This window comes from Streptomyces sp. CB03238 (genome assembly GCF_002099185.1).
Lineage (GTDB): Bacteria > Actinomycetota > Actinomycetes > Streptomycetales > Streptomycetaceae > Streptomyces.
In genome coordinates, this window is the sequence record NZ_NBCN01000002.1 from 113,234 (window position 1) to 169,797 (window position 56,564).

General features: G+C 71.1%; 52 protein-coding genes and 2 pseudogenes (2 of these 54 running past the window's edge). 29 read left to right on the forward strand and 25 right to left on the reverse strand.

The genetic code is table 11. The features are described 5' to 3' along the window. The 3 genes from BKD26_RS03295 to BKD26_RS03305 all read left to right on the forward strand — a co-directional run. Positions 1-37, forward strand: the end of a protein-coding gene (locus BKD26_RS03295) for a pilus assembly protein TadG-related protein (RefSeq protein ID WP_084895548.1). The gene continues 536 nt to the left of window position 1, outside the view; the window shows 37 of its 573 coding nt (coding positions 537-573); its start codon lies off the left edge, out of view; it ends in the stop codon at positions 35-37. A gap of 83 nt (positions 38-120) precedes the next feature. Beyond that, positions 121-678 (forward strand): hypothetical protein, encoded by a 558-nt coding sequence (locus BKD26_RS03300; RefSeq protein WP_347104118.1) that lies wholly within the window; start codon positions 121-123, stop codon positions 676-678. Then, complete coding sequence (locus BKD26_RS03305; protein WP_084895550.1) at positions 678-1,325, forward strand: OmpA family protein; 648 nt, start codon at positions 678-680, stop codon at positions 1,323-1,325. Before BKD26_RS03300 ends, BKD26_RS03305 begins: the two co-directional genes overlap by 1 nt. A gap of 32 nt (positions 1,326-1,357) precedes the next feature. Here BKD26_RS03305 and BKD26_RS03310 read toward each other — a convergent pair whose 3' ends face one another. Beyond that, the gene (locus tag BKD26_RS03310) at positions 1,358-1,549 is read right to left on the reverse strand and encodes a hypothetical protein (RefSeq protein WP_084895552.1); all 192 of its coding nucleotides are present in this window, start codon (positions 1,547-1,549) and stop codon (positions 1,358-1,360) included. 9 nt (positions 1,550-1,558) lie between these two features. Then, on the reverse strand, positions 1,559-2,410 hold the full coding sequence (locus tag BKD26_RS03315) for a helix-turn-helix transcriptional regulator (protein ID WP_084895554.1): 852 nt from the start codon (positions 2,408-2,410) through the stop codon (positions 1,559-1,561). 296 nt (positions 2,411-2,706) lie between these two features. On the opposite strand from BKD26_RS03315, the gene BKD26_RS03320 reads away from it, so the two are divergent. Continuing rightward, positions 2,707-3,186, forward strand: coding sequence for an ATP-binding protein (locus tag BKD26_RS03320; RefSeq protein ID WP_084895556.1), 480 nt, complete (start codon positions 2,707-2,709; stop codon positions 3,184-3,186). 897 nt (positions 3,187-4,083) lie between these two features. Then, the gene (locus tag BKD26_RS03330) at positions 4,084-5,112 is read left to right on the forward strand and encodes a DUF3089 domain-containing protein (RefSeq protein ID WP_179166394.1); all 1,029 of its coding nucleotides are present in this window, start codon (positions 4,084-4,086) and stop codon (positions 5,110-5,112) included. Positions 5,113-5,678: 566 nt separating this feature from the next. Here the strand turns inward: BKD26_RS03330 and BKD26_RS03335 are convergent. Further along, a complete protein-coding gene (locus tag BKD26_RS03335) occupies positions 5,679-6,617 on the reverse strand; it encodes a DUF559 domain-containing protein (protein WP_084895562.1) in 939 nt (312 codons plus the stop codon). 160 nt (positions 6,618-6,777) lie between these two features. On the opposite strand from BKD26_RS03335, the gene BKD26_RS03340 reads away from it, so the two are divergent. From BKD26_RS03340 to BKD26_RS03355, 4 genes are all read left to right on the forward strand, one after another. Continuing rightward, positions 6,778-9,030: a Tox-REase-5 domain-containing protein gene (locus tag BKD26_RS03340; RefSeq protein WP_084895564.1), complete on the forward strand. Its 2,253-nt coding sequence runs from the start codon at positions 6,778-6,780 to the stop codon at positions 9,028-9,030. 67 nt (positions 9,031-9,097) lie between these two features. Next, positions 9,098-9,787: an Imm52 family immunity protein gene (locus tag BKD26_RS03345; protein WP_084895566.1), complete on the forward strand. Its 690-nt coding sequence runs from the start codon at positions 9,098-9,100 to the stop codon at positions 9,785-9,787. 23 nt (positions 9,788-9,810) lie between these two features. After that, positions 9,811-10,302, forward strand: coding sequence for a hypothetical protein (locus tag BKD26_RS03350; protein ID WP_143662601.1), 492 nt, complete (start codon positions 9,811-9,813; stop codon positions 10,300-10,302). 105 nt (positions 10,303-10,407) lie between these two features. Then, complete coding sequence (locus tag BKD26_RS03355; protein WP_084895570.1) at positions 10,408-11,523, forward strand: hypothetical protein; 1,116 nt, start codon at positions 10,408-10,410, stop codon at positions 11,521-11,523. Here the strand turns inward: BKD26_RS03355 and BKD26_RS03360 are convergent. Continuing rightward, on the reverse strand, positions 11,495-11,869 hold the full coding sequence (locus BKD26_RS03360) for a DUF192 domain-containing protein (protein ID WP_084895572.1): 375 nt from the start codon (positions 11,867-11,869) through the stop codon (positions 11,495-11,497). The genes BKD26_RS03355 and BKD26_RS03360 overlap by 29 nt on opposite strands. An 89-nt stretch (positions 11,870-11,958) precedes the next feature. Here BKD26_RS03360 and BKD26_RS03365 point away from each other — a divergent pair, with 89 nt between their 5' ends. Genes BKD26_RS03365 through BKD26_RS03375 form a run of 3 tightly spaced genes read left to right on the forward strand, consistent with a single transcriptional unit; the run spans position 11,959 to position 14,777 of the window. After that, complete coding sequence (locus BKD26_RS03365; protein ID WP_179166395.1) at positions 11,959-12,756, forward strand: A24 family peptidase; 798 nt, start codon at positions 11,959-11,961, stop codon at positions 12,754-12,756. Positions 12,757-12,811: 55 nt separating this feature from the next. Further along, the gene (locus tag BKD26_RS03370; RefSeq protein WP_084895576.1) at positions 12,812-13,210 is read left to right on the forward strand and encodes a cupin domain-containing protein; all 399 of its coding nucleotides are present in this window, start codon (positions 12,812-12,814) and stop codon (positions 13,208-13,210) included. Between the two features lie 31 nt (positions 13,211-13,241). Beyond that, complete coding sequence (locus BKD26_RS03375) at positions 13,242-14,777, forward strand: DUF2079 domain-containing protein (protein ID WP_179166396.1); 1,536 nt, start codon at positions 13,242-13,244, stop codon at positions 14,775-14,777. Between the two features lie 319 nt (positions 14,778-15,096). On the opposite strand, the gene mgrA is transcribed toward BKD26_RS03375, so the two are convergent. Beyond that, the gene (gene mgrA, locus BKD26_RS03380; protein WP_084895577.1) at positions 15,097-16,134 is read right to left on the reverse strand and encodes an L-glyceraldehyde 3-phosphate reductase; all 1,038 of its coding nucleotides are present in this window, start codon (positions 16,132-16,134) and stop codon (positions 15,097-15,099) included. 158 nt (positions 16,135-16,292) lie between these two features. Between mgrA and BKD26_RS03385 the strand changes: the two genes are divergently transcribed. The 5 genes from BKD26_RS03385 to BKD26_RS03405 all read left to right on the forward strand — a co-directional run bounded on the left by BKD26_RS03385 (position 16,293) and on the right by BKD26_RS03405 (position 21,929). Next, positions 16,293-17,054 carry an isoprenyl transferase gene (locus BKD26_RS03385; protein ID WP_073754051.1) on the forward strand — a complete coding sequence of 254 codons (762 nt, stop codon included), beginning with the start codon at positions 16,293-16,295 and terminating at the stop codon, positions 17,052-17,054. Positions 17,055-17,343: 289 nt separating this feature from the next. Next, the gene (locus BKD26_RS03390) at positions 17,344-18,666 is read left to right on the forward strand and encodes a PhoH family protein (protein ID WP_084895579.1); all 1,323 of its coding nucleotides are present in this window, start codon (positions 17,344-17,346) and stop codon (positions 18,664-18,666) included. 383 nt (positions 18,667-19,049) lie between these two features. Continuing rightward, entirely contained in the window at positions 19,050-19,772 is a 723-nt protein-coding gene (locus tag BKD26_RS03395) for a transglycosylase SLT domain-containing protein (protein ID WP_084895581.1), read from the forward strand. A 133-nt stretch (positions 19,773-19,905) separates the two neighbouring features. Continuing rightward, positions 19,906-21,228, forward strand: a complete 1,323-nt coding sequence (locus BKD26_RS03400; RefSeq protein ID WP_084895583.1) for an AI-2E family transporter — start codon at positions 19,906-19,908, stop codon at positions 21,226-21,228. Further along, positions 21,225-21,929 (forward strand): hypothetical protein, encoded by a 705-nt coding sequence (locus BKD26_RS03405; RefSeq protein WP_084895585.1) that lies wholly within the window; start codon positions 21,225-21,227, stop codon positions 21,927-21,929. Before BKD26_RS03400 ends, BKD26_RS03405 begins: the two co-directional genes overlap by 4 nt. Positions 21,930-21,992: 63 nt before the next feature. Here the strand turns inward: BKD26_RS03405 and BKD26_RS03410 are convergent, their stop codons facing one another. Both BKD26_RS03410 and BKD26_RS03415 read right to left on the reverse strand, forming a co-directional pair. Further along, the gene (locus BKD26_RS03410; protein WP_084895587.1) at positions 21,993-22,526 is read right to left on the reverse strand and encodes an alkyl hydroperoxide reductase; all 534 of its coding nucleotides are present in this window, start codon (positions 22,524-22,526) and stop codon (positions 21,993-21,995) included. Between the two features lie 3 nt (positions 22,527-22,529). Further along, the gene (locus tag BKD26_RS03415) at positions 22,530-23,084 is read right to left on the reverse strand and encodes a peroxiredoxin (RefSeq protein ID WP_084895590.1); all 555 of its coding nucleotides are present in this window, start codon (positions 23,082-23,084) and stop codon (positions 22,530-22,532) included. A gap of 131 nt (positions 23,085-23,215) precedes the next feature. Here BKD26_RS03415 and BKD26_RS03420 point away from each other — a divergent pair, with 131 nt between their 5' ends. Then, positions 23,216-24,169, forward strand: coding sequence for a LysR substrate-binding domain-containing protein (locus tag BKD26_RS03420; protein ID WP_084895592.1), 954 nt, complete (start codon positions 23,216-23,218; stop codon positions 24,167-24,169). 620 nt (positions 24,170-24,789) lie between these two features. Here the strand turns inward: BKD26_RS03420 and BKD26_RS03425 are convergent. Both BKD26_RS03425 and BKD26_RS03430 read right to left on the reverse strand, forming a co-directional pair. Continuing rightward, the gene (locus BKD26_RS03425; RefSeq protein ID WP_073754059.1) at positions 24,790-25,017 is read right to left on the reverse strand and encodes a hypothetical protein; all 228 of its coding nucleotides are present in this window, start codon (positions 25,015-25,017) and stop codon (positions 24,790-24,792) included. Beyond that, entirely contained in the window at positions 25,014-25,955 is a 942-nt protein-coding gene (locus BKD26_RS03430; RefSeq protein ID WP_084895594.1) for an SPFH domain-containing protein, read from the reverse strand. The genes BKD26_RS03425 and BKD26_RS03430 overlap by 4 nt, the downstream gene beginning before the upstream one ends. 234 nt (positions 25,956-26,189) lie before the next feature. On the opposite strand from BKD26_RS03430, the gene BKD26_RS03435 reads away from it, so the two are divergent. Continuing rightward, the gene (locus BKD26_RS03435) at positions 26,190-28,481 is read left to right on the forward strand and encodes a transglycosylase domain-containing protein (protein WP_084895596.1); all 2,292 of its coding nucleotides are present in this window, start codon (positions 26,190-26,192) and stop codon (positions 28,479-28,481) included. Between the two features lie 78 nt (positions 28,482-28,559). Here BKD26_RS03435 and BKD26_RS03440 read toward each other — a convergent pair whose 3' ends face one another. From BKD26_RS03440 to BKD26_RS03450, 3 genes are all read right to left on the reverse strand, one after another. Then, on the reverse strand, positions 28,560-30,869 hold the full coding sequence (locus BKD26_RS03440) for a SpoIIE family protein phosphatase (RefSeq protein ID WP_107417741.1): 2,310 nt from the start codon (positions 30,867-30,869) through the stop codon (positions 28,560-28,562). 234 nt (positions 30,870-31,103) lie between these two features. Beyond that, on the reverse strand, positions 31,104-31,793 hold the full coding sequence (locus BKD26_RS03445; protein ID WP_084895600.1) for a DUF402 domain-containing protein: 690 nt from the start codon (positions 31,791-31,793) through the stop codon (positions 31,104-31,106). A gap of 82 nt (positions 31,794-31,875) precedes the next feature. Beyond that, positions 31,876-33,264, reverse strand: a complete 1,389-nt coding sequence (locus BKD26_RS03450) for a class II fumarate hydratase (RefSeq protein ID WP_084895602.1) — start codon at positions 33,262-33,264, stop codon at positions 31,876-31,878. Between the two features lie 105 nt (positions 33,265-33,369). On the opposite strand from BKD26_RS03450, the gene BKD26_RS03455 reads away from it, so the two are divergent. Then, positions 33,370-34,899 carry a ricin-type beta-trefoil lectin domain protein gene (locus tag BKD26_RS03455; protein ID WP_084895604.1) on the forward strand — a complete coding sequence of 510 codons (1,530 nt, stop codon included), beginning with the start codon at positions 33,370-33,372 and terminating at the stop codon, positions 34,897-34,899. A gap of 65 nt (positions 34,900-34,964) precedes the next feature. Here the strand turns inward: BKD26_RS03455 and BKD26_RS03460 are convergent, their stop codons facing one another. Next, positions 34,965-36,620 (reverse strand): fumarate hydratase, encoded by a 1,656-nt coding sequence (locus BKD26_RS03460; RefSeq protein ID WP_084895606.1) that lies wholly within the window; start codon positions 36,618-36,620, stop codon positions 34,965-34,967. A 168-nt stretch (positions 36,621-36,788) separates the two neighbouring features. On the opposite strand from BKD26_RS03460, the gene BKD26_RS03465 reads away from it, so the two are divergent. Beyond that, the gene (locus tag BKD26_RS03465; protein ID WP_084896202.1) at positions 36,789-37,463 is read left to right on the forward strand and encodes a DUF1707 domain-containing protein; all 675 of its coding nucleotides are present in this window, start codon (positions 36,789-36,791) and stop codon (positions 37,461-37,463) included. 135 nt (positions 37,464-37,598) lie between these two features. After that, complete coding sequence (locus tag BKD26_RS03470; RefSeq protein WP_084895608.1) at positions 37,599-37,976, forward strand: WhiB family transcriptional regulator; 378 nt, start codon at positions 37,599-37,601, stop codon at positions 37,974-37,976. A gap of 250 nt (positions 37,977-38,226) precedes the next feature. Here BKD26_RS03470 and glpX read toward each other — a convergent pair whose 3' ends face one another. Further along, positions 38,227-39,258 carry a class II fructose-bisphosphatase gene (gene glpX, locus BKD26_RS03475; protein WP_073754067.1) on the reverse strand — a complete coding sequence of 344 codons (1,032 nt, stop codon included), beginning with the start codon at positions 39,256-39,258 and terminating at the stop codon, positions 38,227-38,229. Between the two features lie 127 nt (positions 39,259-39,385). On the opposite strand from glpX, the gene BKD26_RS03480 reads away from it, so the two are divergent. After that, positions 39,386-39,913, forward strand: coding sequence for a DUF4245 domain-containing protein (locus BKD26_RS03480; RefSeq protein WP_084895610.1), 528 nt, complete (start codon positions 39,386-39,388; stop codon positions 39,911-39,913). 80 nt (positions 39,914-39,993) lie between these two features. Here BKD26_RS03480 and BKD26_RS03485 read toward each other — a convergent pair whose 3' ends face one another. From BKD26_RS03485 to xseA, 3 genes are all read right to left on the reverse strand, one after another. Continuing rightward, positions 39,994-40,584: a malonic semialdehyde reductase gene (locus tag BKD26_RS03485; protein ID WP_084895612.1), complete on the reverse strand. Its 591-nt coding sequence runs from the start codon at positions 40,582-40,584 to the stop codon at positions 39,994-39,996. Positions 40,585-40,709: 125 nt separating this feature from the next. Next, entirely contained in the window at positions 40,710-40,940 is a 231-nt protein-coding gene (locus BKD26_RS03490) for an exodeoxyribonuclease VII small subunit (RefSeq protein ID WP_073754070.1), read from the reverse strand. A 10-nt stretch (positions 40,941-40,950) separates the two neighbouring features. Continuing rightward, the gene (xseA, locus tag BKD26_RS03495) at positions 40,951-42,180 is read right to left on the reverse strand and encodes an exodeoxyribonuclease VII large subunit (protein WP_084896205.1); all 1,230 of its coding nucleotides are present in this window, start codon (positions 42,178-42,180) and stop codon (positions 40,951-40,953) included. A gap of 120 nt (positions 42,181-42,300) precedes the next feature. On the opposite strand from xseA, the gene BKD26_RS42200 reads away from it, so the two are divergent. Together BKD26_RS42200 and BKD26_RS03500 are read left to right on the forward strand one after the other, a co-directional pair. Further along, positions 42,301-42,405 (forward strand): putative leader peptide, encoded by a 105-nt coding sequence (locus BKD26_RS42200; protein ID WP_338015566.1) that lies wholly within the window; start codon positions 42,301-42,303, stop codon positions 42,403-42,405. 366 nt (positions 42,406-42,771) lie between these two features. Then, entirely contained in the window at positions 42,772-44,235 is a 1,464-nt protein-coding gene (locus BKD26_RS03500; protein WP_084895614.1) for a sulfatase-like hydrolase/transferase, read from the forward strand. Positions 44,236-44,280: 45 nt separating this feature from the next. On the opposite strand, the gene BKD26_RS03505 is transcribed toward BKD26_RS03500, so the two are convergent. After that, on the reverse strand, positions 44,281-45,639 hold the full coding sequence (locus BKD26_RS03505; RefSeq protein ID WP_084895616.1) for an APC family permease: 1,359 nt from the start codon (positions 45,637-45,639) through the stop codon (positions 44,281-44,283). 64 nt (positions 45,640-45,703) lie between these two features. Between BKD26_RS03505 and BKD26_RS03510 the strand changes: the two genes are divergently transcribed. Further along, a complete protein-coding gene (locus tag BKD26_RS03510; protein ID WP_084895618.1) occupies positions 45,704-46,702 on the forward strand; it encodes a 4-hydroxy-3-methylbut-2-enyl diphosphate reductase in 999 nt (332 codons plus the stop codon). Positions 46,703-46,732: 30 nt separating this feature from the next. Next, complete coding sequence (gene ppgK / locus BKD26_RS03515) at positions 46,733-47,473, forward strand: polyphosphate--glucose phosphotransferase (RefSeq protein WP_084895620.1); 741 nt, start codon at positions 46,733-46,735, stop codon at positions 47,471-47,473. A 21-nt stretch (positions 47,474-47,494) separates the two neighbouring features. Here the strand turns inward: ppgK and BKD26_RS03520 are convergent, their stop codons facing one another. After that, complete coding sequence (locus BKD26_RS03520) at positions 47,495-47,932, reverse strand: DUF6542 domain-containing protein (protein WP_084895622.1); 438 nt, start codon at positions 47,930-47,932, stop codon at positions 47,495-47,497. A gap of 496 nt (positions 47,933-48,428) precedes the next feature. Between BKD26_RS03520 and ychF the strand changes: the two genes are divergently transcribed. Together ychF and BKD26_RS03530 are read left to right on the forward strand one after the other, a co-directional pair. Continuing rightward, positions 48,429-49,517, forward strand: coding sequence for a redox-regulated ATPase YchF (gene ychF, locus BKD26_RS03525; protein ID WP_084895624.1), 1,089 nt, complete (start codon positions 48,429-48,431; stop codon positions 49,515-49,517). A 426-nt stretch (positions 49,518-49,943) separates the two neighbouring features. Beyond that, on the forward strand, positions 49,944-51,362 hold the full coding sequence (locus BKD26_RS03530; protein ID WP_084895626.1) for an ATP-binding protein: 1,419 nt from the start codon (positions 49,944-49,946) through the stop codon (positions 51,360-51,362). A 1,100-nt stretch (positions 51,363-52,462) separates the two neighbouring features. Here the strand turns inward: BKD26_RS03530 and BKD26_RS03535 are convergent. The 6 genes and pseudogenes from BKD26_RS03535 to BKD26_RS40070 all read right to left on the reverse strand — a co-directional run. Then, a complete protein-coding gene (locus BKD26_RS03535; protein ID WP_084895628.1) occupies positions 52,463-53,941 on the reverse strand; it encodes a nucleobase:cation symporter-2 family protein in 1,479 nt (492 codons plus the stop codon). A gap of 102 nt (positions 53,942-54,043) precedes the next feature. Further along, positions 54,044-54,190, reverse strand: a pseudogene (locus BKD26_RS41035) (NADP oxidoreductase); the annotation flags it as partial. A gap of 450 nt (positions 54,191-54,640) precedes the next feature. Then, positions 54,641-54,768 (reverse strand): annotated as a pseudogene (locus tag BKD26_RS41040) (type II toxin-antitoxin system RelE/ParE family toxin); the annotation flags it as partial. Next, positions 54,761-55,030: a type II toxin-antitoxin system Phd/YefM family antitoxin gene (locus tag BKD26_RS03550; RefSeq protein ID WP_084895632.1), complete on the reverse strand. Its 270-nt coding sequence runs from the start codon at positions 55,028-55,030 to the stop codon at positions 54,761-54,763. The gene BKD26_RS03550 and the pseudogene BKD26_RS41040, both read right to left, overlap by 8 nt. A 240-nt stretch (positions 55,031-55,270) precedes the next feature. Next, entirely contained in the window at positions 55,271-56,383 is a 1,113-nt protein-coding gene (locus BKD26_RS03555; RefSeq protein WP_084895634.1) for an ABC transporter substrate-binding protein, read from the reverse strand. Positions 56,384-56,462: 79 nt separating this feature from the next. Beyond that, positions 56,463-56,564, reverse strand: partial view of a DUF6000 family protein gene (locus BKD26_RS40070; RefSeq protein WP_179166398.1) — the final stretch only. 537 nt of this gene lie beyond the right edge of the window; 102 of the gene's 639 nt are visible here — the last part of the coding sequence; its start codon lies beyond the right edge, outside the window; the stop codon is at positions 56,463-56,465.

Genomic DNA, 56,564 nt, shown 5'->3' on the forward strand with positions numbered 1-56,564 from the left:
GTCCGACCTCTTCGAAGTCCGGCTCGCCGAGGACTGACCGCGAAGGAACGCAAAGGAATGGCACTCATGAGTAATCGGTACAGGACGGCAGCGCGCACAGCGGCGGCCGGAGTAACCGCTGTGGCACTGGCCGTGCTCCTGTCTGCCTGTGGCGGTGGCGACGATGGAGGGGGCGGCGACAACGCCGGGAAAGAACCGGAGAAGGCAGGCAGTGCTTCTTCGGCACCTGCTGAACAGCCGACGGCCGACACGGACAGCGGGATGACTGTGCCGGACACCACCAAGACGCTGGCAACCATCAACGGCAGCGACGGGTTCCAGTTCGTCGTGCACAGCGCTGTCCGGGACCAGGGCGGCTTCCTTACCATTTCCGGAACTCTCAAGAACACTACGTCCAAGCTGTTGGTCGCCAAGGCACAGTGGAGTGGCACAGAGATCAACGTGACGCGGACCGGACCGTCGTTCGCGGGCGTCACTCTTGTAGAGAAGAACGAGAAAAAGCGCTACTACGTTCTTCGCGATACCGAGGGCTATCCGCTCACCACGACGGGCGTCACCAGCGTCAAAGCCGGCGAATCGGTAGCCGTCTTCGCGCAGTTCCCCGCGCCTCCCGCGAACGTCACCCAAGTAGACCTCCAGATCCCGCTCATGCCGGTCGCGACGATCGAGATCTCGTGATGCGCACCACCACCTGCCCCCGCAGGACCTCCGTACGCCGCCCCGCAGCGTCCCTGCTCGCTGCTGTCGTGCTGTTCACCGGCGCCCAGCTCACCGGCGCCTCCGGGGCGTACGCCGATGACATCCCGAGTACGCCACCAGGCACCGAGTCGACCGAGCCACCACCAGAAGTCGACGGGAACTCACCCGGCCTCAAGATGCGCGACGGCGCCACCCTCGCACCCGCGAAGGTGCTGCCTCTCATCTCGATCGTCGAGTCCGAAGGCGGCGAGGAGCGACGCGAGGAGACGAGCTCGAACCTGAAGTTCGCGCTCCAGGCGGAAGTCCTGTTCGGCAAGGACAGCGCCAAGCTGACCGCCGAGGCCAACTCCCGTATCGCCGCCATCGCCGAAGAGATCAAGAAGCAGAACGCCACCAAGGTCCGCATCTTCGGCTTCACCGACAACCTCGGCTCCTCCGCCCACGGTGACGTCCTGTCCAAGCAGCGCGCGGACGCCGTGCACAAGGTGCTGTCGCCCATGCTCACCTCCGGCGGGATCACGTACGAGATCCGTGGGTACGGCGAGCAGTACCCGATCGCGGACAACAGCACCGAAGAAGGCCGCAAGAAGAACCGCCGCGTGGAGGTCTCCTTCCCGCGCGGCTGACGTGCCGCTCTTTTGTCGGCGAGGCGGACCGCCTACAGCAGGTGATCCGCCTTGCCGGCCTTGATGTCCCGGATCAGGTTCCGCAGCGCTTCCCGGCTGTCGGTGAGGTAACGGTCCTCCTCACCGAGGACGGCGATGTAGCCGTTGCCGTCGGCGTCGGTTCCGAGGCGGAAGCAGGAGTTCCCCTCGCCGCAGAAGGCGTCTTCCCAGGTGATCTCGGGCATCGGAGCTCCTTAGAGTTGGCGAGCGATCTTGTGGATGAGGTCGCGCGAACCCTCTGGGGACAGGGCGATGTTCTCCATCCAGTCCAGATGAGCCCGGTACTTGGCCAGTTGCGCCTCTCCATGAAGAAAGTCGGGCCCGTGCGAGTTGTCGACCTGCACGGTGTCGAGTTGCGGAACGGGACCCTCGGCGTACAGAACCGTCTGTCCCGCGCCGGGGAACGCCCCGTTCTCGAAGGGGATGACCGTCAAGGTCACATTGCTCCACTCGGATGCGGCAAGCAAGTGTTCGAGCTGGGCGCGGGCAACGTCACGCCCACCGAACTGCATCCGCAGCGCGGCCTCGTGGACGATGCCGACGTACTCCGGGGCGTGCCGGCCTTGCAGTACCTGCTGACGCTCCACACGATGGGCCAGCCTCAGCGCGACTTCGTGGTGCGGCAGGCTGGGCACCACCACCCGGAACACCGACAAGGCGTGGTCGGACGTCTGGAGGAGGCCCGGCATGTGCACCAAGTAGGCAGCACGCATCCGTGGTGCCCTCGCCTCCAACTCGGCGATGTCCAGGAGCCCAGGGGGCAGTGAGCCCCGGTACTTCTCCCACCACCCCTTGGCGCTGGGCTGCGCCATCTCCACCAGCGCGTCGACGTACCGCTCATCCATGCAGTCGCAGTTGCACGCCAGGGTCCGCAGCCGTTCCTCGCTGATGGTGCGGATGCCCTGCTCGATGTTGGAGATCTTGGAGCGGTCGACGCCCAGGAGCCCTGCCGCCGTCTCGGCGGACATGCCGGCCGAGGTGCGCATCTTCCGCAGCTCGTGGCCCAACCGTCTCTGGCGCTCGGTGGGCGCGACCCTAGGCGGCATGGCTCTCCCCTTCGTGAGTGTGCGCTTGCAGTCTGCCGTGCCGCGAAGACACCCGACCACGAATGAGCGAAAGTGCTGGATGTGAGTGGCCAATATGCCACTGACCCTCTACGTTCAGTAACGCACCGCTCACTCGGCCGAGTCGGAAGTGCATCGCGCGGCCATGCCCGCAGCGACAGGCCACCACTCGCCCGCGTCACCACGCCCCCGTGAGCCACTCGTGCGCGCCCATGCGAAGAGAGATCGCCGAACGGGTACCACCCATTCCGCTTCCGCTCCGGACAAGGGAGTCCGTCATGTCGCCGACCCTGCGCGCCGCGCTCTGCCCCGTCGTACCGCCTGGCCCCGACCGCCGGCCGCCCAGCCGGCCGCACCCCGAGGCGCTGGCCTACAGCCTCACCGTGCCGGGGGAACTCCGCAGCGCGGCGATCGTCCGCAACGCCGTACGGGCGACCCTCCACGCGCACGGGCTGGACCGGTTCGTCCCGCCGGCGCAGCTCGCGGCCAGCGAACTCGTGGGTGCCGCCGCGCGCTTGACGCCCGGGGAGGGCGTCTACCTTTCCCTCCGCTACCGGCAGGACGCCCTCCGTCTCGTCGTCTGGGACCAGCATCCGCGTCACCGTGACCCCGTCGCGGAGGCGCTCTGCGCCCGGCGGCGCGACCGGGCGCTCTGGCTGCTGGCGGCCGTGGTGGACGACTGGGGCGGGGAGTGGGGCATCTGCGGGGCGGCACCGCCCCATCGCGGCACCAAGTCATGGGTGGCCCTGCCGCGCTGATCACCGTTCCGGGGTGGGCGCCCTGTTCATGGTGGGCGTGTGGGCCGCACTCTCTCCGAGTGTGGCGGGCTCCGGCGCCCCCTCAAGGGCGCTTCGCGTCGGCTTCGCCGATGGGCTTCGCCCACCCTTGACCGGCCGCCTCCGCCCGCCTTTTCCCACTCGGAGGGCGGCCCGGGGGAACGGGTCCACGGGGGGCCACTCTGCGGTGCGCGGTTCGTTGCCGAGGCGGCCCGACGGGTGGGTGCGCGGCAGTGGAATGGGGCGGTGGCGGCCTGGCTAAGCGGCTGCGGCCCGTCTCTGGGTTGCGGTACAGGACCTCGCTCCTGCCTGTGGTGGGTGCGCGGCAGTGGTGTGGGGCATCCGGGCCCGGCTCGGCGGCTGCGGCCCGGCCGTCGGCTGGGGCGCAGGCAGGTGGCTGGGGTGGGTGCGGGGTTGGGCCGGGATGGAGCCGAAGGCCCCCTGGAGCCCCTTCCGTCACACCCGTACCGGCTGGCAGGGGTTGTGGGCGGTGTGGGACACCCTCGCTCGAAGGCGGGGAGGCGGATGGGTGTCCCAGAGGGCCCATGACGCCCCCGGCGGTGTGCATCCGCACACGGGGACGCTTGTGCCCGCGCCCAGGACTCGTGGTTGGCCCTGTCCGGGTTCTGCGGGGGGCGGTACCGTCCGGTTGGTATGTACATGTCTACGCGAGGGAGCAGGTACGTGAAGGTCAAAGCCAACAGGCGCAGCCCCCGACGTGCCCGGTCGGCACTGTCCGGCTTACTGGCGGGGCTCGTGCTCATCGGCGGCCACGCCGCTCCGGTCGCGGCCGCGTCGGTCGGTGACGGCGGCGCTGGTGGGAGCACAGTCTGGCTCTGTCACCCCGGGCAGCGGGCCTCCGACGCCTGCCGCAGCAGCATGGCGACCACCGTGCAACGGCACAGGGCGCCGGACAGGGTCGTCGATCGCGGCCTGCCCGCGCGGCAGCCGGTCGACTGCTTCTACGTCTACCCGACGGTGTCCGAGGAGCCGACGCTGAGCGCCAGCCTCGAGATCACCCCGCACGTCCGGGCCATCGCCGAGCACCAGGCAGCCCGCTTCTCCCAGGTCTGCGACGTCTACGCCCCGGTGTACCGGCAGCGCACCCTCACCGCCCTGCTGAACCCGGGCGGTTACACCCCCGAACAGTTGAGGGAGGCGTCCCGCATCGCCTACGGCGACGTGGTCCGCGCCTGGCACGAGTATCTGACCCAGGCCGAACCGGGCCGTGGCGTCGTGCTCGTCGGCCATTCCCAGGGGACCGGCATGCTGCGCCAGTTGATCCGGAACGAGATCGACCCGAAGCCCGAGGCCCGCGCGCGGCTGGTGTCCGCCCTGCTCCTCGGCGGCAACGTGCTCGTGCGCAAGGGCTCCGACCGAGGCGGGGACTTCGCCGGCGTCCCGCTCTGCCGGAGCGAGCGGCAGACCGGCTGCGCGGTCGGCTTCGCCACGTTCAACGCCACCCCGCCGGCGGACAGCGCCTTCGGACGCTCCCCGTCCGTGCCCGACCCCACCGGCGGGCCGTGGGGCCCCGACTACGAGGCCGCCTGCACCAACCCCGCCTCCCTCAAGCACAACCACGCCCGCACCGCCCGCACTCTGGTGCGCACCGACCCCGTCCCCGGGCTGCTCGGTCAGGCACTGCGGGTGATGTACAACGGGGCCCCGCCCAGCGCCGACACCCCCTGGGTCGTTCCTGCCGACCGGCACACCGTGCAGTGCGTACGCGCAGGCGGTGCGCACGTGCTCATGGCGACCCCCACACCCGGCAGCAGCGCCCTCACCCCGTCGCCGAGCCCCGCCTGGGGCCTGCACCTGGCCGACGTCAACCTCGCCCTGGGAGACCTGGTCAACCTCATCCGGATCCAGTCCCGGGCCTACGTACACAGCCACCAAACCGGTCGATGACCCCCTCTGCACCAGGGTCATGGGCGGAGTGGGACACCTCACCCCTGCCCAACTCCCGGTAGAAGGTGTCTCACACCGCCCACAACCCCTGCCAGCCGGTACGGGTGTGACGGAAGGGACTCCAGGGACTCCTCGGCTCCACCCTGGCCCAGCCCCGCACCCACCCCAGTCACCCGCCTGAACCCTGACCCCTCACCCATCCGCAGTCGCCGGACCGAGCCCGGATGCCCCATCGCGCTCCCGCGCACCCACCACCCACCGGAGCGAGGTCCTGGACCGCAGCCGACAGACGGCCGTCCGCCGCCAAACCAACAGGCCACCGCCCCATTCCACTGCCGCGCCCCTCCGGCGCCCGCCTCCCGGCCACGAGCGGCACGGGCCAGGGGCGCCCCTCCTGGGCCCGTTCCCCCGGGCCGCCCTCCGAGTGGGATAAGGCGGGCGGAGGCGGCCGGTCAAGGGTGGGCGAAGCCCATCGGCGGAGCCGACGCGAAGCGCCCTTGAGGGGGCGCCGGAGGCCGCCACACTCGGAGAGAGGGCGGCCCACATGGCCACCGTGAACGGGGCGTTCAGGCCAGGCGGGTCAGGGCCTGGCGGATGGTGGCGATCATGTAGTCCGGGCGGTGGAGCACGTCCGTTGCCGTGAAGCGCAGAACCTGCCGTACGCCCGGGCACGCCTGGAGGGCGTTCATCCGGCGGACGTCACGGGCGTGGGCCTCTCGGGTGCCGTGATAGGCGTACCCCTCGATCTCCACGACCAGGCCCTGCTCGCGGAACAGGAAGTCCGGTTGGATGCGTTGGACTTCCGGGCTCCAGAACTGCGGCTGCGACTCCGGGTGGAGGCCCGCGTCGTGCATCCGCAGCCGGGCGATCGTCTCCGTCGGGGAGCCGGACGCCGGGTCGGCGAGGGCCAGCCACTCCCGGGCCGCCACGCCGCCCTTGCGGGCGGAGGCGAGCTCGGCGTGGAAGTCGGTCCGCCCGAGGAGCGGTGGCCGGCGCACCCCGTGCACCACCCGCCTGGCGAGGGCCGAATCGGCGCAGACCAGGGCGTGGTCGCGCGGGCCCCGCCTCATCAGATCGCCGACCGCGCGCACCGGGGTGGTGACGCGCAGCCCTCGCCGTACGGTGCAGTCGGCGTCCGTGAGCGTCATTCTGTGCACGCGACGGGCTGGGTCCCGCCAGGAGGAGCCGTCGGCATGGGGGTCCGTGAACTCGGCCGGTTCAGGTCCCGGGACAGAGCGCAGGAGCTCGATGCGGTGCAGTTTCGCGGCGGTGCGGTGGCTGCAGACGAGGCGTGGCCGGAGCAGTTGTACGGCCCGGGCCTCGGTCTCCCAGTCGACGGACCGCCCGGGCACCGCCCATGCGCCTTCCCGTACGCGGGTCCAGCCGTCGGCGCGCAGCCGCCGGTGCAGGCGGCGCCGGGACCATCCGGCCTCCAGTGCCCGTGCGGTGATCAGCACTCCGCCCTGGGCGAGCGCGGTCAAGTCCTGCTTGACGTGTGTCTTCATGCCCTTTCCCCCTCCGTTGCCGCGGGCTTACCCGATGCCCGCGGCCGCCTCTGCCTTCGCCGGTCCGATTACGCCCAGATAGGGGAAGGGGCCCAACGGCCGGGCAGGTTGGGCCCTGGGGCCCAAGACCGGGTGCGGGCGGTCGCCCTAGCGTCGGGGCATGTCTGCAACAGGGGCCGGTTCCAGGGGAGTTGTGCCGCAGCGGCGACCGGTGCCGCGTGCGCTTCAGGCCGTGCTGGTCCTGGTCCGGCTGGTGTTCGCGGTCACGCTGCTCGGTGGGTTCGGCGTGCTGCTGCTGGCCGCGTCGCTGGACGGCGTGGACGGTGAGCTGATCGCGTGGGTGCTGTACGGGGCGCTGCCCGGTACGGCCGGGTTCCTGGTGAGCAGGCGGGTGTGGACGGGCGGGGTGTGGGTAAGGCGCGGGCTGCTCGCCGTACAGGCGTGGTTCGTCGTCGGCGCCCTGGGCACGCTGGCGGACGGCGACGGGCGTGGCGTACCGCAGCTGGTGATCCCCGTGGTCGTCATCGTGCTGCTGTGCCGGGGGTCCACGCGCGCGTGGTTCCTGCTGCCGGGTCGGGAGCGTGCGGTGCGCCGGCCGTTCCGGTGGGCCGGGATGGTCAAGTGGCGTACGCAGGGCGGGCAGACGACCACGGAGTACGTGGGGCTCGTCCTGCTCGTCGCGGCGATCGTCGGCGCCCTGGTGCTGTCCGGTGTCGGCGGCCAGGTCGTCGGCGGGCTCCGGGCGGCGGTGTGCGCGGTGGTGGGCGCCGGGTGCGAGGCGGGTGGGGGAGGTACGGGGGACAGCGGCGGGGACGGGTCAGGGCCCGGGGCCGAGGCCGGCGACAGGCCCGCCGGCGATGACGTCCGGCCCGGCGAGCAGGACGGGACCGGGCAGGACGGGACCGGGCAGGACGGGACCGGGCAGGACGGGACCGGGCAGGACGATGCCGCCACCCCTGAAGAGGAGGACGACAAGGGCGACGACGGCGAAAGCTGCACCTCCGGGATCGGCGCCTTCCTCTCCTGCGGCGCCCGCCAGGTCGGCGGGTTCTTCGAGGGCGTCTTCAAGGACGGCCTGTGGGGCGACATCACGGGCACGCTCGACACGATCCTGCACCCCATCAAGGCCTGGGAGGGCATCAAGGAGTACGGCAAGAGCCTCGGCGAGCAGTGGTTGAAGGACGCCGGGGGCGCCCTCGACAAGTGGCGGAAGGGCGACTTCCTGGGTGCCGTCCTGGCCCTGGGCAAGGCGTCCGCGGGCACGGGCGTGAAGGTCCTGGACGACGTGTTCGTCGGGGACGACGTCCGCGACATGTGGAACCGGGGCGACCAGGGCCAGGCCATCGGCACCGTGCTGTGGAACGTCGGGTCCCTGTTCATCCCCGGCTACGGCGAGGCGAAGCTCGTCGGCAAGCTCGGCAAACTGGGCAAGCTGGGGAAGCTCGGCGAGGTCGGGGAGCTGGCCCAGAAGGCGTCCGAGGCGGCGGCCAAGGCCCGCAAGGCCGCCGACGCCGGGGACGTCGACGCCGCCGAGGCGGCCGCCCGCGAGGCGCGCCGTCATGCCGACGAGGCCGCCGAGAAGGCGGGCCTCAAGGGCTGCACGTTCAGTCGGGGCGGCCGTAGCGAGGTCCCGTACGGAGGGGGCGTCTCCGGTGACGGCACCGGACTCCTCGCCGCAGCCGCAGCCGTAGCCGCCGACCCGCCCGCCGCCGTCCCCGTACGGCTGCTCGCCGAGCCGGCCTGCGGGGAGGGTGACGACCCGGCGAGGACGGAGGCCGCCCGGCAGGCCGACCGGGACGCGGACGCGGCCGAGCAGGCCGTCGAGGACGCCAAGAAGAAGCGGAACGGGCCCAAGGAGTGGCCGCCGCCCACACCCGGCGACAAGAACGACCCGCGCAACTACGAGCCGCCCGAGTGGGCCAAGGACCTCAAGGACCCCGACCTCGGGGACGCCGACAAGGGCGACGGCGCCTGGCGCAGCCGTCACCGCAATCCCGAACCGACCTGGTTCAACGAGGCGTGGCTGCGCTACCAGGAGCAGGTCAGTGGCACCGTGCGCGGCAAGGAGTACGTCGTACCGCACCCGGACGCGGGCAGGCGGCCGGTCGAGTACGACGGGTGGGACGCCGGCCGGCAGACATTCCTGGAGGCCAAGCTGGGCTACACCGGCTACCTGGCCAAGCAGGACGGGAAGCCGATCGCGCAGTTGACGGAGTCCGGCAAGGCGAGGTTCCTGGAGGAGGCGCGGGGCCAGGTGGCCGCGTCCGGGGGCCGGGCCATCGAGTGGCACTTCTCGGATCCGGTGGTCGCGCGGGCGGCGCGGCTGGCGTTCCTCGACGAGGACCTGCCGATCAAGGTGGTCCACACGCCGCAGAAACGGCCGGTCTCCGGCCCGATGAAGCCCGGCGGGTGAAAGCCCGTCCCGGCGACATCCGGTCCCTAGGATGCGGAAAAGGGCAGGCTGCGAGGGAGGACAGACCATGAGGCGCGTCGTACGGGGCTTCTGGGGGCCCAGGCCCGAGTCGGAACAGGAGCTGGCCGTCCGCTGGAGCACGTTCCTCACCCGGCTGTCCGAGATCGAGCCGGCGGTCTTCGGCGCGTGGGAGCCGATCGGGGACGTACGCGCCGCCGGCCCCGACGCCCTCGCCGCGTACCTGCGCGAGAACAACGTGGGTGACGACTGGTCGGACCGCAAGGGGTACGCCATGGCGCTGGCGACGCCCGCCGCGAACCCGGTCAAGGTGACCGTCAGCGGCACCGGGGGAGGGGTGTCGGAGCACCTCGCCATGAGCGTGGTGGTTACGGTCACCGCCCCGGACGCCGGCCCGTCCCTCCCGTACGCCGGCATCCTCCGTGCCCTCGCCGAGGCGTGGGACGTCGACTGGGGCGAGGTGACGGAGACGGAACTCCAGCTCGCCCTGGAGGACGACGGCCGCGAGCCCGGCCAGGCGTGTCTCGGCTGGGCGGGCTACCTGTCCGAGCGGCGCGCCGCACTGCTCGGGGAGCACGGTGTGCCGGGCAAGGCGGAGCCGACCGAGCACGGCGGGCTGCTGCTGGACCTTTCCGGGAGCGTCGCGGACGTGGCCGACCTCGTCGCCGTCAATAGGGACGTCCGTAGCACCGGCGCCCTGGAGGCGCTGCCCCGCCCCATGGACAGGGCCAAGCTGTGAAGGCCACGGGGACTCCGTTCGACGTGGCAGAGGCCGCCGCCGCCGTGGACGCGCTCCTCGCCCTGCCGGTGCCGGAGAGCGGGCCCACCGCGTGGGAGCAGTCCGAGGGGGAGGGCTGGAGCGGCAGCTATGGCGCCGGTTTCCGGTTGAAACTCCTGTGGGAGAGCCGCGCCTACTTCGGCGTTCCGGGCCCGGAGTGGGACGCCGCGCAGGAGGAGGCCGAGGAGTATCTCGCGGCCCTGACGAGCGCGCTGGACGAGCGGTGGGGGCCGCACCGGGAGGTGAGCATGCGGGCGTTCGTCCTCGGGGATGTCGACGACGAGTCGGTGCTGCCGCTCTTCGCGGAGCTGCGCGCTTTCGACCTGTACGGCGAGCTGATGGTGTGGGGCCCGGCCGGGTCCCCGCAGGGGCCGCGCTGGGTGGGGGTGAGCGTCGGGCAGTGCGACGAGGACGCCCCGCACATGATGGTCGCGGCCGTCAGCGACGTACCGATCGAGGAGCTGCCCGGCGACTGAGCGCCGGCGACTGACCGCCGACGGTCGGCGCTGACGGTCGGCGCTGGCCCCCGGCGCTGACGGCCGGGGCGCCGGCTGTCAGTGCGGGCCGCGATAATCGGGCGCATGTCCCAGCCACACGATCGGCCAGCCTCCGCCGCGCCCGCCCTCTGGGGCTATGCGGCGGTACGCGCGGTCGGGCTGGCGGTCCTCGCGGTCGCCGCCGCCGTGGCCGGTGAGGACGCCCTGCACCGGCTGAAGGGCCGCTGGGACTCCGTCTGGTACGTGCGGATCGCCGAGCACGGGTACGGCCACGAGGTCACGCTCCCCGACGGCAGCGTCCACTCCGACCTGGCGTTCTTCCCCCTGCTGCCCGCCCTGGAGCGGGGCCTGTCGGAGGTCCTGCGGATCGACGCGGCGACCGCCGGTCTGGTCGTGTCGTGGGCGGCGTCGCTCGCCGCGGCCTGGGGGATCTACGCGGTCGGGGCGCGCGTCGCCGGGCGGCGCGCCGGGGTGGTGCTGGCGGTGCTGTGGGGGGTCTACCCGACGGCGTTCGTGCAGTCGATGGCGTACACGGAGACGCTGTTCACCGCGCTCGCCGCCTGGTCGCTGTACGCGGTGCTGTGCGACCGGTGGATATGGGCGGGCGCGCTGTGCGTGGGCGCGGGCCTGACCCGGCCGTCGGCGGCCGCGCTCGTGGCGGCGCTCGGCATCACGGCGCTCGTGACGGTCGTGAAGGACCGCCGGCTCGACGTGCGGATGGCCGTGGGCGTGCTGCTCGCGCCGCTGGGCTGGCTCGGATACGTGGTGTTCGTCGCCGTACGGGAGGGCAGCGCGACCGCGTACTTCGAGGTGCAGGCGGCGTGGGGCAACAGCATTGACGGGGGCGTGGCGCTGGCCCGGTTCGTGTGGCGGAACCTGACCGGTCCGGTGCCGCTCGCCGGGGTGGGGCTGTGCGCGGCGCTCGCGCTGGTGGGCTGGGTGGTGTGGCTGTGCGTCAGGCAGCGGCAGCCGCTGCCGGTGCTGGTGTACACCGTCGCGGTCGTCGTCATCTCGCTGGTCGGCGCCGCGTACTTCGGTTCCCGGCCGCGCCTGATGATGCCGGCGTTCCCGCTGCTGCTCCCGGCGGCGGTGGCCCTGGCGCGGCTGCGGGACCGGACGCTGGTCGTGGTGGTGGCGGGGCTGGCCCTGGCGTCGGGGGCCTACGGGGCGTTCACGTTGCTGGGGGCGGGTCCGCCGTGATCGTCAGGCGGCTGCCGGGCCGGATGCCCCACCGTGCCAGCGCCCCGGCCTCGGCCTCCAGGACGTGGCGGGCGCGTGGGCGGGGCAGGCCGAGGCGGCCGGGCGGCATGGTGACGAGGCCGACGACCCGCAAGTCCCGGTCCAGGTACGCCACGTCGATGGTGAACCGCATCCGGAAGGTGTGGACGCTGTTGCAGGGGCTGAGGAGCAGCGCGCCGTCGAGCCCGTCCCGGCCGAGCAGGCCGCGCCTCCGGGTGGTGTAGGACGCGGCGATCTCGACGGGGACGGAGCCCTCCGGGAAGGTCAACCGGCCGGTTCCGTTGCGCCATTTCCGTAGGCTCCCCATGGGCGACGACCGTAGCGTGGGCCCGCGTGCGGCGGCAGTGGGCCCGTGGGCCCATGACCGGGCGGCCGGCCCGCCCTAGGGTCGGGTGCGTGTACGCCACGCTGATCGCCGTCGCCGCCCTGTGGGGCGCCGCCACCGGCCTGCTCGTGCCGCGCGCCGCGTACCGCCTGTCCGTCGAGCCGGACGAGCCGTGGCGGGACGCCTGCCCCGCCGGGCACCCGTTCACGGGGCCGGCGCACGGCTGGCTCGGGGCGCCGCGCTGCGGCGTGTGCGCGGTGGCCGTACCGGTGGGTGCCGACGGGCCGGCGCCCCGACCGGAAAGGTCTCCGTCCGCCGTAATACCTGCCGTACCTGCCGTACCCGTCGCCACCGCCCTGGCCTGCGGGGCGCTCGCCGCCGCGACGGGGCCCCGGCCCGAGCTGCTGGTGTGGTTGGCGGCCGCGCCGGTCGCGGTGCTGCTGGCCCTGGTCGACCGGGCCGTGCACCGGCTGCCGGACCGGTTGACGCTGCCGCTCGCCGCCGGGACGGCCGCCCTGCTGGGAGTCGCCGCGCTGCTGCCGGGGCACGCGGGCGCGTGGCCGTCCGCACTCCTCGGCGGTCTCGCGCTGGGCGCCGGCTACGCCGTGCTTTTCCTGGTGAACCCCAGCGGCATGGGCTTCGGTGACGTGAAACTCGCCCTCGCACTGGGCGTGGTGCTCGGCTGGTACGGCTGGGGCGTGCTGTTCGTGGGCGCCTTCGCGGGGTTCCTGTTCGGGGCGGTGTACGGGTTCGGGCTGGTCGCGCTGCGGCGCGCGAGCCGCAAGAGCGCGATCCCGTTCGGGCCGTTCATGATCGGTGGGGCGCTGATGGGCGTGCTGCTGGGCGCGTTCGCGGCCTCGCCTGCCTGAACGGCCGCGCAGAAAGTACAAGACGCGCCCCCGGAACCGGTGCAGTATCGAGGCCATGGATACGAAGCCCGTCAACCTCACAGAAGCCCTGGCCACCTTCGACGACGTCTACAGCCCCCGCATCGTGGCCCGCATGAACGACTACGACGTACGGATCGCGCACGCCGCCGGCGACCACGTGTGGCACGTCCACGACGACACGGACGAGTTCTTCCTGGTCCTGGACGGGCGGTTCGACATCGCGCTGCGCGCGGCCGACGGCACCGAGCGGACGGTCGAGCTGCGGCGCGGCGACACCTTCGTCGTACCGAAGGGCACCGAACACAAGCCGTCCGCGCCGAACGGCGCGTCGATTCTGATGTTCGAACCGTCCGGGACGCTGTCGACCGGTGACCGCCATGAGGGGGAGATTCCGCACCACGTCGACAGCACCACGGGCCACGACCTGAGCTGAGCCGCCCACCCGCGTCCTAGCATGCGGGCACATGCGGACATTTCCCGACAATAGGTCCCGGTCCGAGCAGCCGGCCGTCATCTCCGTCCCCGCCGGGGAGGTGACCTCCGCGACCCGCCTGCCCGCGACCCGCCTGCCCGCGGCCCTGCTCCCCTGGGGCTGGGCCGCGGTGCTCTTCGCGCTGTACGCGACCGTCGCCGTACGCCGCCACGTCCTCCTCCGGACCACCGGCTACGACCTCGGCATCTTCGAGCAGGCGGTACGCGCCTACGCCGAACTCCGCGCCCCCGTCGTCCCGTTGCGCGGCGACGGCTTCAACCTCCTCGGCGACCACTTCCACCCCCTCCTCGCCGCCCTCGCCCCGCTCTACCGGCTCTGGCCGTCCCCGCTGTGCCTGCTCGTCGCCCAGTCCGCGCTGCTCGCCCTCGCCGTCGTCCCGCTCGCCCGCTGGGCCGCCCGCGCGCTCGGCCGCCGGCCCGCCCACGCCGTCGCCGTCGCGTACGGGCTGAGCTGGGGCATCGCGTCGGCCGCCGCCTTCGACTTCCACGAGGTCGCCCTGGCCGTACCGCTGCTCGCCTGCTGCCTCGAAGCCCTGGCCCACCAGCGCTGGCGCGCGGCCGTCGCCTGGGCCGCGCCCATGCTCCTGGTCAAGGAGGACCTGGGGCTCACCGTCGCCGCCGTCGGCGCGTACATCGCGTTCAAGGGAGCGCGCCTCCTCGGCCCGGCCACCGCCGCCGCCGGGCTCTTCGGCTCGCTCGTCGAGGTCAAGGTGCTGATGCCGGCCTTCCACCCGGCCGGCGGGTACGCGCACGGCGGCAACCTCGCCGAGGGGTACGGCTCGCTGCTCAGCACCCTCGCCCACGCCCCGCTCGACGCGCTGCGCCCCGACATCAAGGCCATGACCCTGGTCCTGGTCTTCGCCCCGTCCGCGCTGCTCGCGCTGCGCTCGCCGCTGTCGCTGATCGCCGTGCCGACGCTCGCCTGGCGGATGATGTCGGACAACGGCTTCCACTGGGGTACGGCGTTCCACTACAGCGCCGTGCTGATGCCGGTCGTCTTCGCCGGGCTGATCGACGCGCTCACGATGTGGCGCCGCACCGCCCACCCGCTCGCCGCCCGCCACCTCCGCGCCTCGCTCGCCACCGTCCTCGCCGTGACCGTGGTGATGCTGCCGTCCTTCCCGCTCGCCCAACTGCTCCAGCGCGCCACCTGGCGTACGACCGAGCACGTCGAGGCCGCCCGGGCGCTGCTCGCGCGGATCCCCGACGGCGCGACCGTCGCCGCCTCCAACCGCCTAATCCCGCAGCTCACTTCGCGCTGCACGGTCGTCCTCTTCCCGACGTTCCCGGTGGAGGGGAAGCTGTACGAGTACGACAGGAAACGCCTCCCGCCGCCCACCGCCGAGTGGATCATCCACGACCGGCGGGCCCCGGATGCCTGGCCGTACAGGACGGGTCACTGGCCGTACCCCGTCGAGCAGCAGGAGGCCGAGCTTGCCGCCGCGCAGAAGCGGTACGGCTACCGGAAGGTCGCCGCTCGGGACGGCATCACCCTGCTGCGCCGGTGAACGCGCTCGGTGACCGAGCTCGGTGAACGCCGCCGTGCACGGCGAGGGCCGTCAACCCGGCGCCTTTCCGGCGGGGTCCCCCTTGGGGAGGACAGGAACCGGCCGGATCCCGTGCTCCCGGCGGGGTCCCGTATTTTCGGAGCCTCGCTGCGGCCTGTCGTGGCACGCAGCATCACTTACGAAGGGTTATGGTGGAAACCCCCCCTCGGGCCGGTCCGTATCCCCCCCACGGACCGGCCCGTTTTTTGTCCCCCGCGGCAAGAGCGGCCTCAGCTCAGCTCAGGTCAGCTCAGCTCAGCTCAGGTCAGCTCAGCTCAGGTCAGCTCCGCGCCGCCCAGATGTTGGTGCCGGCGGTGTCGACCGCGTACGAGTCGATCTCCTTCAGCTCCTCCTCCGTCAGCGGCGCACCGGCCAGCGCGGCGATGTTCTCCTCCAGCTGCGTCACGCTCGACGCGCCGATCAGCGCCGACGTCATCCGCTCGTCGCGCAGCACCCACGTCAGCGCCAGCTGCGCCAGCGACTGGCCGCGGCGGCGGGCGATCTCGTCGAGGCCGCGCAGCCGACGTACGACCTCCTCGGAGAGCAGGTCCGGGTCCAGGGACTTGCCCTGGGTGGCGCGCGAGCCCTGGGGGATGCCCTGGAGGTACTTGTTGGTGAGCAGGCCCTGGGCGAGCGGCGCGAAGGAGATGCAGCCCATGCCCTGCTCCTCCAGGGTGTCGAGGAGCGCGTCGTCCTCGGTCCAGCGGTTGATCATCGAGTACGACGGCTGGTGGATCAGCGCCGGGACGCCCATGTCCCGCAGCAGCCCGGCGGCCTCGGCGGTCTGCTCGCTGCTGTACGAGGAGACGCCGACGTACAGCGCCTTGCCCTGCTGCACGGCGGAGGCGAGGGCGCCCATCGTCTCTTCGAGCGGGGTGTCCTTGTCGAAGCGGTGCGAGTAGAAGATGTCGACGTAGTCGAGGCCCATCCGCTTCAGCGAGGCGTCGAGCGAGGACAGCAGGTACTTGCGGGAGCCCCACTCGCCGTACGGTCCGGGGTGCATGAGATAGCCCGCTTTGGTGGAAATGACCAGATCGTCCCGGTAAGGGGCGAAGTCCTGGGCGAAGATCTTGCCGAAGTTGGCCTCGGCGGACCCGGGCGGCGGGCCGTAGTTGTTCGCCAGGTCGAAGTGCGTCACGCCCAGGTCGAAGGCGCGGCGGAGGATCGCGCGCTGCGAGGCGAGCGTGCGGTCGTCGCCGAAGTTGTGCCAGAGGCCGAGCGAGATGGCGGGCAGCTTGAGCCCGCTGCGGCCGGTGCGGCGGTACTCCATGGCGTCGTAACGGTCACCGGCGGGGCGGTATGCGGGGGAATCAGTCACGCCTCTCTCCTTATCACGGACTTGTGACAGGCCGGGTTGGGCCGCCGTGACCCCCGCGCAGTAATGTGGCGGCTTCGGGGACAGCCGCGGTGAGGCCGGAAGCGATCCCCCTGGGCCGACGCCGTGGCGGGCCCGTACGCAATCGAGAGGTGAGATCGGTGAACTTGCGCGACCTGGTGTACAGGCTCTACGCACGCCGGGTGGAGGGCCGCCTCGACCACGCCCAGGTGCCCAAGCACATCGGCGTCATCCTCGACGGAAACCGCCGCTGGGCGAAGGCGTCCGGCGGTACTCCGGAGCAGGGTCACAAGGCCGGCGCGAGCAAGATCCAGGAGCTGCTCGGCTGGTGCGCCGAGACGGACGTCGAGGTCGTCACCCTCTGGATGCTGTCCACCGACAACCTCAACCGGCCGGAGGAGCAGCTGGTGCCGCTCCTCGGCATCATCGAGAACGCGGTCCGCGACCTGGCCGCCGACGGCCGCTGGCGCGTCCACCACGTGGGCACGCTGGACCTGCTGCCCGCGCGTACGCAGAAGGTGCTGAAGGAGGCCGAGGAGGCCACCCGCGGCCGCACCGGAATACTCGTGAACGTCGCCGTGGGCTACGGCGGCCGGCAGGAGATCGCGGACGCGGTCCGCTCGCTGCTGCTGGAGCACGCCGAGAAGGGCACGAGCTTCGAGGAGCTCGCCGAGATCGTCGACGTCGAGCACATCTCGGAGCACCTGTACACACGCGGCCAGCCGGACCCGGACCTGGTGATCCGTACCAGCGGCGAACAGCGCCTGTCGGGCTTCATGCTCTGGCAGAGCGCCCACTCGGAGTACTACTTCTGCGAGGTCCACTGGCCGGCCTTCCGCAAGGTCGACTTCCTCCGCGCGCTGCGTGACTACGCGGCCCGCCACCGCCGCTACGGCACCTGACGGAACGTTCCCGGAGGCCCTGAGGGGTCTGGTCACCACCCGTTCACCGACGCGTCGTCATATGCCATGGCATGGCGCCGCGCGTTCGAGGGAATACCCCTTCCAGTGTGAGCGGCACGCCAGCCCGCTCACCCGGGAGGCCCTTTGCACCAGGACGACCGTGCAGGACATGCGCGGACGACGCGGAGGGCCGGAGCTCGGCCCGCGCATCGTGGCCAGAGCCCGGCCCCATCCCCCCGCGACGCCGTCGAAGTCGCACCCGACCTCACCTGAGGGGGTAGGTCCTTCCGTGGTGAACAGCACAAAGCGCCGGCTCAACGACAGGCGCACCTACGTTCTCGACACCAGCGTCCTGCTGGCCGATCCCGGCGCCATGGCCCGCTTCGAGGAGCACGAGGTCGTGCTCCCGATCGTCGTGGTGACGGAACTGGAGGCCAAGAGGCACCACCCGGAGCTCGGGTACTTCGCCCGGCAGGCGCTGCGCCTGCTGGACGACTTCCGGGTCCGGTACGGCCGCCTCGACGCCCCGCTCCCCATCGGGGAGTTCGGCGGGACGCTGCGTGTGGAGCTCAACCACTCGGATCCCGCCGTCCTGCCGGCCGGCTACCGCCTCGGTGACAACGACTCACGGATCCTGGCCGTGGCGCGCAACCTCCAGGCCGAGGGGTACGACGTCACCGTCGTATCGAAGGACCTGCCGCTCCGTATCAAGGCGTCGTCCGTCGGTCTCCTCGCCGAGGAGTACCGGGCGGAGCTCGCCATCACGGACTCCGGCTGGACCGGAATGTCCGAACTGCCGCTCTCCGCCGAGCAGGTCGACCTGCTGTACGCGGAGGAGAAGCTGTACGTCCCGGAGGCCGCCGACCTGCCCGTGCACACCGGGCTGGTGCTCCAGTCCGAGCGTGGCAAGGCACTCGGCAGGGTCACCGCCGAGGGGAACGTACGCCTCGTCCGGGGCGACCGGGAGGCGTTCGGCATCCATGGCCGCAGCGCCGAGCAGCGCATCGCGCTCGACCTGCTGCTGGATCCGGACGTCGGCATCGTCTCGATGGGCGGCCGGGCGGGCACCGGCAAGTCGGCGCTCGCGCTGTGCGCGGGGCTGGAGGCGGTCCTGGAGCGCCGGCAGCACCAGAAGGTGATGGTCTTCCGGCCGCTGTACGCGGTCGGCGGCCAGGAGCTCGGCTATCTGCCCGGCTCCGAGGCCGAGAAGATGAGCCCCTGGGCGCAGGCGGTCTTCGACACGCTCTCGGCGGTGGCGGGGCGCGAGGTCATCGAGGAGGTGCTGGGCCGGGGCATGCTGGAGGTCCTGCCGCTCACGCACATCCGGGGCCGCTCGCTGCACGACGCGTTCGTCATCGTGGACGAGGCCCAGTCCCTCGAACGCAACGTCCTGCTGACCGTGTTGTCCCGTATCGGGGCGAATTCCCGAGTCGTTCTCACGCATGACGTGGCGCAGCGGGACAATCTCCGGGTCGGGCGGTACGACGGAGTCGTCGCCGTCGTCGAGAAACTGAAGGGCCATCCGCTGTTCGCGCATGTGACGCTGACCCGCTCGGAGCGGTCGCAGATCGCCGCACTGGTGACCGAAATGCTGGAGGACGGCCAGATTTAACGTCCCAAGTCCGACACGCAAGGGGCGCCGCCCGGCAAAGCGCGAGAGCTTAGCCGGGCGGCGTCGCGCTGTGCGACGGAATGCGCAAAACTCCTGGGGCTATTGGGGTGTGAGCTTTCACACGCAACGAAGAATTGCCTTGCGGCATCGCCGTCGGGCAGAGTCTTGCTTCCGTCAGGCCCCGCATACGGCACCCCTGTCACCCTGTGACACAACTCAACAGTCGTTCGCCGTATGCCGCCCGCAGCACCACGCGGCTCTCCCGCAAGGGAGTTGCCCACCGGGCCCGTGTCCCCCGTGACCCAGCAGTGGGGGGACCAGCGTCAGGGGCAAGATTTTCGCCCGCGAGGTCACCTAAGCGGACGATGCTGGAAGGAAACCGTGTGAGCCGGATCTCGGTCCGGGGATTCGCGGTGGCTTCGGCCACTGCGGTCACCACTGTCGGCGCCGTCGTGGGTGTTGCCTCGGGCAACACCCAGCCCTCGAACGACAACTTCGAGGCGGCCGCCGCCAACACGACGCTCCTGGCCGACATCCCCGTCGGCGAGCAGGCCCAGGTACAGGTCTCGTCGCTGACGCAGCAGGCGGAGGCCCAGGCCGCCGCCGCCGACTCGGCCGCGCAGAAGTCCGCCGAGGAAGCCGCGCGCATCCAGGCCGCCAAGGACGCCGAGGCCAAGAAGGCCGCCGCCGAGGCGGAGGTCAAGAAGGCCGAGGCGGAGAAGGCCGAGCAGGAGCGCAAGGAGCGCGAGGCCGCCGAGCGCGCCAGCCGCGACGAGGTCCGCAGCGCCTCCAGCTTCGCCACGCAGTCGTCCTACAGCGTGGCCGAGGTCCAGGCGATGGCCCGCCAGATGGTCCCCGGCGACCAGTTCCAGTGCTTCAGCAACATCGTGGACCACGAGTCCGACTGGAACTACCGCGCGCAGAACCCGTCCTCGGGCGCGTACGGTCTGGTCCAGGCGCTGCCGGGCTCCAAGATGGCCTCGGCCGGTGCCGACTGGCAGACCAACCCGGCCACCCAGATCAAGTGGGGCCTGAACTACATGAACGAGCGCTACGGCAGCCCGTGCGGCGCCTGGGACTTCTGGCAGGCGAACAACTGGTACTAGGCCACGGGTACCAGGGGGCACGCCCCCGGCTCAACTTTCCGGAGCCCCTCACCGTCCTACGGTGAGGGGCTCCGTGCGTGTACCGTCGGGGCCGTAACTCCCGGGGGGAGTGGTGGGGGGAAGAGAGAAGATCATGTCGAAAGTGCCAGGGTGGCTCGGCAAACTGGGAGCCGGCCTGACCCGGATGGGACAGCGGTTGGACGAGCGCCGAGCCGCGGGTGCGTCGGGGGAGGAGCCCGGCGAGGAGCCCGTGGCCGTACCGGAAAGCGTGCCCGCTCCTCCCACGTACGCACCCGCCGTCGCCGCGCGGCCAAATCCCGTCGCGGCCATCCCGTGGGGCATCCGCGTCGCGGCCGAGGCGGGCTGGCGGCTGCTGGTCCTCGCGGGCACCCTGTGGGTGCTGATGAGGGTCATCAGCGAGGTGCGGCTGGTCGTCCTCGCCTTCGTCGCCGCGCTGCTGATCACCGCGCTGCTCCAGCCCACCGTGGCCCGGCTGCGGAAGTGGGGCCTGCCGCGCGGGCTCGCCACCGCCCTCACCGCCATCACCGGCTTCATCATCATGGGCCTGGTCGGCTGGTTCGTCGTCTGGCAGGTGATGGACAACCTGGGCGACATCTCCGACCGCGTCAGGGACGGCATCGACGAGCTGAAGCAGTGGCTGCTAAACAGCCCCTTCCACGTCACCGAGCAGCAGATCAACGACATCGCCAAGAACCTCAGCGACACGATCGGGACGAACACGGAGGAAATCACCTCCGCCGGTCTGCAGGGCGTGACGGTGATGGTGGAGATCCTCACTGGCATCCTGCTGACGATGTTCTCGACCCTCTTCCTGCTGTACGACGGCAGGAAGGTGTGGAACTGGTTCCTGAAGCTGGTGCCCGCCCAGGCCCGCCCCGGAGTGGCGGGCGCTGGGCCACGCGCCTGGCGCACCCTGACCGCCTATGTGCGCGGCACGGTGATCGTCGCGATGATCGACGCCATCTTCATCGGACTGGGCATCTACTTCCTCGATGTGCCGCTGGCCGTGCCGCTGGGCGTCTTCATCTTCCTCTTCTCCTTCATCCCGCTGGTCGGTGCGGTCGTCTCGGGTGCGCTGGCGGTCATCGTCGCCCTGGTCACACAGGGCGTGTTCACCGCCCTGATGGTGCTGCTCGTGGTGCTCGCGGTGCAGCAGATCGAGGGCCATGTGCTCCAGCCGTTCATCCTGGGCCGCGCGGTGCGCGTGCATCCGCTGGCGGTCGTCCTCACCGTCGCGGCGGGCGGCCTGACCGCCGGCATCGGCGGCGCGGTGGTGGCGGTCCCGCTCGTCGCGGTCACCAACACGGTCGTCGGCTATCTGCGGGCGTACAGCCAGGAACAGGCGCTGCGGACCTCTCCTCCGCCGCACGGCGCGACGGCCCACGGCACCGCGCCGACGCCACCGCCGGGGACCGGGACCGAGGAGGGCGAGTGATATCGGAACCGGAACTCGTCGGCGGGGACGGGGACGTACCGATACCGCCGTTTTCGCATGGCCCCGCGCCTGCCGTGGAGCCCGAGCCGGACGGTGAGCGGCGGGCGGCGCGGCGCCCCTGGTTGTGGGCGCTCGGCGGCGCGCTGGTGGCCTCGGCCCTCTGGGCGGGCGGGCTGTACGCGTACCAGGCCGTCGGACCGGACCTGGGCGGTTACCGCACGCCTGACGACCTGTGCGACGAGGCGGAGCTGGCGGCCCTGAGCACGGCCTTCGGCAAGCGTGACGGGGCCTCGCAGGAGATGCACGAGGTCCACGAGGCGCTGGACCAGGTCCAGTGCTCGGTGACGTTCGCTTCCGGTGAGCAGTCGTTCGGCGCCGACCTCTCGTACGCGCTGCACAAGAAGACCGACCCGGGGCCGGAGTTCGAGCCGGCCGAGACCGCCCCCAGCTGGGACGACTGGGAATGGGAGCCCGTGGCGGGCGTGGGGGAGCGGGCGTTCTACGCCCAGGACGACGAAGGCTTCGCCGGGCTGAAGGTGCTGGACGGGCAGGCGGTGCTGACGCTCTTCGTCAGCATTCACACGGAGTACGACCCCGAAACGGGGGAGGAACCGCCGGAGCCCGACGCGTCCGCCATGTCAGGGGCCAAGGACCTCATGGTCGAGGACATGAAAACGCTGATGGCCGGGCTCCGGCACTGAGCGACCGCGAAAGGGGCCCACCGACACGGATGTCGGTGGGCCCCTTTACGTCTGCGTACGCGACTACTCCGAGAGGACGGCCTCGGCGTCGAGCGTCGCGCCGACCGCCTGGATCACCGAGGCGATCTTGAACGCCTCCTGGATCGTGTCGCGGTCCACGCCGGCCTTGCGCAGCACCTGCTCGTGCGAGTCGAGGCACATGCCGCACCCGTTGATGGCGGAGACGGCGAGCGACCACAGCTCGAAGTCGACCTTGTCCACGCCCGGGTTGCCGATGACGTTCATCCGCAGACCGGCGCGCATGGTCCCGTACTCCGGGTCGGAGAGCAGGTGGCGCGTGCGGTAGAAGACGTTGTTCATCGCCATGATCGCGGCGGCGGACTTGGCGGCCTGGTACGCCTCGGGCGTCAGGTTCGCCTTGGCCTCCGGCTCCAGCTCGCGCAGGACCTTGGGCGAGCGCGAGGCGATCGCGCAGGCCAGGACCGTGCCCCACAGCTGCTGCTGGGGGAGCTCACTGTTGCCGATGACCGAGCCCAGGTTCAGCTTCAGGTCCTTGGCGTAGTCCGGTATGGCGGACTTCAGTTCGTCGAGAGCCATGGGTCACTCACCGGCCAGCAGCTTGACCGGGTCGAGGGTGTCCTCGCCCTTGGTCCAGTTGCAGGGGCACAGCTCGTCGGTCTGCAGGGCGTCCAGCACCCGCAGGACCTCCTTGGGGTTACGGCCGACGGAGCCGGCGGTCACCATGGCGAACTGGATCTCGTTGTTCTGGTCGACGATGAAGACGGCACGCTTCGCGAAGCCGTCCTCGCCCTCGACGCCGCAGTCGCGCATCAGCTCGTGCTTGGAGTCCGCGAGCATCGGGAAGGGCAGGTCACGCAGGTCGGCGTGGTCCTTGCGCCAGGCGTGGTGCACGAACTCGGAGTCGCCGGAGACGCCGAGGATCTGGGCGTCGCGGTCGGCGAACTCGTCGTTCAGCTTGCCGAAGGCGGCGATCTCGGTGGGGCAGACGAAGGTGAAGTCCTTCGGCCAGAAGAACACCACGCGCCACTTGCCCTCGTAGGACTTGTGGTCGATCTGCGCGAACTCCTTGCCGCTCTCCAGCGACACACAGGCGGTCAGGTCGTACGTGGGGAACTGGTCACCGACAGTGAGCACACGCTCTCCTTGCAGCTGGGAAGTCCCTTTTGAGGTCTTCCGAGGGGGTTGGACGGAGCCACAGCATGGCACGGCGTGCATTGATCAGTGAAATAGCTAGACTGGGTCGTGTTGATCGAAGGTGGTTATCAGTGGTGTCCGTATATAAGGGTAAGCAGCCCAGTCTGGCCCAGCTCCGGGCGTTCGTGGCCGTGGCCGAACACCTGCACTTCCGGGACGCGGCCGCCGCGATCGGAATGAGCCAGCCCGCCCTTTCGGGCGCGGTTTCGGCACTCGAAGAGGCACTCGGTGTCCAGTTGCTGGAGCGTACGACACGCAAGGTGCTGCTTTCACCCGCCGGTGAACGGCTCTCGGTGCGCGCGAGGGCCGTCCTGGACGCGGTCGGGGAGCTGATGGAGGAGGCGGAGGCGGCACACGCGCCGTTCACGGGCGTCCTGCGGCTCGGCGTGATCCCGACCGTCGCGCCCTACCTGCTGCCGACGGTGCTGCGCCTGGTCCACGAGCGGTACCCCGAGCTGGACCTCCAGGTCCACGAGGAGCAGACCTCGTCCCTGCTGGAGGGCCTGGCCGCCGGACGGCTGGACCTGCTGCTGCTCGCCGTCCCGCTGGGCGTGCCGGGCGTCACCGAACTGCCGCTGTTCGACGAGGACTTCGTGCTCGTCACGCCCGAGGACCACTGGCTGGGCGGCCGCACCGACATCCCGCGCGACGCGCTGCGCGAGCTGCGGCTGCTGCTCCTGGACGAGGGGCACTGCCTGCGCGACCAGGCGCTCGACATCTGCCGCGAGGCGGGGCGCGAGGACGGCGCCGCGGTCACCACCACCGCGGCCGGCCTGTCCACGCTGGTCCAGCTGGTGGCGGGCGGCCTCGGGGTCACCCTGCTGCCGCGCACCGCCGTGACGGTGGAGACCGGGCGCAACGACCGCCTGGTGACCGGCTGGTTCGCCGACCCGGCCCCCTCCCGGCGCATCGCCCTCGCCATGCGCACGGGCGCGGCCCGCCAGGCCGAGTTCGAGGAGCTGGCCGGCGCGCTACGGGAGGCGATGGCGGCGCTGCCGGTCCGGGTGCTGGGACCGGAGACGTAACCGCGGGCGAGGGCGTTGTCCCCCACCCCGCCCCTTCCCGAAACCGGGGGCAAGCCCCCGGACCCCCTGACGGGGGGTGAGGGTTGGTTGTACGTGGGGGCTGACGCCCCGCACCCCAGCCGCGCCGGCTTCGCGCCGCGGGGCCCATCCCTGGTAGGGCAACGGTTCGGGGCTGACGCCCCGCACCCCGGGCGCGGCAGCTTCGCGCCGCGAGGCCACGCCGCCGGTAGGGCAACGGTTCGGGCTGACGACCCGCCCCCCCCGGGCGCGGCAGCTTCGCCGGCCGTGTGGGCACCGCACCCGGACGGGGCGCTGCGCGAGGCCGGGCGTGAGGCGCCCGGGTGCCTTGGCCCGGCCCGAAGGGGGGACGCGCAGTGGGGCGTGTTCTGGGCGTAAAACGACTGAGCTTGCGAAGGAGAGCCCAGGACACGACCCACGGAGCGGACCCCAACGGTGCGCATGCGCGCACGGGCCGCCCGAAGGGGCGCACCCCACCGGGGTGGTGACCGGCCCGGGGGCGTCCACGGCACGTCCCCGCGCACGGGCGACCCCAAGGGGCGCACCCCGCCGGAACGGTGATCGGCCCGTGCGCGGGCCGCCCCAGAGCGGCGCGGCGGGTCCTAGTCCGGGGGCGGAGGGGTTTTCGGGGGGCGGCCGCGGCGGGGGAGGGGGCCTGGGGCGGGCGGCAGGCGGCCCGCGTCCGAGAGGGCCTTGCGCAGCAGGAACTCGATCTGGGAGTTCGCGCTGCGCAGCTCGTCCGCCGCCCAGCGCGCCAGCGCCTCGTACACCGCGGGGTCCAGGCGCAGCAGCACCTGCTTGCGCTGGCGGCGGTCCGGCGGCGGCGTCACTGGTACAGCGTGCCCGTGTTCAGCACCGGCTGCGCCGCGCGGTCGCCGCACAGCACCACCATCAGGTTGGAGACCATGGCAGCCTTCCGTTCCGGGTCGAGCTCCACGATGTCACGCTCCTCCAGCCGGTCCAGCGCCGCCTCGACCATGCCGACCGCGCCGTCCACGATCTGCCGCCGCGCCGCCACCACCGCGCCGGCCTGCTGGCGCTGCAGCATCGCGGAGGCGATCTCCGGCGCGTACGCGAGGTGCGTGAACCGCGACTCGATGATGCGGACGCCCGCCGCCTCCACGCGCGCGTGGAGCTCGGCGGCCAGCTTCTCGGTGATCTCCTCGGCGTTGCCGCGCAGCGACAGCCCGTCCTCGTCGTGTGCGTCGTACGGGTACTCGATCGCGATGTGCCGCACGGCCGCCTCCGTCTGCGTGGAGACGAACTCGAGGAAGTCGTCCACCTCGAACATGGCCTGCGCGGTGTCCTCGACCTTCCACACGACCACCGCGGCGAGCTCGATCGGGTTGCCGTACGCGTCGTTGACCTTCAGGACGGCCGTCTCGTGGTTCCGCACCCGCGTGGAGATCTTCGACCGCGAGGTGAGCGGGTTGACCCAGCGCAGCCCGTCGTCACGGATGGTGCCCCGGTACCGCCCGAAGAGCTGCACCACCCGCGCCTCGCCCGGCGCCACCATGTTCAGCCCGCACATCGCGAGGAACGCCGCGAACGCCACCAGTACGCCGGTCACGATCAGCGCCACCTTCCCGCCCGTCGAGCCGGTGGCCGCGCCCGCCACCACCAGGCAGACGCCGGCCGCGAGTCCGGCGAGGCCGAGGAGGAGGGCCAGTCCGCCGCCGATGCTGTGCGCGGCGAACTCCCGTACCCGTGGCTCGGGCATCTCGGGCAGGTCTTCCGTCAAGGCGTCGCGGTTGGTCGATGTGGTCATGGTCGTCCCCGTTTCGTCTGCCGGTGAGGTCCGTCGCCGGTCCGTCGCCGGTCTAGCAAAGTGATATCACTTTATCGCACATGGCAACCGTCCGCACTCCTGAAGAGTCGGTTCCAGTGAGACGGGTGCTCATTCTCACGTCCGGAAAAGACCGGATCCGTTGAGCTTTGTCGGTACCCGTGGTGTTAGTTTGCTGAGCTGATTCGCATATGAGCAGAGCGGAGCGACGGAGCGATGGGTCGAGCGGAAGCGCGACGGGCGCGGGAACGCGGGGCGCGCGGGGCGAAGACCGAAGGTGCGGGCATACGCCGCTTCTTCACCTGGAAGAAACTGCTGGGCACCTTCTTCGTGTGCTGCCTGCTCGCGATGGGCGCGTTCTACGTCGTCTACCTGCTCGTGCCGGTGCCCTCCGCCAACGCCCAGGCGACGATGCAGAGCAACGTCTACAAGTACAGCAACGGCAAGATCCTCGCCCGTACCGGTGAGATCAACCGCGAGATCGTCGGCCTGGACAAGATCCCGAACGACGTGGAGAAGGCGTTCGTCGCGGCCGAGAACAAGTCCTTCTACCAGGACTCCGGCGTCGACTTCATGGGCACCACCCGTGGACTGCTCAACACCCTCAGCGGCAAGGGCAAGCAGGGCGGCTCGACGATCACCCAGCAGTACGTCAAGAACTACTACCTGGACCAGGACCAGACGGTCACCCGGAAGCTCAAGGAGCTGGTGATCTCCCTCAAGGTCGACCAGCGCATGGACAAGGACGCCATCCTCGCCGGGTACATGAACACCAGCTACTACGGCCGCGGCGCGTACGGCATCCAGGCCGCCGCCCAGGCGTACTACGGCGTCGACGCCGAGAAGCTGACGGTCTCCCAGGGCGCCTACCTCGCCGCCCTCCTCCAGGCACCCAGCCAGTACGACTGGAACGCCGCCAGCCCCACCGGCCGCCGACTGGTGACGGAGCGCTGGAACTACGTACTGAACAACATGGTCGAGGAGGGCTGGCTGAGCCGGTCCAAGCGCGCCAAGCAGACGTTCCCGGTGCCGCAGGCGCCCAAGGCCGCGCCCGGCATGGAGGGCCAGACCGGTTACCTCGTCGCGGCCGCCAAGCAGGAGCTGATCAGCCAGGGCGTCAGCGAGGAGGACATCGACGCCGGCGGCTGGACCATCACCCTCAACATCGACCAGAAGCGGCAGAAGGAACTCGTCAAGGCGGTCGACAAGCAGCTGGAGGACCACCTCGACCGCAAGAACAACAAGGTCGACGCGACGGTCCAGGCCGGCGCCACCTCCGTCGACCCCAAGACCGGCAAGGTCGTCGCGCTGTACGGCGGCGTCGGCGCCACCGAGCACTGGATGTCCAACGCCACCCGCCGCGACTACCAGCCCGCCTCCACCTTCAAGCCCCTGGTCTTCGCCTCCGCCCTGGAGAACGGCGCCGAGACGCAGAACGGCGACGAGATCGGCCTCAACACGATCTACGACGGCACCAGCCGCCGCCCCGTCGAGGGCAGCGACACCCCCTTCGCCCCGCAGAACGAGGACGACCGCAGCTACGGCCCGGTCACCGTGCAGCAGGCGATGAACAAGTCCATCAACTCGGTCTTCGCCCAGATGATCGTGGACGCCGGTCCCGCCAAGGTGAAGAAGACGGCGCTCGCCCTCGGCATGAAGGACGACGAGAGCTTCGTCGAGCAGCCCGCGATGTCGCTGGGCACCATGGGTGCCTCGACGTGGGACATGGCCGGGGTGTACGCCACCCTCGACAACCACGGCAAGAAGGTCACGCCGGCGATCGTGAAGTCCGCCGAGCACAAGGACCGCGTCTTCGAGCGCACGGAGCCCCCGATCGGCGACCGGGTCATCAGCCGGGAGAGCGCCGACACCGTGACCGCCGCCCTCACCGGCGTCGTGAAGAACGGCTCCGGCTTCGAGGCCAACACCTCCGCGTACCAGGCGGCCGGCAAGACGGGCACCTCGGAGAACAACAAGTCGGCCTGGTTCGCGGGCTACACGCCCGAACTGGCCACGGTCGTCGCCCTCTTCGGCGAGGACGCCGACAAGGGCAAGCAGGTCACCCTCACCGGCACCGCCAACTCCGGCCGCGCCAACGGCGGCGGCTTCCCCGCCCGCATCTGGGCCGACTACACGCTGGGCGCCCTCGGCGGCGGCTCGGACGCCCGGTTCGACCTGGACCTCGCCGAGACGGCCCCGCCCGCGCCGACCGAGACGGCGTCGCCCACCGAGGAGCCGACCGAGACCGAGTCGCCCACCGAGGAGCCGACCGAGACCGAGTCGCCCACCGAGGAGCCGACCCCGACGCGTACGCCCTCCACGCCCACCCGTACGCCGACGATCCCGACCCCGACGGAAACCCCGACCGACGACCCGACCGAGGGCGAGACCGGTGGCACCACCGGCGGCGGTGACGGCGGCGACCCGACCGGCGACCCGGGCGACGGCGGATCCGGCGGTTCCGGTGGCTCCGGCGGTTCCGGCGACCTGAAGCCCCCCAAGCCGTGACCTGAGAGAACGACACATGACGGTGGCCGGGCCCCTTCCGCAGGGGCCCGGCCACCGTCATGTCTTCGCCGAGGCGTCTCAGATACGCGTCGGCAGCTCGAACCAGACCACCTTGCCGGTCGACAGCCGCGTCGCACCCCACCGCCGGGCCAGCCGGTTCACCAGGAACAGGCCACGCCCGCCCTCGTCGGTGTCCCGGGCCCGCCGCTGGCGCGGCAGCTGCGGTGAGTCGTCACCGACCTCGCAGCGCAGTACGTCCGTACGCAGCAACCGCAGCGTCACCGGCCGCTCCGCGTACCGCACGGCGTTGGTGACCACCTCGCTGACCAGCAGCTCGACGCTGTCCGACAGCTCCTCCAGGTCCCAGCGCGCCAGTGCCCGCCGGGCCAGCCGCCGCGCCCGGCCCGGAGCCTGCTCCTCCGGCTCCAGGAACCAGTAGGCGACATCGCTCGGCGCGATCCCGTCGAAGCGGGCGGCGAGCAGCGCGATGTCGTCGTCCCGGTCGCCCGGGCCGAGCATGTCCAGCACGTCGTCGCACAGCGCCTCCAGCGGCGGCGAGTGGTCCGGCCCGGTCAACTGGGCGGTCGCGGCGAGCCGCTCACGCAGTTGCTCTATCCCCGTCCACACGTCGCGCAGCCGCGACTCGACGAGCCCGTCGGTGTACAGGAGCAGGGTCGCCCCGGCGGGGGCGTCCAGCTCGACGGCCTCGAAGTCCACGCCGCCCACGCCGATGGGCGCGCCCGGCGGGACGCGCAGCACCTCCGCCCGGCCGCCGAGGTGGAGCAGTATCGGCGGCGGATGGCCCGCGTTGGCGATGGTGATGCGGTGCGCGACCGGGTCGTACACCGCGTACAGGCAGGTCGCCATGCGGTTCTCGCCGAGCCGCTGGGCCTGCTCGTCGAGGTGGTGCAGCACCTCCTGCGGCGGCAGGTCCAGCCCGGCGAGGGTCTGCGCGGTGGTCCGCAGCTGGCCCATGATCGCGGCGGACGTCATGGAGTGGCCCATCACGTCGCCCACGACCAGGGCGACCCGGCTTCCGGGCAGCGGGATCGCGTCGTACCAGTCGCCGCCGACCCGGGCCGTCTCGGCCGCCGGAAGGTAGCGGGAGGCCAGCTTCACGCCGGTCGGCTGCGGCAGGTTCTCGGGCAGCATGGTGCGCTGCAACTCGTCGGCGATGTACGCCTCGCGCCCGTACAGCACCGCCTTGTCGATGCCGAGCGCCGTGTGCGTCGCCAGCTGGGCCGCCACCAGCAGGTCGTTCGGCTCGAACGGCGGCCGGTCGGGGCGGCGCAGGAACACGGCCGCGCCGATGACCCGGCGCCGGCCGCGCAGCGGCGCCAGGATCGCCCGGTGCCCGGACGGTACGGAGCGCCCGTCGCCGAGCAGTTCGGGCAGGGCGGCGCGGGCGGCCGCCGAGTCGCCGAAGACCGGGCGTACGCCACGGAGGACTTCGGCGAGGGCGCCGCCGGTCTGGACCTCGCACAGCTCGGCCGCCGGTCCGAGGTCGAGGTCGGTGTCCGGGTCGGCCGCGGAGAGGCCCAGGTCGGTGTCGTCCTCCGTTAAACGCAGTCTGTCGGTACGGCGGAGGCGGAGGACGAACGGGTCGACGGGCCGGTCGTCGCCGACGGGGAGCGGGTCGCGGAGGTAGACGAGGATCGCGTCGGAGAACGTGGGCACGGTGGCCCGGCACAGGCCGAGCACGATCTCGTCGAGGTCGATGCCCCGGGCGATCCGTCGCGTGGCGGCGCCCACGAACCGCAGCCGGTCGCCCTCGCGCCGCGCGGCCGCCACCGGCTCCTGGCCGCCGCCGCCCGGAGCGGTCCCGCCCTGGACGGGCAGCCCGTCCAGCGGCCCGGCCACCCCGGCGGGGGAGCCACCCGGCCCGGTCCCGGCCCCGGTCCCGGCGCCCGACAAGGCGGCTCCACCGGCCTGCCCGTCAAGGCCGCTCCCGTGCCCGGAACCGCCGGCCCCACGCCCCGACGGCCCGTTCCCGGCCCTGCCTGCCCTGTGGCCGGACGCCCCGGTCCCACCGGTCCCGTTGTCGGACGGTCCGGCGCTGTGACCCGACGCCCCGGTGCCACCGGCCCCGTGGCCCGACGGCCCGTTCGCGGGTGCGCCATGGCCGGCCGGCCCGCCCATGTGCCCCGACGGTCCGGCACCGTGGCCGGACAGCCCCGCGCCGCGGCCCGGCGCCCCGCGTCCCGGGCCGCCCGGTGCGGCCGGTGCGGCGGCTGTCGGGGACGACGGGGCCGGGGCGGCACCCGCGCGGGGCGCGGGCGCGGGCGGCGCGGCGGGGGACGGGGGCGTCTCCTGCCGCGGCCGGGTGCGTTCCTGCGGCCGGGCAGCCAGGGGCTGTCGGCCTTCGTGGGAGGTGGGATGCTCCGTCACGCGTGGGATTCCGTCCGTCCGGGCCGGTAGTGCGATGCGATCGCTCTGTCAGGCGCTATACCCGCTCTGAGGGCGGCGTCGACAAGGGGTGACGGATACGGGCACGGATCAGGCACGGCTCCACCCCCTCATGGATGACTTACGGTCAGTTCCTGGTCTCTACTCAGTCGTTACTGCTCCGCCAACGTGCGGAGGACGATCCTACGTTTGCACCCCAGGGGCACATCAAGGGTCTCATGGAGCCGTGTGCGCCGGGGTGTGATCCCAGTCCGCGGGCAATTCCGGAACCGCCCAGTCCGGGTCCGGCCGCCAGTGCTCCCAGCCGTCCGCGAACGGCGCGCCCCACGCGCGGATCACCTCGACCGCCGCCCGCCCGGCCTCCCGTACCCGACGGGCCTGTGCCGGGCCCATCAGGCCGCTGCGCTGCGCCTGGGCGAACTCGTCCTCGTCGCGCCACAGCCAGCTGCGATCGGGGTACACCGAGATGTCCAGGAAGTGGTCCTCGGAGTCCACGCCGTCCGCCCATCGGGTGCGCGGCTCCTCCAGGTTGACGTACCAGCTGCGGAACCGCCAGCCGCGCTCCCAGAACAGCCACACCGACCACGGCTCGTCCGGCCGGGCCAGCTTCAGCACGCCCGCACCCTCCCACCGGGTGCGCACGGTGGTGCGCGGCGCGGTGTACCGGGTGGCGAGCGGCTCCTCGTGGACGGGGCTGCCGTCGGCGAGCACCGGCTTGACGCACTCGGTGCCCGGCGCCATCCACACGGCGAGCAGATCGTCGGTGTCCTGGACGACGGTCACGGGCCGGCAGATGTGGATGTGACCGCCGCCGTTGTCGCGGTAGCGCCACAGGATCCGGGCGCCCGGCGCCCAGCGCGCGCCGCCGGAGCGCGCTTCTCTCCCTGTCGTCGTCTCGGCTGTCATGCGCAGATCTTAGAGGTGCGCCTTTGGCCGCGCCGCGACGCGGATCACGGGCGGCAGGGCCGACGGCGTACGAAGCACCAGGTCAGGGGCGGGTCATCCGGAGTACGTCGAGGGCCTCGTCCAGCTGTTGGAGCGTCAGGTCGCCTCGCTCCACGTACCCCGATGCGATGACGACCTCGCGGATGGTCTTGCGTTCGGCGAGGGACTTCTTGGCGACCTTCGCCGCCTCCTCGTAGCCGATGTACTTGTTGAGCGGCGTCACGACGGACGGGGACGACTCGGCGTACTCGCGCGCCCGCTCCACGTTCGCGGTGATGCCGTCGACCGTACGGTCCGCGAGCAGGCGCGCGGCGTTCGCGAGCAGCCGGATGGACTCCAGCACGTTCTTGGCGATGACGGGGAGCATGACGTTCAGCTCGAAGTTCCCGGCGGCGCCGGCCGCCGCGACCGTGGCGTCGTTCCCGGTCACCTGGGCGGTGACCATCAGGACGGCCTCGGGGATCACCGGGTTGACCTTGCCGGGCATGATCGACGAGCCGGGCTGGAGGTCGGGGAGGTTGATCTCGGCCAGGCCCGTGCGGGGCCCGGACGCCATCCAGCGCAGGTCGTTGGCGATCTTGGTGAGGGAGACCGCGATCGTACGGAGCTGTCCGGACGTCTCGACGAGCCCGTCGCGCGCGCCCTGCGCCTCGAAGTGGTCGCGGGCCTCGGTCAGCGGCAGTCCGGTGGCGCGGGCGACCTCGGCGATGACGGCGGCGGAGAAGCCGGGCGGGGTGTTGATGCCGGTGCCGACCGCCGTACCGCCGAGCGGCAGTTCGGCGAGGCGCGGCAGTGAGGCGTGCAGCCGTTCGACCCCGTACCGGATCTGTGCGGCGTAGCCGCCGAACTCCTGGCCGAGCGTGACCGGGGTCGCGTCCATCAGGTGCGTACGGCCGGACTTGACGACGTCCGCGAATTCGGCTGATTTCCGCCCCAGGGCGGTGGCCAGGTGTTCGAGGGCCGGGACGAGGTCGTGGGTGACGGCGGCGGTGGCGGCGATGTGGATGGAGGAGGGGAAGACGTCGTTGGACGACTGGGACGCGTTGACGTGGTCGTTGGGATGGACGTCTCGGCCGAGGCGCTCGCCGGCCAGCGTGGCGAGGACCTCGTTGGTGTTCATGTTGGACGACGTGCCGGAGCCGGTCTGGAAGACGTCGACGGGGAAGTGCTCGTCCCAGCGGCCGTCGGCGACCTCGGCGGCGGCCTCCTGAATGGCGCCGGCGATGTCCTTGTCGAGGACGCCGAGCTCCGCGTTGACCTTCGCGGCGGCGGCCTTGATCCGGGCCAGCGCCTCGATGTGGGCGCGCTCCAGGCGCTGTCCGGAGATGGGGAAGTTCTCCACCGCCCGCTGGGTCTGGGCCCGCCATTTGGCGTGGGCGGGGACGCGCACCTCTCCCATGGAGTCGTGCTCGATCCGGTAGTCGTCACTCATCTCGTCAACCTCCTGCAAAAGTTGAGCACTTGTCTTGTTCTGCGTATTCCCAGGCCCCGTACCGGCCAGTAAAAACCGTGGGTAACCCCACTTCCAGGAGGCGCAATGACGCGCACCGGTACCAGAGCCGGGTTCGGACTCCGATGTACGGTCGCGGCCGCAGCCGCGCTCGCCACCGTGCTCGGCGGGACGACCGCCGCCACCGCCGCCGACACCCCGCGTGCCGGCACCGCATCCGTACCACTCCCGCCCGAGCTGGAGGCCATCCGCGCCGCCGAGGCCACCAAGCTGTACGGTTCTCCCGCCGAACGGCCGCTCGCCGAGCGCAAGACCGGCCTGATCTCGCTGGGCGACAGCGAGATCTCGGGCGAGGGCGTCGGCACGTACGAGCCCCCGACCAACGGCCCCGACAACTGGTGCCACCGCTCGCCCGAGGCCGCCATCCACCGCACCGGCATCCCCGCCGACGTCACCTTCAACGTCTCCTGCTCCGGCGCGGCCACGCCGAACATCCGCATCGGGGGCAGCAAGCAGTACGCCGACGAACTCGTCCAGAGCGACAATCTCGCCATCAAGGCCCGCAACACCCGCGTCAAGATGGTGCTGCTGGTGGCCGGCGCCAACGACGACCTGCAGTTCGGCCCTGTGATGACCGACTGCGTCACCCGCTACCTCACCCTCCAGGGCCCGTGCGAGCCCAAGTACGCGCCCGGCTGGCAGGCCCGCGTCGACGCCCTGGTGCCCAAGGTCGAGCAGACCGTCCGCGACCTGCGCACCGTGATGCGCGACGCCGGGTACGCCGACGGCGACTACAAGCTCGTCGTCATGGGCTACCCGAGCCCCATCGGCCCCGACTTCCACGACAACCCCAACTTCCCCGGCAAGCTCGCCTGCGGCGGCCTCGGGTACGACTCCGACACCGTCTGGGGCCGCAACACCGCCGTACCCGCCTTCGAACGCGGCATGCGGCGCGCGGCGGCGAACACCGGGGCCGTGTACCTCGACAACTCCCGGCTCTTCCACGGGCACGAGGTCTGCATGGAGGACACCTGGGCGCGCGGCCTGTACATCGACCTGTCCAAGCCCGGCCTGCCGGACGAGAACTCCGTACGCCAGTCCTTCCACCCCAACTCGGCGGGCCACGCGGCCTTCGCCTCCTGCCTGACCCAGCTGTACAACGCGGGCGCGCGGGAGGCCAGTTGCGCCGACCCCGCGTCGACGGGCAGGCCGGTGCTGCTGCCGGGGGCGTGGGACGACATGTTCAAGCCACTGCGGGGCGAGGCCGCCGGCACCTGCGTGGACGTCACCGGGTCCGTCACCCGCAACGGCACGGCGGTCGGCGGCTGGGACTGCCACAAGGGGCGGAACCAGGACTGGTGGTACGACCCGGCGCGCGGGTCCCTCCACACGGCGCTGACCCACGACCGGTGCCTGGACGTGCCGGGCGCCGCCTACCAGGCGGGCAAGGCCCTGGTCCTGTGGAACTGCTCGGGCGCGGCCAACCAGAAATTCGTCCGCCAGGGCGCGACGCTGCGCCCGGCGGCGGCGACGTCCCTGTGCGTCACCCTCGCGGCGGCCAAGGACCCGCTGCGGCTCCAGACGTGCGACGGGTCGGCGAAGCAGCGGTTCGCGTAGGCCCGGGTACGCGGACGGGCCCGGCCACCATGACGGTGACCGGGCCCGTCCGCACCTTCGGATGTTCAGGAACGCACCGGGATCGACGTGAACGTCGGGGCCGGGGACGGGTTCTGGAAGAAGTCGTTGCCCTTGTCGTCGACGACGACGAACGCCGGGAAGTCCTCGACCTCGATCTTCCAGACCGCCTCCATGCCGAGCTCCTCGTACTCGACGACCTCGACCTTCTTGATGCAGTCCTGCGCGAGGCGGGCCGCCGGGCCGCCGATCGAGCCCAGGTAGAAGCCGCCGTGCGCGTTGCACGCGTCCGTGACCTGCTTCGAGCGGTTGCCCTTGGCCAGCATGACCTTGGAGCCGCCCGCCGCCTGGAACTGCTCCACGTAGGAGTCCATGCGCCCGGCCGTCGTCGGGCCGAAGGAGCCGGAGGCGTACCCCTCGGGCGTCTTCGCCGGACCGGCGTAGTACACCGGGTGGTCCTTCAGGTACTGCGGCATCTCCTCGCCCGCGTCCAGCCGCTCCTTGATCTTGGCGTGCGCGATGTCACGTGCCACGACGAGGGGGCCGGTCAGCGACAGCCGGGTCTTGACCGGGTACTTGGTCAGCTCGGCGAGGATGTCGTCCATCGGCTGGTTGAGGTCGATCTTGACGACGTCGCCCTCGTCCGCCAGGTGCTCGTCCGTCGTATCGGGGAGGAAGCGCGCCGGGTCGGTCTCCAGCTGCTCCAGGAAGACGCCCTCGGCGGTGATCTTCGCGACGGCCTGGCGGTCGGCCGAGCAGGACACGGCGATGGCGACCGGGCAGGACGCGCCGTGCCGGGGGAGGCGGACGACGCGTACGTCGTGGCAGAAGTACTTGCCGCCGAACTGCGCGCCGATGCCGATCTTCTGCGTCAGCTCGAAGACCTTCTCCTCCAGCTCCTTGTCCCGGAAGCCGTGGCCCAGGACCGAGCCCTCCTCCGGCAGCTCGTCGAGGTAGTGCGCGGAGGCGTACTTCGCGGTCTTCAGCGCGTACTCGGCGGACGTGCCGCCGACGACGATCGCGAGGTGGTACGGCGGGCACGCGGCCGTCCCCAGCGAGCGGATCTTCTCCTCCAGGAACGTCATCATGGAGGCCTCGTTGAGGACCGCCTTGGTCTCCTGGTAGAGGAACGACTTGTTGGCCGAGCCGCCGCCCTTCGCCATGAACAGGAACTTGTACGCGCCGCCGTCGGTCGCGTACAGCTCGATCTGGGCGGGGAGGTTGGAGCCGGTGTTCTTCTCCTCCCACATGGTGAGCGGAGCCATCTGCGAGTAGCGCAGGTTGAGGTTCTTGTACGCGTCGTAGATGCCGCGCGACAGGGCCTTCTCGTCCTCACCTTCGGTGAGGACGTTCTGCCCGCGCTTGCCCATGACGATCGCCGTACCGGTGTCCTGGCACATGGGCAGGACGCCGGCGGCCGCGATGTTGGCGTTCTTGAGGAGGTCGAGCGCGACGAACTTGTCGTTGCTCGACGCCTCCGGGTCGTCGATGATCTTGCGCAGCTGCGCGAGGTGCGCGGGGCGGAGGTAGTGCTGGATGTCGTGGATCGCCTCTTCGGCGAGCTTGCGCAGCGCCTCGGGCTCGACCTTGAGGAACGTACGGCCGTCGGCCTCGAAGGTGGAGACACCCTCGGCGGTCACCAGGCGGTAGGGCGTGGTGTCCTCTCCCAGCGGGAGCAGATCGGAGTACGCAAACTCTGGCATTACGGCCATTCCTCACTCGGCAGACAGCAGCGCGGCCTCCATTGGCAGCGCGTCCACAAGCGTAGAGCGCCCGGAGCGGCCCGAGCCTGTGAGGTAAGGCTCAGTTCCCGGGCGCTTCCGGGCGCCCGCCTCTAGTCGCGATGTATCGCGTGTCGCTAGGCTGTGCTCGTGGACCTCGAAAAGCAGCCCCAGAAGCCGGCCGCGCCCGCCGAGCCCGCCATCCGGGCCTCGGACGCCGACCGTGACCGGATCGCGGACATCCTCCGGGACGCCCTGGCCGAGGGCCGGATTGACGCGGAGGAGCACGGGGAGCGCATCGACGCCGTCTACCGCGCCAAGACGGTCGGTGAGCTGGAACCCCTCGTACAGGACCTGCCCGCCGCGCGCGGCCCGCGCCAGGAACCGTCGCCGAGGCAGGCGTACGCGTACGGTCCCGAGGATCCCGCCGGCATGGCCCCGGCCGACAAGCTGATCGCCGTCTTCTCCAGCACCACGCGCAAGGGCCGCTGGCGCGTCGGACGGCGGACCAACGCGTTCTCCCTCTTCGGCAGCGTCGAGATCGACCTCACCGAGGCGATCTTCACGCAGCGCCTGACCACGATCAACGCCGCCTCGGTGTTCGGCAACGTCGAGGTCCGCGTCCCCGAGAACATCACGCTGCGGGGCGGCGGCACCGGAGTGTTCGGCAACTTCGAGGTGGACACCCTGGAGGCGACCGACCCCGAGGCGCCGGTCGTCGTCATCAACGGATACGCGGTCTTCGGCAACGTCGAGGCGCGGCCGAAGCGCGGCAGGTTCATCGCCGACCTCCATGCCAAAGTCCGTAAGCACATGGGGCATTGATGAGCCACGGCCGGTTTCGGCCGACCGGAATCCCACACGCCGGAACGGACTGCCACGCAGTGCATAGGCGCGCGCACAGCGGGTAGGGCTTGCTGCATCGTCTCTCGCTCGCGAAGCCGTCGTCAGGAGTAGACCGTGCTGCAACTGCCGCATCAGCCCCTCCAGGTCGCCGCCGCCGTCCCTTCCCAGCGCCTTCCGGCGAGGGATGACCAGGCCGGTCCGTGGCACACGGAGGCGGTGTGCCGCCGGGACGAAGCAGGCTTGTTCTTCGCCCCGTCCAAGGAGCCCACGGCCGCCCGGCTGGCGCGCGAGGAGGCCGCCAAGCGGGTCTGCGCCCGCTGCCCGGTCATGGTCGAGTGCCGCGAGCACGCGCTGCTCCAGCCCGAACCGTACGGCGTGTGGGGCGGCCTGACGGCGGCCGAGCGGCGCGTCGTACTGGCCCGGCGCAGGCGGCGCGAGGTGGAACTGAAAAAGGCCGCCTCGACGGGCCCCCAGATCGCCGCCGCGGGCTGACCTCCCCGCCCCACCCTCCGGGACGGCACCCGCCACCCGTCACGGCCACGGCCCGTGTACGTGCGTCACCGGCCGCCGGTACGGCGCGCGGCGCCGGCGGGGCGCGATGCCTGTGCCCGTGCCCGGCCGGTGGCCGGATCCGCCACGGCCGGGCTCCGGGCAGGACGCCGACGGTCGGCTCGGGCATACGAGAGGGGCGCTCCCACCGCACATGGGGGCGCCCCTCTTCGTGTCCGTACCGCCGCGCTCGCTACTTCGCGCGGTCGAAGTCGATCTGGCTGTACGCGCGCAGCTTGGACAGCCGGTGCGTCGAGTCGATCTGCCGGATCGTGCCCGACTTCGAGCGCATGACCAACGACGAGGTCGTCGCCGTCTCCGCGCGGTAGCGCACGCCGCGCAGCAGCTCGCCGTCCGTGATGCCGGTCGCGACGAAGAACACGTTGTCGCCGCTGACCAGGTCGTTCGTGGACAGGACCCGGTCCAGGTCGTGACCCGCGTCGAGCGCCCGCTGCCGCTCCTCGTCGTCCTTGGGCCACAGCTTGCCCTGGATCACACCGCCCAGGCACTTGATGGCGCAGGCGCTGATGATGCCCTCGGGCGTACCGCCGATGCCCATGAGCAGGTCCACGCCCGTGCCCTCGCGCACCGCCATGATCGAACCGGCCACGTCGCCGTCCGAGATGAACTTGATGCGCGCGCCCGTCTCGCGGATCTCCTTGACGATGCCCTCGTGGCGCGGGCGGTCCAGGATGACGACGGTGACGTCCTCGGGCGAGGAGTGCTTCGCCTTGGCGACGCGGCGGATGTTCACGGACACCGGGGCGTTGATGTCGACGTAGTCCGCGGCCTCCGGGCCGGTGACGAGCTTGTCCATGTAGAACACCGCCGACGGGTCGAACATGGAGCCGCGGTCGGCGGCCGCCAGCACGGCGATCGCGTTCGGCATGCCCTTCGCGGTGAGCGTGGTGCCGTCGATCGGGTCCACGGCGATGTCGCACTCGGCGCCGGTGCCGTCACCGACCCGCTCGCCGTTGAACAGCATCGGGGCCTCGTCCTTCTCGCCCTCGCCGATGACGACCACGCCGTTCATCGACACGGTGGAGACGAGGGTCCGCATGGCCCGTACCGCCGCGCCGTCGGCGCCGTTCTTGTCGCCACGGCCGACCCAGCGGCCGGCGGCCATGGCGGCGGCCTCGGTGACCCGGACCAGCTCCAGGGCCAGGTTGCGGTCGGGGGCCTCGGGTGAGACCTCGAGCTCGGACGGCAGATGATTGTCGGTCATCGGAACGCACCTTTCTGTACGGCGACGGCCGCAAGTGAAGAGGGTGCTGCGACTCTATCGGTAGGTCGACATATTGAGCAGAGGGGCCCACGTATGAGCAGGCCACGCTGATGCGACCATAGGGGGCGTGGCAGGTATGCGTGGCAAGCAGACAGTGCGCGGGATGTTCCAGTCGATGGCGGTCATCTGCGCGGCGGCGGGCGTGATCTATCTCTTCGTCCCGCACGACGACAAGGCGGACCCGATCAAGCCGGTCGACTACCGGGTCGAGCTGGTGACGGCACAGCGTGCCGCGCCGTACCCGGTTATGGCGCCCGAGGGCCTGGCGGAGGGCTGGACGCCGACCTCGGTGGACTACGACCGCCAGGAGGGCGACGCCTGGCATCTCGGGTTCCTGACCCCGGACCGGCAGTACGTGGCGGTGGAGCAGTCGACGGCGGTGCCGGAGAAGTACGTCCCCAAGGTCACCCACCAGGCGTCGGACACGGGCCGGACGCGGCAGCTGGCGGGGAAGACCTGGCAGCGCTGGGAGGGGCCGAAGTACGACGCGCTGGTGCTGCACGAGAAGGGCGTCACGACGGTCGTGACCGGTACGGCGACGCAGGAGCAGCTCGCGCAGATGGTGACGGCGCTCCGGCCGGCCAAGCAGGCCTGACGCGCCCGTCCGGCGGGAACGGCGGCGGCCCCGGGCACCAGGGGGATGGTGCCCGGGGCCGCCGGTCGTTGCCGCGCGGGTCAGACGGTGGTGACGACCTCGTCGTACGCCGGCCGCGGGCTGCGCTGGTACGACGCGTCCTCGCCCGGCTTGCCGATGTTGACGATCATCAGCGGGGTGTGGTCGTCGTCGAGGAACTCCTTCTGTACGCCCGCGAAGTCGAAGCCCGTCATGGGGCCGGCGGCGAGGCCGGCGGCGCGGACGCCCACGATGAAGTACGCGGCCTGGAGCGCGGCGTTCAGGGCGGCGGCCTGCTCGCGGACCGGGCGCTCGGCGAAGAACACGTCCTTGGCCTGCGGGAAGTGCGGGAACAGCTTCGGCAGGTCCTCGTGGAACTCGTTGTCGGCGGCCAGGATCGCGACCAGCGGAGCCGACGCGGTCTTGGCCTGGTTGCCCTCCGCCATGTGCGGGATCAGCCGCTCACGGGCCTCCGCGGAGCGGACCAGGACGATGCGCAGCGGCGACTGGTTGAAGGCGGTCGGCCCGTACTTGACCAGGTCGTGGATCGCCTGGACCTGCTCCTCGGTGACCGGCTCGTCGGTGAAGGTGTTCGCGGTGCGGGCCTCACGGAAGAGGAGGTCCTGGGCGGCGGGGTCAAGAACGAGGGACATGCTGCGTGCCTTTCGAGCGCAAAGGATCAAGCGATGTGTTCCACCGTACGCCCGAGATAGGTTAACTTTCAACTAAAGCGGGCGCGTGCAGCCCGTGAGCCCCCTCACACACTGGTTCCGGAGGCTTACTCCTCCTGGCCCGCCGGGGCCTCCTGCTCGGCCAGCGCCGCGTCCAGGCGGGCGCGGGCGCCCTCCAGCCAGCGGCGGCACACCTTGGCCAGCTCCTCGCCCCGCTCCCACAGGGCCAGCGACTCCTCGAGCGTCGTACCGCCCGCCTCCAGCCGGCGCACGACCTCGATCAACTCGTCGCGCGCCTGCTCGTACCCGATCGCCGTTTCCGTCGTGTTGGCTGCCATGCGCACCACCCTACGGGCGGGGTACGACAACGCCGGCGGCCACGCGCACAGGGAAGTCGCCCTCCGCGACCCGGGCCCGCAGCTCCTCGTCCGGTGCGACCTCCGCCGGCGACCGGACCACGGAACCGTCCGCCCGCTGGAGCACCGCGTACCCCCGCTCCAGCGTCGCCGCCGGCGAGAGTGCCACCACGCGCGCGTGGGTGTGCGTCAGCTCGGAGTCCGCCCGGTCCAGCAGATGGCCCAGGACCCGGCGGCTGCGCGCCAGCAGGGCGTCCACCTCCGCCTCCCGCTCCTCGACCATCCGCCGGGGGTGCTCCATCACCGGCCGGGCCAGCGCGTGGGCCAGGCCCCGCTCCTCGCGGTCGATCAGGCCCTGCACGGTGCGCAGCGCACGGTCGCGCAGCGCCTGCACCCGCTCCAGCTCCTCGCCCACGTCCGGGACGACCTTCTTGGCGGCGTCCGTCGGCGTGGACGCGCGCAGGTCCGCCACCAGGTCCAGCAACGGCGAGTCCGGTTCGTGCCCGATCGCGGACACCACCGGCGTACGGCACTCGGCGACCGCCCGGACGAGCTGCTCGTCCGAGAACGGCAGCAGGTCCTCCACACTGCCGCCGCCCCGGGCGACGATGATCACGTCCACGTCCGGCAGCTCGTCCAGCTCCTTGACCGCCTGGACCACCTGAGGCACGGCATGGACGCCCTGCACCGCCACGTTCCGCACCTCGAAGCGGACCGCCGGCCACCTGCGCCGCGCGTTCTCCAGGACGTCCCGCTCGGCGGCCGACGCGCGGCCGCAGACCAGCCCGATCAGCTGCGGCAGGAACGGCAGCGGCTTCTTGCGGTCGAGCGCGAACAGCCCCTCCGCGCCCAGGGACCGCTTCAGCATCTCCAGCCGGGCCAACAGCTCCCCGATCCCGACCGGCTTCATCTCCGCCGCCCGCAGCGACAGCTGCCCGCGCGGGGCGTACCACTCGGGCTTGGCGTGCACCACGACCCGGGCGCCCTCGGAGACGACGTCCGCGACCGCGTCGAACACCTGCCGGTAGCAGGTGACGCTCACGGAGATGTCGTACGACGGATCGCGCAGCGTCATGAACACCACGCCGGCACCGGGCCGCCGCGACAGCTGGGTGATCTGTCCCTCCACCCAGACGGCACCGAGCCGGTCGATCCAGCCCCCGATGAGCCGCGACACCTCACCGACGGGCAGGGGCGCTTCGGCAGACGTATTGAGACCCATGGACGCGAGCGTACGCGCCCGCACCGACAACGCCGCCGCCCCGGAACCCACGGGCGGCGTACGTCCGCGATACGAACGGCCGTTGACAGCGACTGCCGCGGTCCATGAAGCTCTGGCCCCATGCAGGCTTCCCGTGACCGCGCGGTCACTCTGGTGGAGCGCCGCCACGTCGACCTCGTCCGTGTCGCGAGCGCGATCTGTCCCTGCGCCTGCCCGCGCGCCTGACGGCGCCTTCGTCCCGGCCACCGGTACGGCCGGCCGCAACCCCTCGCGCGCTTCCGGCCGTGGGCTGAGCACCGGTCACTGACGGCCGGGCCTCGGCCGCCGGTCCGCGCCCTGGGGGCCGCTCGGCCCGGTGCCGTCCCGCTTTCCCGTCGTTCGTCCCGTCCCCCGGGCAGCCGCCCGCCGCGGCGCCGAGCCCGCCGCCGGCCATGCGGACAACCGCTTCACCGGTCCACCGGTCCACCGGTCCACCGGTCCACCGGTCCACCGGTCCACCGGTCCGTCGCGGCGCCGCCCCGTCGGCCCGTCGGTCCCGGCCGTCGGTCCGCGCTGTCCAGGGGCCATCGTGCGCCCACCTCTGGAGAATCCGTGACGCCCTCGTACGACCGCTCCTCCGCCCCGCAGCCCCGCGCCGGCCTTTCCCGCCGTACCTTCGGCACTGTGACGGCGGCCGTCGCCGCCACCGTCGCCGCCCCGGCCGTCGCCGCGCCCGCAGCCGGTGCCGCAGCCGGTGCCGCCCAAGCTGCCGAACCCCGCGAACGGCCGTTCCGCGCCGCCCGGGGACGGCACTCCCGGCGGCCCAACATCCTGTTCATCCTCGGCGACGACCTCGGCTGGGCCGACCTCTCCTCGTACGGGTCGCCGCACATCCGGACGCCCCACCTGGACCGGCTGGCGCGGCAGGGGGTGCGCTTCACCCAGGCGTACTCCGGGTCGGCCACCTGCTCGCCGACCCGCTTCAGCCTCTACACCGGCCGCTATCCGGGCCGCACCGAGGGAGGCCTCGCGGAGCCCATCGCCAACAAGTCGGTGGGCCTGGAGCCGACGCACCCCACCCTCGCCTCACTCCTGCGGGACGCCGGTTACCGCACCGCCCTGATCGGCAAGTGGCACTGCGGCCACCTGCCCGACTACAGCCCGGTCCGCTCCGGCTGGGACGAGTTCTTCGGGAACTTCGGCGGCGCCCTGGAGTACTACTCCAAGCTGGGCCTCGGCGGCGAGTACGACCTCTACGAGGGCGACGCCGAGTACAAGGACCTCCGCTACTACACCCGCATTCTCACGGAGAGGGCCGCCGAGTACGTACAGCGCGACCACGACCGTCCCTGGCTGCTCAACCTCAACTTCACCACCCCCCACTGGCCCTGGATCGCCGACGGCGACACCGAGCGGAGCGCGGAGATCGTCCGCCGGATCAAGGCCGGCGAGCCGGGAGCCCTGTGGCACCAGGACGGCGGCTCGGTCGAGAAGTACACGCAGATGGTGGAGGACCTCGACCGCTCCATAGGGCGGGTCCTCGACGCACTCAGAGGATCGGGACAGGAGAAGGACACCCTCGTCGTCTTCGCCAGCGACAACGGCGGCGAACGCTTCTCCTACAACTGGCCCCTGACGGGCAACAAGGGCTCCCTCCAGGAGGGCGGTATCCGCGTCCCCACCGTCGTGCGCTGGCCGGCCCGCCTGGACGCGCACCAGGTGAGCGACGAACCCGTGTTCTCGCCGGACTGGACGGCCACCCTGCTGGACGTCGCGGGGGCCCGCCCCCACCCCGCCCACCCCCTCGACGGCACCAGCCTCGCCGGCCACCTGCTGCGCGGCGAGGAACTGCCGGAGCGGCCGCTGTTCTGGCGGGTACGCGGGGAGCGGGCGCTGCGGCGGGGTGAGTGGAAGTACTACCGGGGCAAGGACGGCCGTGACCGCCTGTTCCACCTCGCGTCCGACCAGCGGGAGCAGGCGGACAGGGCGTCGGCCGAACCGGCCCTGCTCGGCGAGCTGCGGGCCCGGTGGGAACGGATCGACGCGGGACTGCTCCCGTACCCCGCCGTACGCTGAGCCACTGGCCCCCTCCCCCTCGAGGGGGAGGGGGCCGTCACGGACCTACGGGCCCCGCCGGCCCCGTTGCACCGCCGGCACCACCAGGCCCACCGCCAGCCACAGGGAGCCCACCACCAGGGCCGAGGTGGCCGCCTCGACGATGACGGCGACCAGGATCACCGCGCCGGCCACCGGCAGCACCACGTGCTTGAGCCAGTGCGGCGGCGCCCCCGTCCCCGCCCTCCGTACCGCGAACCACCCCACCACGCTCGCGTGCAGCAGCACGAACGCCGTCAGCGCCCCGATGTTCACCACCGACACCAGGTGGTCCATCCCGTCGTCGCGCCGTGCCGCCCACACCGCCGCCACCATGGTCACCGTGGCGGCCAGCAGCAGCGCCACGCGCGGCACGCCGGAATCCGTACGCGCCAGCACCCGCGGCAGCCGCCGGTCGCGGGCCATAGCGAACAGCAGCCGCCCCGCCGCCGCCTGGCCCGCCAGCGCCGCGAACGCCGCGCCGATCGCCTTGCTCGTCGCCACCAGGTCGTGCAGCCAGCTCCCCACCGAGGCGTTCACGGCGTCGTAGAACGCCGAACCCTGCCGCGCCGGCTCCGCCGCCAGCCGCGCCGACGACACCGGCTCCAGCAGCGCCACCAGGTACGTCTGCGCCACGAACAGCACCCCCGCCATGGCCAGGCAGAACAGCACCGCCCGCGCCACCTTCGCCGAACCGCCCGTGACCTCCTCCGCGAACGAGGCGATCGCGTCGAAGCCCAGGTACGACAGCACCGCCACGGACACCGCGCCCAGCACCGCGCCCAAGGAGAACCCGACGTCGCCCGTCAGCGGCGACAGCCACCCGCGCTGCGCCCCGTCCCGTACCAGCACCACCACCGCCGACACCACGAACACCAGCAGCACGACGATCTCCAGCGCCAGCACCGCGAAACCGACCCGCGCGGCCGCCCGCACGCCCCACAGGTTGAGCAGCGTGGTGACCACCACCGCCAGCGCCGTCCACACCCACCGGTTCACGGACGGCACCAGCGCCTCCATGGCGATGCCCGCGAAGAGGTACGCCACGGCCGGGATCAGCAGGTAGTCGAGCATCGCCATCCACCCGGCGACGAACCCCGGCCCCTCACCGAGCCCCTTGCGCGCGTACGCGAAGACGGACCCCGCCTGAGGGGCCACCCGGACCATCTGGTCGTAGCTGAAGGCGGTGAACGCCATCGCCACCGTCGCCACCACATAGACCAGCGCGACGGCACCGTGAGACTTCGCGTCCAGGGTGCCGAAAATGCCGACCGGCGCCATGGGGGCGATGAAAAGCAGCCCGTATACGACGAGGTCCCGGAACCCGAGCTCCCGCCGCAGCCCGCTGCGCTCGTCCGTCTCCTGCGTACTGGTGGTGCCGGCCATGCCCTCCAGTCTCGGCGACGTGGCGGATCTCCCGCCGCTCATACACGCCCTTACGATGGGGGACATGACTGCTACGCCTGCCAGCCCGTCGTCCGACAAGCGCGTCCTCCTCGCCGCTCCGCGTGGCTACTGCGCGGGCGTGGACCGTGCCGTGATCGCCGTGGAGAAGGCTCTGGAGCAGTACGGCTCGCCGATCTACGTCCGGCACGAGATCGTGCACAACAAGTACGTCGTACAGACCCTGGAGAAGAAGGGCGCCATCTTCGTCGACGAGACGGCGGAGGTCCCCGAGGGGTCCATCGTGATGTTCTCCGCGCACGGGGTGGCGCCGACCGTCCACCAGGAGGCCGCCGAGCGCAAGCTCGCGACGATCGACGCGACCTGCCCCCTGGTCACCAAGGTCCACAAGGAGGCGGTGCGGTTCGCGCAGGAGGACTTCGACATCCTCCTCATCGGCCACGAGGGCCACGAGGAGGTCATCGGTACCTCCGGCGAGGCGCCCGACCACATCACCCTGGTCGACGGCCCGGACGACGTCGAGAACGTCACCGTACGGGACGAGTCGAAGGTCGTCTGGCTGTCCCAGACCACCCTCTCGGTCGACGAGACCATGGAGACGGTCGACAAGCTGAAGGAGAAGTTCCCGCAGCTGATCTCCCCGCCGAGCGACGACATCTGCTACGCCACGCAGAACCGCCAGACCGCCGTCAAGCAGATGGGTGCCGAGGCGGACCTGGTGATCGTCGTCGGCTCCAAGAACTCCTCCAACTCCGTCCGCCTCGTCGAGGTCGCCCTCGGCGCGGGCGCGAAGGACGCCCACCTGGTGGACTTCGCCGACGAGATCGACGAGGCGTGGCTGGACGGCGTCTCCACGGTGGGTGTCACCTCCGGCGCCTCCGTCCCTGAGGTGCTGGTCGAGGGCGTCCTGGAGTGGCTGGCGGGGCGCGGCTTCGAGGACGTGGAGATCGTGAAGGCCGCCGAGGAGTCGATCACCTTCTCGCTGCCCAAGGAGCTGCGCCGCGACCTGCGCGCCGAGGCCGCCGCTCTCCACAAGAAGCAGTGACTGTCAGCGGCTCGCCGTAACGTTGAGTCCATGAACGTCTTCGGAGTGGACATCGGCGGGTCGGGGATCAAGGGCGCTCCCGTGGACCTGGAGCGCGGAGATCTGGCCGAGCCCCGCCACAAGGTACTGACACCGCAGCCCGCGACACCCGACGGTGTCGCGGGCTGCGTCGCCGAGGTCGTCGCCCATTTCGGCTGGTCCGGCCCCGTCGGCGTCACCTTCCCGGGTGTCGTCACGGGCTCCACCATCCGTACGGCGGCGAATGTCGACAAGGGCTGGGTCGGCGTCGACGCGACCGCGCTGCTCGGTGACCGGCTCGGTGGTATGCCGGTCACCATCCTGAACGACGCCGACGCGGCCGGGATCGCGGAGATGACGTTCGGCGCGGGGCGCGGCCGCAAGGGCACGGTGATCGTGCTGACCTTCGGTACGGGCATCGGGAGCGCGGTCTTCACCGACGGCAGGCTGGTGCCGAACACGGAGCTGGGGCATCTGGAGCTGGACGGCCACGAGGCCGAGAAGCGGGCGTCGACGAAGGTCAAGGACGACAAGGACCTGAGCTGGGAGGACTGGGCGCACCGGGTGCAGAAGTACCTGGCCCACGTCGAGATGCTGTTCTCGCCGGAGCTCTTCATCGTGGGCGGCGGCGTGAGCCGCAAGGCGGAGAAGTTCCTGCCGCTGATCAAGGGCGTGCGCGCCGAGATCGTCCCGGCGGAGCTGCAGAACAACGCGGGGATCGTGGGCGCGGCGATGGCCGCCGCGGCCCGCTGAGGCGCCCTTCGGGGGCGTCCGTCAGCGCTGGGTGGCCCGGGCGGCGGCGGCCGCGGTCCGCTGCCGCCGCCCCATCTGCCGTACCTTGCGTACGGAGGTGATGAGGCCGGCCACCAGCGTGCCGCCGTACAGCCAGCCCGCGTGCACGGCGAGCGCGGTGACCACGGCCATGATCCGGCCGCCCAAGCCGCCGGTGCCCCCGGCGATCGGTACGACACCGACGGCGAACGCGATGGGCACGCTGATCGGCGCGGTGACCAGGTCGGCGCCGCGCACCCACAGCGCGGTCAGGGCGCTGACGGGCAGGAAGAGGAGCCCGTACACCAGGGGCGAGCCGTCGAACAGCAGCCAGTCCAGGCAGCCGAGCAGGAACATCGACGCGGCGGCGAACAGCCCGGCGCCGAGCCCGGTCAGCCGGGGGGAGGGCAGCCGGCGCAGCGCGAGCACCACCGGCGGCACGGGCCGCCGCCCGGGCCTGCCGGCCGGCCGCCTGGGCCCACCGCCGGGCTTGCCCTCCGGCCCGCCACCGCCGGGACCGCCGGCCCCGCCACCACCGCTGGGCCGGCCGCCGCCGGGCCCCCCGCTTCCCGGGCCGGGTCTGGCGCCGGGCCGTGAGGCCGGACGTGTCCCGACGGGGCGGACGCCCGCGCCGTCGATGAGCGCGCCCTGGGGCAGGGCACCCGGGGCGACGGACGGGGCCGGCGGGGCCGCCGACGCCGCGGGACCCACGGGCCCCGCCGGGGACTGCGCCCGCTGCCGGCGCTGAGGGGAACTGTTCCTGTGCTGCTCCACCTGGACAACGTAGGTCGCAAGGGGCCGGGAATCCGGCATGGGACACGCCCTTTGGGTGACCTTGGCCAAGAGTTCGCCTCCCGGCTGCCGTCGCTGCCCGGTCCGCCACGCCCGTAAACTGGGGGGTCGGCCCACCATCCTCACTTCTAGGGAAGTCGCCAACGTGTCGCTCACGATCGGAATCGTCGGCCTGCCGAATGTCGGCAAGTCGACCCTGTTCAACGCCCTGACCAAGAACGACGTGCTGGCGGCCAACTACCCGTTCGCCACCATCGAGCCGAACGTCGGCGTCGTCGGCGTCCCCGACCCCCGCCTCGCCAAGCTGGCCGAGATCTTCCACTCGCAGCGCGTCCTGCCGGCCACGGTCGACTTCGTCGACATCGCGGGCATCGTGCGCGGCGCGAGCGAGGGCGAGGGCCTGGGCAACAAGTTCCTGGCGAACATCCGCGAGTCGGACGCCATCTGCCAGGTCATCCGTGCCTTCAAGGACGAGAACGTCGTCCACGTCGACGGCAAGGTCTCGCCGAAGGACGACATCGAGACGATCAACACCGAGCTGATCCTCGCCGACCTCCAGACCATCGAGAAGGTCCTGCCGCGCCTCCAGAAGGAGTCCCGGATCAAGAAGGACATCGCGCCCAAGGTGGCGGCGGTCGAGGCGGCCAAGGAGATCCTGGAGAAGGGCGACACGCTGTTCTCCCAGGGCATCCTCCAGGGCAGCGAGAAGGCCGAGCTGCTGCACGACCTGCACCTGCTCACCACGAAGCCGTTCCTCTACGTCTTCAACGTCGACGAGGACGAGCTGATGGACGACGCGTTCAAGGATGAGCAGCGCGCCCTGGTCGCCCCGGCCGAGGCGATCTTCCTCAACGCCAAGCTGGAGGCCGACCTCGCCGAGCTCGACGAGGAGGACGCCATGGAGCTCCTCCAGTCCGTCGGCGCCGAGGAGCCGGGCCTGGCCACCCTGGCCCGCGTCGGCTTCGACACCCTGGGCCTCCAGACCTACCTGACGGCCGGCCCCAAGGAGTCCCGCGCCTGGACGATCAAGAAGGGCGCCACGGCCCCGGAGGCGGCCGGTGTCATCCACACCGACTTCCAGAAGGGCTTCATCAAGGCCGAGGTCATCCACTTCGCCGACCTGATCGCCGCCGGCTCGGTCGCCGAAGCCCGCGCGGCCGGCAAGGCCCGCATGGAGGGCAAGGACTACGTGATGCAGGACGGCGACGTGGTGGAGTTCCGCTTCAACGTGTAGCGGGTGACCTAACACCACATCGCTGATCTGGCAAACATGCAGGTCAGAAGGGGTCCGACTCTTCAGGGTCGGACCCTTAGTTTTTTCCCGTGCTGGGATAGCTGACCTCTCGTCACCTGTCATCATCCCTGGTCATCCGTACCGTGCTGGGATTGTGTTGGGAAGAGATGAGAGCGCCCGTGCTGGGGCTGGCGCTGTCCAGAGCCCGGCGGCAGGAAGCGCACGGGCAAACGAACCTCCCGACGCCTTCAGGGAGATGCTTGCCGTCGTGCCATGGTGGCCATTCTGGCAACCCCCGGGCTGCGGCCGCCTCCGGATATGAGCAGAGTCCGTGACCGTGACCACGGGCGACAACTGGCGAAGGCTATAAACTAACGTCTATGTTAGTAACGCCGCTGTTAGTGTCATGCGTGGAGGTCGGTAGACGTGGTGGATTTCGTAGGCCGTCGGCAGGAGCTGGCGACGCTGGGGCGAGAGCTGCAGAAGGTGGCGGCAGGGGTTGGCGGGGAGCGGACCGGGCGGTGCGTGATGCTGCGTGGGCGGCGCCGGGTGGGCAAGTCGCGACTGGTCGAGCGGTTTGCGGAGCGCTCCGGAGTCCCGTTCCTGTTCTATGCGGCGACTGGTTCCTCACCCAGGGATGATCTGGCACGGCTGGCCCGGGACGCCCAGGCATCGACGCTGCCGTTGGCCGGGCTGGTGGCCGCCGCGCGGCCGGAGAGCTGGGATGCCGCGTTCGATGTGCTGGCTGCGGCGCTGCCCGCCGACCGGGCGAGTGTGCTGGTCATCGATGAAGTGCCATATCTGATGGATGCCGATGGCGCCTTTGAGGGGATGCTGCAACGGGCCTGGGACCGGGTGCTGGAGACCAAGCCAGTGCTGCTGGTCCTCATCGGCTCCGATCTGTCGATGATGGAGGCCCTGAACAGCTACGGACGCCCCTTCCATCAACGCGGCCGGGAGATGGTGCTAGGACCACTGAACCCCGCCGAGGTGGGGCAGATGCTCGGGTTGGAACCGGCGGAAGCCTTCGACGCCGCGCTGGTCACCGGCGGGCTGCCGCTGATCTGTGCGGAGTGGCCGCGAGGTGCAGGGCTGTGGGACTTCCTCGGCGAGGCGCTGAGCGACCCGGTCTCGGCCCTACTGGTATCGGCCGAGCGCTCGCTGGCTGCCGAATTCCCTCCGCAGGCTCAGGCGCGTACGGTGCTGGCGGCTATCGGCAGTGGCGAGCGGACCTTCACCAACATCGCCCGTGCAGCCGGCGGAATCGGGGCCACGCCCCTGCAGCGAGCGCTGGAGCTGCTTACGGACAAGCGGATCGTCGCTGCGGAGCTGCCCGTATCGCTGCGTCCGTCGAAGGATCGCCGCTACCGGGTGACAGATCCCTACCTGCGGTTTTGGCTGCACCTGCTCGGCCCGTCCATGGAGGAGATCGAGCGGGGGCGGGGCGATCTGACCTTGGCGCGCATCCGGGAGAACTGGACCAGCTGGCGCGGCCGAGCCGTCGAGCCCCTTGTCCGCGAGGCCCTGGCGCGGATACTGCCCGATGACAGGCTGCCCGCGGCCCCCGCAGTGGGCGGCTACTGGACCCGTACCAACGACGTCGAGATCGATATCGTCGGGGCGGACCGCGCCCCCATTGCCAAGGAGCTGCTCTTCGTCGGCTCCATCAAGTGGCTGGAGCAGTCGCCCTTCGATCGGCACGACCTGGCAGCTCTCCATCGACACCGGGCCGCCCTCACTGGCGAACCTGTTCCAGTCTTGGCGGTCTCGCGCAGCGGAGTCGACTGTCCGGGGCTCGATGCCGCCTACGGCCCTGGCGATTTGCTGACCGCCTGGCCGCTGTGAGTGGCGGGTGGCGAGCGAGACAAGGGAGTTGGGGAGCGCGATCAGGCCGGAGACGTGGCGGACAAGTCCCACAGACCTCGGCCCCTTGCCGGCGCTGTTGTGTAGCGTTGGCGATCCTGAGTCTTCTCGTACTTCGTCGCGGATCCCGTGCTGGGATGGTGCTGGGATGACGCCGCATTCCTGCTGGTCAAAGGCTAGTGGTGGAGTTCCGCTTCAACGTGTAGTGCCTGATTCCTTGATCGGCTGTAGTGGCTGGTCAGGGAAAGGGACCCCGGGTCAGGAGCCAGATCTTCGGGTCTGGCCCCTGCGGTTGGCGGGCGTTGTACCCAGGGGCGGGGGGGCGTTGGCGCGGTAGCCGGCGCAGGTCCACCGGCGGGTGGTGTCGGCGTCGGGACCAGTAGGGTGCCCGCGGGTTTAGCACGCCTCAGCAGCGACTTCTTGGAGAGCCTGCTTCGCTGAAAAACATCTGACGCAACGCGGGTGAAGCCGTGTCTTCACAGGTGGGAGCTCTCCGGAAGACGTTCCGCCTGTACGCCGTTCGCCCTGGTGGTTCGCACAGCAGTGACGACGGGCCGCTCGTGGCCATGGGCAGGGGAGGCTTCGGCGTGCTGGCCGCTGGTTCATTGGCGACATCCGCCCCGACGGTCCGGGCTGCTCCCTTACAGGTCGGCACAGTGTCGGCCCGCATGCTGCACCCACGCTGCATCGTGCCCTGCGATAGGCCATCGGTGCAGGTCGTAGTGGAGTCGCCGATGTTCCGCTTCAACGTGTGATCGATTCATTGCTTGTTTTCGACAGGGTGAACGGGAGCCACTCGAGCAACGGGAACGAGAGCCACGTTGCTCCGTCCGTGGGGCAGATGGAGCACGACACAAGTCCATGATCGGCAACGAGAATGGGAGCCACCCCTATTGGGTGACGTCCGGTAGTGCCGGGATGGGGTGGGAGTGTCCGCAGTAACAATGCGGGTCCGAAACGATGGCTTGGTGGTCCCGGGCCCTCTTGCCCCGTGTCCCTGACAGGCGCGGTTCAGCAGGGCCCGGCTCCGTTACGCGCCAGACGGCAAAGATAGAGGGATCGGCAGGCTCCTGCCGACCGCCTTAGACGCGCTCTTCCCCGGACTCCTCGACGGCTTCCTCGCGGCGGCCGACCGGGAAGCGGGACGGCTCGGCGGCGCCGTCCGCTGAGACCTCGGCGGTTTCCGCCTCAGCCCGCTGCGCCGGGACGGCCGGTTCCGCCGGGTTGTCCGCGGCAGCCGGAGCGGCTGAACCGGCCTTCCCCGGAAGGTGGTTGAAGAGCAGGTTCAGCACGATCGCGGTGATGCAGCCCGCGCTGATGCCGCTGTCCATCACCGTCTGGAACCAGTTCGGGAAGTGCTCGTAGATCTCCGGCACCCCGACCGGCAGCATTCCGACGGCGACCGAGACTGCGACGACCGTCAGATTGTGGTTGTCCTTGAAGCTCACCGACGCCAGGGTGCGCAGCCCGCTGGCCGCCACCGTGCCGAACATCACCAGGCCCGCGCCGCCCAGCACCGGTGCCGGAATGGCGGCCACCACCGCACCCAGCTTGGGCAGCAGACCAAGGAGCACCAGGATGCCGCCGGCCACCGCGACCACCCAGCGGCTGCGCACCCGGGTCATGCCGACCAGGCCGACGTTCTGCGCGTAGGCGGTGTAGGGGAAGGTGTTGAAGACGCCGCCGAGCATCGTCGACAGGCCGTCGGCGCGCAGCCCGTCGGCGAGCCGCCGCGGCTCGATCTTGCTGTCCGTCAGCTCGCCGATGGCGACGATGTCGCCGGTGGTCTCGGTCATGATGACCAGCGAGACGATCAGCATGGAGACGATGGCCGCCGTCTCGAAAGTGGGCAGCCCGAAGTGGAACGGGGTGCTGGCGCCCAGCCAGGCCGCCTCGCCCACCTCGTCGAAGCCCGTGAAGCCCAGCGGCACCGCGACCGCCATGCCCACGACGATGCCGAGCAGCACCGCGACCCGGCTCAGGAAGGTCGGCGCGAACCGCTGCACGGCCAGCACGACCAGGAGCACCCCGGCGGCCAGGGCCAGGTTCTTCGGTGACCCGAAGTCCTCCGAACCGAAGCCGCCCGCAGCCCAGTTGCCGGCCACCGGCAGCAGCGAGAGCCCGATGATGAGGATGACCGTGCCGGTCACCACCGGCGGGAAGAACCGCAGCAGCCGTCCGAAGACCGGCGCAAGCAGGATCATCGCCAGACCGGAGACGATCACCGAGCCGTAGATCGCGGTGAGGCCGCCGCCCTCGGTCCCGATGAGCACCATCGGCGGGACGGCCGCGAAGGTGCAGCCCTGCATGATCGGCAGCCGGACGCCGAACCGCCACCAGCCCACGCACTGCAGCAGCGTGGCGATGCCGCACACCAGCAGATCCGCGTTGATGAGATAGGCCAGGTCGGCGGCTGACAGGCCCATCGCGCCGCCGACGATCAGGGGCACGGCCACCGCGCCCGCATACATGGCGAGAACGTGCTGCAGTCCGAACGCCGCGAGCTGGCCGCGCGGCGGTACTTCGTCGACGGGGTGCTTACGGGCAGTGTCCAGTGACATGAACGCTCCTCGGCTCGGTTGCCGAGACAGTAGAACCCCCTTCCACAGTTTGTTGATTACAGGATGGTTGCGGTCAGGTATCGAGACCCCCACGCACCGTGCTCAGCGGCACGCCCGCGCCGTCAGCAGCCCGTTCCAGTCCGGGATCTTGGCCGTCGTCCGGAACAGGCTCCGCCCCAGCTCCGCCTCGGCCGCCTCGATCCGCTCCCAGCCGGACCACTCCACCGGGTGCCACCCCAGCGCTCGCAGGCGGCTTCTTCCGCCCCGACGGCACCGGACACGCCAGCGCCTTCGCCACCGTGTTCCGCGACACCTTGTACCGCTGAGCCAGCATCCGCCCCGAGACCGCCGGATCCAACCGGTGGTCACGACGGATCCGCTCAAAGACCCACGCGACCTGTACACCCACGGGCTGCTGACACGACCGTGATCAACGCGCACAGCGTGACCGGCCAAACAGCCCAAAGCCTCTATTACTCCATCAGTGGCATGTCACACGCCGTCAGACGGGGTGGCTCCCGATCTCGTTGCCGAAGCAGCGGCTCTCATTCGCACTGCCCCGCTGGCTCTTCTTCACGCTGTCGAAAACACATTGCTGCACGCGATGTGATTTCGCAACCGCGCAGGTCAGAAGGGTCGTCACCGAGCTGGATGGGTGCTGGATATTCCGACGCCGAATCAGTCGGCGTCAGGTGCCGGGTTGAATCCGAGAGGGTCGCTCTCCCACTCGGTCAGCTTGGCCAGGATGCGCAGCGCCATGTCGCGCGGGGGATCTTGCGGAGCTCTGCTTGCGCCTCGGGGCGAAAGTCGGTTCGGTACTCACTCACCGCGCGCCAGCGTCTCCCTCATGACGTCCTCGAGCGGGATGCCGGGTGCCGGATTGGCCATGCGCTCATCGATGATCCGGTTGATCTCCCGCTCTTCCCACCCCTGGTACTTGTGCAGCACCTCCATGGAGACCACGGCGGCGACCTCTTTTCCCCGGCGCGTGATCACCGTGGGCACGTCGTCCCGATCGGCGCGCTCCACGACCTCGGCCAGGTGTGCGCGCACATCGCGGATGGACTCTATGGGCAGCGGCTGTGTCATGCGCTCAAGGGTGCCGAGTGTCCCATGTGTACACAATGCGTCGTGGTGAGCGGGCAGGCTGCCCTCGCCGCGGTCCGCCCGACCTGCGATGAAGCGGGTCGGACGGCCTTTGTAGTCCGCACACGAGCATGTGGAGCTTGCGCGGCACTGCTGACTCGTCCGGCCTTGCACGGCAAAACATGCGGTCAAGGAGACCGACATGCTTCGGACAGGTCTGCGCAGTCGGACCTCCGTGCTCTCTCAGCCGGCGTGGAGGACCCGGAAGCGACTGGGTTCCGCAGGGTCTCGGTCGACGACTTGGATGGGCGTCCGAGCCCATTGCCAGACGCTGATGCCTGGCGTGCGGGAGAACCGGATCTGCCCGCGCGTGCCGTCGACCGCGACGCGCGGCCAGGATTCGGCAGTGCGCGCCCGGTCCGTGCCGTGGGAGCGCAGCACGTCGGCGAGGACGGCGACCGTGTCGTAGCCCTCGAAGGCGACGAAGGAGGGCGCTTCGGCCAGCCGCTCACGGAGGGCCGTCTCGACTCGTGCACCGAGTGGGCTGAGGCGTTCGGGCAGGTAGCGCAGGAAGGGGATCGCGGCGCCGTCGTCGCCCAGCAATGCCGCCCATTCGGCGAACTCCGGTTGCCCGGCCGGAGCACCGATCATGATCTCGGCGAGGCGCTTGTCGTGGCGGACGGACTTGACGATCGGCACGGCCGGGTCCGGGTGGCCGACCAGAAGGAGGAGGGCCGTCGCGCGGTTGTCGACGAGTGCGTCGCACACCGCGGTGGGGGAGAGCGCGCTCATGTCGAGTTCGATGACGGTGCCGCCGCGTGGAGCGAGGTAGTCCCGCAGGATGCGGGTCCCGGATGCCCAGTAGACACTCGGCTGGGCTGCTACGGCGATGCGACTGTGGCCGGCGCCGAGGAGGAAGTCCGCGTAGAGCTGCCAGCCGCGGGACTGCGGCGGGGAGAGGCGCGCGACCCATTTTGTCGGCTGTTCGATGAGCGCGTCGAGAACCGCTGACGAGCAGAGGAACGGCAGTCCGAGGACGTCGGCCCGGGCAGCAGCGGCACGAGCGACGACACTGTGATACTCCCCCGCCACGGCAGCCACACCCAGGCCGGCCAATTCGTCCACGGCCGCCGCGGCCCGCTGTGGATCGGCCGCGGTGTCCCGGACCACCAGCTCGAGTGGTCTGCCGACGATCCCGCCGGCGTCATTGACGTCGCCAACGGCCAGCTCGAGTCCGGCGAGCAGGTGCTGGCCCGCCTCGACCCAGCCAGGCCGGCTCAGCGGAACGAGAGCACCGACGTGGACGGCTGATTCGTCGGTCCGCTCCGCTCCCGGTGGCGATGGTGGCGTATTCATACGTTGGCGTCTCCCGAGTGACGATTCGGTCGCGGCTTACCTGGATCGCAGAGAGTAGCCGAGCCGGGAATGGCCGGCTTCAGCGCCCGGTGCGGGCCCAGCTGTTGGCGAAGTCGCAATGGAGATCGGCCCATCGGCGTTGATCGGCGGGTGTGTAGCCGGGCTGGTCACGGAGGTGGAG

Coding starts and splice junctions, on each gene's coding strand:
- BKD26_RS03505 (WP_084895616.1), bottom strand. CDS start 45,639: ATGGCCGGCACCACCAGTACGCAGGAGACGGACGAGCGCAGCGGGCTG.
- BKD26_RS03305 (WP_084895550.1), top strand. CDS start 678: ATGCGCACCACCACCTGCCCCCGCAGGACCTCCGTACGCCGCCCCGCA.
- BKD26_RS03400 (WP_084895583.1), top strand. CDS start 19,906: ATGTCGAAAGTGCCAGGGTGGCTCGGCAAACTGGGAGCCGGCCTGACC.
- BKD26_RS03410 (WP_084895587.1), bottom strand. CDS start 22,526: ATGGCTCTCGACGAACTGAAGTCCGCCATACCGGACTACGCCAAGGAC.
- BKD26_RS03510 (WP_084895618.1), top strand. CDS start 45,704: ATGACTGCTACGCCTGCCAGCCCGTCGTCCGACAAGCGCGTCCTCCTC.
- BKD26_RS03355 (WP_084895570.1), top strand. CDS start 10,408: ATGTCCCAGCCACACGATCGGCCAGCCTCCGCCGCGCCCGCCCTCTGG.
- BKD26_RS03320 (WP_084895556.1), top strand. CDS start 2,707: ATGTCGCCGACCCTGCGCGCCGCGCTCTGCCCCGTCGTACCGCCTGGC.
- BKD26_RS03310 (WP_084895552.1), bottom strand. CDS start 1,549: ATGCCCGAGATCACCTGGGAAGACGCCTTCTGCGGCGAGGGGAACTCC.
- BKD26_RS03330 (WP_179166394.1), top strand. CDS start 4,084: ATGGCGACCACCGTGCAACGGCACAGGGCGCCGGACAGGGTCGTCGAT.
- BKD26_RS03340 (WP_084895564.1), top strand. CDS start 6,778: ATGTCTGCAACAGGGGCCGGTTCCAGGGGAGTTGTGCCGCAGCGGCGA.
- BKD26_RS03445 (WP_084895600.1), bottom strand. CDS start 31,793: ATGACAGCCGAGACGACGACAGGGAGAGAAGCGCGCTCCGGCGGCGCG.
- BKD26_RS03360 (WP_084895572.1), bottom strand. CDS start 11,869: ATGGGGAGCCTACGGAAATGGCGCAACGGAACCGGCCGGTTGACCTTC.
- BKD26_RS03315 (WP_084895554.1), bottom strand. CDS start 2,410: ATGCCGCCTAGGGTCGCGCCCACCGAGCGCCAGAGACGGTTGGGCCAC.
- BKD26_RS03550 (WP_084895632.1), bottom strand. CDS start 55,030: ATGACACAGCCGCTGCCCATAGAGTCCATCCGCGATGTGCGCGCACAC.
- BKD26_RS03490 (WP_073754070.1), bottom strand. CDS start 40,940: ATGGCAGCCAACACGACGGAAACGGCGATCGGGTACGAGCAGGCGCGC.
- BKD26_RS03455 (WP_084895604.1), top strand. CDS start 33,370: ATGACGCGCACCGGTACCAGAGCCGGGTTCGGACTCCGATGTACGGTC.
- BKD26_RS03485 (WP_084895612.1), bottom strand. CDS start 40,584: ATGTCCCTCGTTCTTGACCCCGCCGCCCAGGACCTCCTCTTCCGTGAG.
- BKD26_RS03370 (WP_084895576.1), top strand. CDS start 12,812: ATGGATACGAAGCCCGTCAACCTCACAGAAGCCCTGGCCACCTTCGAC.
- BKD26_RS03450 (WP_084895602.1), bottom strand. CDS start 33,264: ATGAGTGACGACTACCGGATCGAGCACGACTCCATGGGAGAGGTGCGC.
- BKD26_RS03375 (WP_179166396.1), top strand. CDS start 13,242: ATGCGGACATTTCCCGACAATAGGTCCCGGTCCGAGCAGCCGGCCGTC.
- BKD26_RS03430 (WP_084895594.1), bottom strand. CDS start 25,955: ATGACCACATCGACCAACCGCGACGCCTTGACGGAAGACCTGCCCGAG.
- BKD26_RS03345 (WP_084895566.1), top strand. CDS start 9,098: ATGAGGCGCGTCGTACGGGGCTTCTGGGGGCCCAGGCCCGAGTCGGAA.
- ppgK (WP_084895620.1), top strand. CDS start 46,733: ATGAACGTCTTCGGAGTGGACATCGGCGGGTCGGGGATCAAGGGCGCT.
- BKD26_RS03555 (WP_084895634.1), bottom strand. CDS start 56,383: ATGAATACGCCACCATCGCCACCGGGAGCGGAGCGGACCGACGAATCA.
- glpX (WP_073754067.1), bottom strand. CDS start 39,258: ATGACCGACAATCATCTGCCGTCCGAGCTCGAGGTCTCACCCGAGGCC.
- BKD26_RS03435 (WP_084895596.1), top strand. CDS start 26,190: ATGGGTCGAGCGGAAGCGCGACGGGCGCGGGAACGCGGGGCGCGCGGG.
- BKD26_RS42200 (WP_338015566.1), top strand. CDS start 42,301: ATGCAGGCTTCCCGTGACCGCGCGGTCACTCTGGTGGAGCGCCGCCAC.
- BKD26_RS03335 (WP_084895562.1), bottom strand. CDS start 6,617: ATGAAGACACACGTCAAGCAGGACTTGACCGCGCTCGCCCAGGGCGGA.
- BKD26_RS03535 (WP_084895628.1), bottom strand. CDS start 53,941: ATGTCACTGGACACTGCCCGTAAGCACCCCGTCGACGAAGTACCGCCG.
- xseA (WP_084896205.1), bottom strand. CDS start 42,180: ATGGGTCTCAATACGTCTGCCGAAGCGCCCCTGCCCGTCGGTGAGGTG.
- BKD26_RS03460 (WP_084895606.1), bottom strand. CDS start 36,620: ATGCCAGAGTTTGCGTACTCCGATCTGCTCCCGCTGGGAGAGGACACC.